This is a genomic window from Micromonospora sp. WMMD967 (assembly GCF_029626165.1).
GTDB lineage: Bacteria > Actinomycetota > Actinomycetes > Mycobacteriales > Micromonosporaceae > Micromonospora > Micromonospora taraxaci.
The window spans coordinates 6,777,093-6,833,581 of the sequence record NZ_JARUBK010000001.1 but is presented as its reverse complement, the minus strand read 5'-3'; the positions used below and the strand labels follow the sequence as shown (position 1 = coordinate 6,833,581).

Sequence of the window (56,489 nt, the reverse complement as noted above, 5' to 3'; positions counted from 1 at the left end):
CCCGTCCGGTGGCCGAGGTGCTGGAGCGGGCCGGCATCGCCGACATCGCGGGGCGGGTGGTGGGGCGCTGCTCCGGCGGCCAGCAGCAGCGGCTGCGCTTCGCGTTGGCCCTGCTGCCCGACCCGGACCTGATGGTGCTCGACGAGCCGACCACCGGTATGGACGTCGAGGGGCGCCGGGACTTCTGGCAGGCGCTGCGCCGCGACGCCCGGGCCGGACGGACCGTCATCTTCGCCACCCACTACCTGGACGAGGCGGACGCGTACGCCGACCGGATCGTGCTGGTCCGGCAGGGGCGCGTCGTCGCCGACGGCACCACCGCGGAGATCAAGAACCTGGCCGCCGGTCGGACGGTGCGGGCGACCCTGCCCGGCGCCGACCAGGCCGCGCTCGCCGCGCTGCCCGACGTGGACGCCGTGGAGGTACGCGGCGACAGTGTGCTGGTGCGCACCGGCGACTCGGACGCCGTCGCCCGGCACCTGCTCACCCGGACCGCCGCCCGGGACGTGGAGATCACCTCCCGCAATCTCGAGGACGCCTTCCTCGCCCTGACCACCGCGCAGACCGGAGCCTGAGATGACCACAGTGTCGGCCACCCCGAACCGCACCGCCGAGCCGGACCGTCGGCTGCCCGCCCTGGGCGGGTTCTCCCCGGGCGTCCTGCGCATCGAGTTGCGCCGGGTGCTGCGTAACCGCCGTACCCTCGCGTTCACGCTGATCATGCCGGCGGTCTTCTTCCTCATCTTCGGTCTGCCGCAGGGCGGGCAGCACCTGGACAACGGTCGCCCGGTGACGGCGTACATCATGATCAGCCTCGCCGTGTACGCGGCAATGGTGGCGACCACCAGCGCCGGTGGCGCGGTGGCCACCGAACGGGCGCTGGGCTGGAGCCGTCAGCTGCGGCTCACCCCGCTGCGCCCGAGCGCGTACGTGGCCACCAAGCTGGCCACCGCGATGGCCCTCGGCCTGCTCGCTGTCGTCGTCGAGTTCCTGGTGGGTGCGGCGGCGGGCGTCCGGATCCCGGCGTACGTCTGGCTGCTGTCCGGGCTCGCCGCCTGGATCGGCTCGCTGGTCTTCGCCGCGTTCGGCCTGTTCGTCGGCTACCTGGCGCCGGCCGAGAACGTCATGCAGTTCATCGGCCCGATCCTGGCCGTGCTGGCCATGTTCGGTGGCCTGTTCGTGCCGGTCGAGGTGCTGCCGGAGGTGCTTCAGCACGTCGCGACGTTCACCCCCGTGTACGGCGTGGGGGTGCTGGCCCGCGCCCCGCTGACCGGCGACGGGGTGAGCATGGCGGCGGTGGCCAACCTGGTGGTCTGGGCGCTGGTCTTCGGCGTCGGCGCGACCCGGCTGTTCCGCCGGGACACCGCGCGGGTCTGACCACAGCGACGGATAGCGTGAACCCGATGGACGTCGCGACCGGGCAGCCCCGGCCGGTGAGCCGCCACTGGCGGTTCACCGGCTGGCTGTTGGCCGCCGTGTGGTTGTTCTTCCTCAACGTGCCGCTCGCCACGGCGTTGCACCAGCCGGAGCTGTGGCGGCGGATCCTCGGCGTGGCGGCGCTGGTCGTCTTCAGCGTCGGTTACGTGCTGCTGTTCCAGTGGGCCCGAGGGCTGCGCCAGTCGCTGGCGCCGGTCCCGGCGGGCCGGGCGCGGGTCGGGTTGGCACTGCTGCTCGCGGTGGGCCTGGCCAGCATCCCGGGCACCGACGGGGACTGGCTGGCCACCCTGGTCTACGTGGCGGCGGCGGCGGTGTTCCTGTTGCCGCCGTGGGAGGCGTTGGCGGTGGTGGTGGTCTGCGCCGTGACCCCCGTGCTGACCTCGTGGCTGGTGCCCGGATGGGAGGCGGAGAGCGGCATCGTCTTCGCGGTGCTGCTCGCCTCGTTCGCCATGTTCGGGGTGGCCCAGTTGGCCCAGCGCAACAGCCAGCTCCAGGCCGCCCAGCAGGAGATCGCCCGGCTCGCCATCGCCGAGGAACGGGCCCGCGCGGCACGGGACCTGCACGACATCCTCGGGCACTCGCTGACCGTGGTGGCGATCAAGGCAGAGCTGGCCGGCCGGCTGATCGAGATGGACACCGCCCGGGCCGCCGTCGAGATCGCCGAGGTGGAGGCGCTGGCCCGGGCGGCGCTCGCGGACGTGCGGCAGACCGCCGGGGCGTACCGCGACGTCACCCTCGCCGCGGAGCTGGCCGGCGCCCGCTCCGCGCTGGCTGCGGCGGGCATCGCGGCGGATCTGCCGGCCGAGGTGCCGGAGCTGCCGAAGGAGTGGGACCGGTTGTTCGGTTGGGCGGTGCGGGAAGGGGTGACGAACGTGGTCCGGCACAGCGGGGCGCGGTGCTGCACGGTCCGGGTGTACGCGGACCGGGTCGAGGTGAGTGACGACGGGCGTGGCCCGTCCACTCCCGACGCCACCGGCTCCGGTCTCGTCGGTCTGCGGGAACGGGCGGGGCGGCTGGACGCGGCGGTGACCGTCGGCCGTCGACCGGGCGGCGACGGCTTCCTGCTGCGGGTGCACGCGCCGGGGGAGGCCCGGTGAGCGGCGGGTCGGCGCCGATCCGGTTGCTGCTGGCCGACGACCAGGCGCTGGTCCGGGGCGCGTTGGCAGCGCTGCTCTCGTTGGAGCCGGACCTGACGGTGGTGGCCGAGGTAGGCCGGGGCGACGAGGTGGTGCCCGAGGCCCTGCGCAGCGTCCCCGACGTGGCCCTGCTGGACGTGGAGATGCCCGGCCTGGACGGGATCGCGGCCACCACCGCGTTGCGGGCCGCGATGCCGACCTGCCGGGTGCTGGTGGTGACCACCTTCGGCCGGCCCGGCTACCTGCGTCGGGCGATGGAGGCCGGCGCGAGTGGCTTCGTGGTCAAGGACACCCCGGCCCGACAGCTCGCCGACGCGGTCCGCCGGGTGCACGCCGGCCTGCGGGTCGTCGACCCGACGCTGGCGGCGGAGACCCTCGCCACCGGGGTCAGCCCGTTGACCGAACGGGAGGCCGAGGTGCTGCGGACGGCCCGGGGCGGTGGCACGGTCGCCGACCTGGCCGGGGCGCTGCACCTGTCGGAGGGGACGGTACGCAACCATCTCTCGGCGGCGATCGGTAAGACCGGCGCGCGTAACCGTGCCGACGCGATCCGGGTCGCCGAGCAGAACGGTTGGCTGCTCGGCGACTGAACGGCAGGTCTGCGCGTGCCGGCGCTCAGGCGGTCGGCGGTGGGGCGGGCAACTGGTCGACCACCACCACGCTGCTGCCGGGGCGGACCTCGGCGAGCAGCTCCCGTTGACCGGAGCGGGTCAGCCGGATGCAGCCGTTGGTGACGTTCTCGCCCAACTCGTCGTCGTTGTGCCAGGTGTGCACCCCGATGTGCGCGCCGCGCAGCCCGGCCGGCACCGACTCCGGGTCGTCGGGCACCGACCCGAGCGCGTAGATGTCCACCCCGCCGTAGACCGACTCCGGCGGTGGGGTGCGGCCCAGGATGAAGGTCCGCCCGAGTGGGGTGTCCTGCCCGGACTGGCCGAGGCTGACCTCCCAGGAGCGCACCGCCTTGCCGGCCCGGTACCAGGTGAGCCGGTGCACCTTGCGTTCCACCACGATCTGGTCGCGCAGCGGCACGGTCTCGAAGCCGCCGGGGGGCAGCCAGGCGAGTCGCCGGTTGGCCGAGGGCAGCAGGACTGCCGTCCAGCCGGCATGCCGGTCGGCGATCGGCATGGTCAGCTCGACGCCCCGGATCGTCGGTTCGAGGAAGGCTCGCGGACGACCGCCGGGGGCGTCGTAGGCGGCGATCTTCCTCGTCGGGTGCGCGCCCTCGGTCAACGGCGTGGTGTCCATGGTGGCCGGGTCGGCGGGGAACCCGCCCGGGGCGGGGTCGTAGTCGACCACCGGCAGCCCCGCCGGGGCGGGCGCTGCCGGTGGGATCGACTCCTCCGCGTTCTGCTCCACACTGCTCGGCGTCGGGTCGGCTTTCGCGACGACCCGTTCGGGGGCCGTCGGGTCCGGAGTGAGGGCCTGCCCGACCAGCAGCGCTGTCACCAGCAGCACGGGGACGGCGATGGCGGCGGTCACCCAGACGCCACGACGACGGTACTGAGTCTTTCCGTCAAACGACACCAAACGACTGTATCGGACAAAGGTCTACCGAGAAGGCGTCCTTCCTGCACAAATATCGATTACGAGGGGGGTGGTCAGAGGCGGGCGCCGATGTGGATGGCTACCGCGTCGTGTGCCGGTACGTTCGCCGCGAACCAGCCGTTGCCGTCCACCGTGATCACCGGTCCGCTGCACGTGCCGCCGGCGTACGTGCCGTGGATGACGTCGCAGTATCGCCCGGCGGGCAGCCCCGAGAAGTAGGACCGTCCGTTGACGGCGGAATCCTCGTCGTTGATGGTGACGAAGCCCTTGCCGCTGCGGCTGAACGCGATGTGGTTGTTGCCGTTGTCGTACCAGTTGGCCACGCCGGCGCCCTCGGTGGCATTGCGGAAGCCCACCATGTTGGCGATCACCGGCCAGCGGTGTTCACACTCCCAGCCGGAGTAGCAGGTGGTGTTGAGGGTCTTGTTGTTCCCGTCCGAGGGCGGGCCGACGTCCCGGCTGCTGAAGGTGTAGCTGGACATCACTGTCGGCGACCCGTACGGCCAGGCCAGCATGAACGCGTTCGCCAGCGCGTAGATGCCCCGGTCGGAGTAGGTCAGCACCCCGCCCGCGTCGCGCTGGGTGTCGTGGTTGTCGACGAACACCGAAGCCGATCCGGTGGGCAGGTGCCCCCACCCCTCGCCGAAGTTGCGCAGGTAGGCCAAGCGCTCCGAGCGGAACACCCGGGCCAGGTCCTTGCCGTAGCGGAACTCGTGCACATCGCCGTTGCCGGTGTACTCGGTCGGCTGGACCGGCTCGCCCGCGCCGTAGATGACCTCCTGCACGACGTACGCCGAGCGGGAGAGCTTGCCCCTGATCGCGGCGATGTCGGCGGCCGGCATGTGCTTGCTGGCGTCCAGCCGGAAGCCGTCCACGCCGAGTGAGAGCAGGTCGTTGAGGTACGCGGCGATCTTCGTACGGACGTAGTCGGACTCGGTCTTCAGGTCCGAGAGGTTGACCAACTCGCAGTTCTGCACCTCGTACCGGTCGTTGTAGTTGACGATGTCGTCGCCGTTGTTGCGCCCACAGTGGTGGAAGTCCTGGGTCTGGTAGATGCCCGGGTAGTCGTAGTGCGAGTAGGACGAACCGGCCCAGCCCGTGCCCCCGTTGGCCTGACCGGACATGTGGTTGATCACCGCGTCGACGATCACCTTCACCCCGGCCGCGTGGCAGGTGTTCACCATGGCCTGGAACTGGGCCCGGGTGCCCTTGCGGGACTCGATCCGGTAGCTGACCGGCTGGTACGCCAGCCACCACTGGTTGCCCCGCACGTGTTCCTGCGGGGGTGACACCTGGACGAAGCCGTAGCCCTTCGGACCGAGGGTGCTCTGACACTCGGCGGCCACCGAGGGCCAGTTCCACTCGAAGAGCTGGACGATGACCTTCTTGGCGCCGGAGGGGGCGGCGGCGGCCGGGGGCGCGGTGGCGGGGGACAGCAGCGTGGCGACCAGGCCGAGGGCGAGGACCGCCGAGAGGCGTCGACGTCGGTGCATGGGGACTCCTGACGAGCGCGGGGTGGGGGTGGTGGGGTGTGGAAGCGCCGGCCTGCTCGAATCTTGCAGGCATCACTGAAATTTGCTGAAAGGTTACAAGCCTGTTGCGGGCGTTGTCTATGCATGGATGATCGTCGTTGTTCATGGCCGGCCGATGGAGGGCCGCAACGCACGGTGGCACCACTCGGTTCGATCCCGACTCAGAAATTTTCCGCAGCGGGTGATCCGCGCGCCCCGCCAGTCCGTACTGGATGGGGGAGCAGGGGTCGGCCGGTGGTACGCCGCCGCGAGACGATCGAGGAGCAGATGGCCCGGGCACAGCAGGACAAGAAGGCGGCGACCGTCCGGACCAGCGCCAGCAGTCGGGGGGTGCGAACCCCCTCGCGGCCGGCGGTCGGCATGCTGATCGCGTCGGCGCTCGCCGCGCTCTGGGCGGCGATCATGCTGACCGGCGCCGGACAGAAGGCGTACGCGTACGGCTTCTTCTTCACCGAGTTCTTCGCCGGGGTGATCTCCCTGGTGGCGTTGAGCCTGACCGTGATGCTCGGTCTGCTCGCCACCGACCGGCTGGTGCTGCGCATCCCGCACCGGGTGCTGATGCAGTCGGCGCACCGCGCCACCGGCGTGCTCGGCGTGGCCGGGCTCGGCTTCCACGTTCTCACCAAGATCGCCACAGGCCGGGCGGCGGCGACCGACGCGCTGGTGCCGTTCGTCGGCGGCGGAGGGCTCTACATCGGCCTCGGCACGGTGGCCGCCCTGCTCATGGTCAGCGTGATCTGGACCGGAATCATCCGGGCCCGCTTCGCCGACGTCGGTCCGAAGTGGCTGTGGCGCGCCCTGCACTCCGTCGCGTACCTGGCCTGGCCCTTCGCCGTGCTGCACGGCCTCAACGCCGGTCGGGCCGCGGCGCCCTGGGTGATGTTCAGCTACCTGGGTTGCATCCTGCTCGTCGTGCTGGCCCTGATGGTGCGGCTCTCGGTCAGCATCGGTCGGCGCAGCCGCGAACAGCACCAGGCGGCGGTGCGCAACGCGGTGATGGTTGGCCGGGCCGAGGAGGCGAAGACCGCCCGGACGCTGCTCGCCGGGTTGGGGCGCCGCAGCAAGCCCGCCGACAAGCGTCCCGCCTGGGCGGACACCACCACCGCCACCTGGGCCGCGCCGGCCGCGCGGCGTGACCCCGAACGGTTCACCGTCCCGGTGGTGCCCGAGCCCGGCTCCCTCGTGGAGCCCACCCGGCCCAGCCGACGTCGACGCGAAGAGGAACCAGCCGCCCGCCGCGACACCGAACGGTCGTCCCGCAGCCGGCGCGACGAGGCGGAGCCCACCACCCGCCGGTCGACCCGTCGCAGCGTGGAGGAGACCGGCACCCGCCGACGCGACGAGGAGGAGTTGGAGCCGGTGGCCCGGCGGCGCGGCTCGCGTACCCGGGACGAGGAGGTGCCGACCGGCCGGCGACGCGCCGAGGAATCGGACGTCGAGCGGCCCCGCCGCCGATCCCGCCGCGAGGACGAGGACAGCAGGTACTCCGCCCCGCCGCTGCCGACGGCCGAGCCCGAGGAGCCGTGGGACAGCCCGCGCCGGTGGCAGGCCGCCGAGCCGATCTCCGCCGGCCCGGTCTCCGCCGAACCGATCTCCAGCAGCCCGATCTCGGCGACGCCGCGCAGCGGCAGCGGCCGGCACAGCGCGGAGGACGACCTGCCGGAGGAGCCGGACTACTGGCGTCCGCCGGCCCGGTACGTGCCGGACGAGGCACCGCCGGTCGACGACACGCCGACCCTTGTCGACCTGGCCTCGCGCCGCGCCAAGCGGGCCGCCGGCGAGGGTCGCTCCGCCAAGCGCCGCAAGGCCAGCGCCGACGCGGTGGACGGGGCGTACTGGGCTGGACTGCGGGGTGAGGCCAAGTGATGCGGACGGCTGTGCCACCGGTCGCCTGCGTGGGCGAGCCGCGGCTGACCGCGGGCTTCGCCGAGTACGGACGACTCGACCTGGCGGCACACGAGGAGGTGCACGGGCCGATCGGGCCGATGGAGCCGGCGCAACTGCTCCGGCTCGCCGAAGGCATGCAGCTCAAGGGCAAGGGCGGTGCCGGCTTCCCGTTCGCCCGCAAGATGCGCGCGGTGCTGGAGTCCTGCGAACGGCAGGACCTCGCCGCCGTCGTGGTGGTCAACGCCACCGAAGGTGAGCCGGCCAGTTGGAAGGACAAGGTGCTGCTGACCCGCGCACCGCACCTGATCCTGGACGGCGCTGCGCTGGCCGCGTACGCGCTGGCCGCCGACGAGATCGTCATCGGCGTGGCCGACGACGGGGTCGGCAAGGACTCCCTGATGGAGGCCCTCGAAGAGCGCCGGATGCCGGTGATGACGACGATCGTCACGGTGCCGCACCGCTTCATCTCCGGTGAGGGCGGTGCGCTCGTCAACGGAATCAACGGGCTGCCGCACATTCCGCCCGGCACCAAGAAGCGCTCCAGCGACTCCGGGGTCAGCGGCCTGCCCACCCTGCTGTCCAACGCCGAGACGTACGCCCAACTCGCTGTCGGCGCCCGATTGGGCCCGTACGAGTACGCGGCGCTCGGCACCGACGACGAGCCGGGCACCGTGCTGCTCACCGTGACCGGCGCGGCCGGTCGACCGGCCGTGGTGGAGTGCACTGCCGGCATGCCGCTGCGTGACGTCCTCGACCTGTGCGAGGTCCCGGACGTGCAGGGCATCCTGATGGGCGGCTACCACGGCAAGTGGATCACCCCGGAGGCGGCGGAGAAGGCCGAGGTGTCCCGCAAGGGTCTGGCCGCGGTCGGCGGCACCCTCGGCGCGGGCATCATCGTCCCGGTCGGGGTCGACACCTGCCCGCTCGGTGAGGCCGCGCAGGTGGTGCGTTACCTGGCCGGGGAGTCCGCCGGTCAGTGCGGACCCTGCAAGATGGGCCTGCCGGACCTCGCCCGCGCGGTGGACCTGGCCGTGGCCGGCAGCCAACCGGCGGACGTGGTGCGGGCCGCCGCGGGTGAGGTGAGGGGCCGGGGCGCGTGCAGCCACCCGGACGGCACCGCCCGGTTCGCGCTCTCCGCGATCGAGGTCTTCGCCGAGGATCTGCGGCTGCACAGCACCGGCGACGGCTGTGGCCGACGGGTCAAGGGCGTGATGGGGCTGCCGGGCGCGCCGGACGCGAACCCGCAGAAGCTCACCCTGGACTGGTCACGCTGTGACGGGCACGGCCTGTGCGCGCACGTCGTTCCGGACTTCATCCGGCTGGACGCGAACGGATTCCCGGCCTTCCCGGCCACCCCCGTGCCGACCTGGTTGCGGGAGGGCGCGCTGAAGGCGGTCAAGGTGTGTCCGGAGCTGGCTCTGCGCCTGGCCAAGGCCGAGTAGGGCAGCCGCCGGCACCGGAAGGTCCCTTGCGGACGAGAACGGAGAAGCGGATGCGGATCGGCATGGCGTGGGGAACGGTCGGGCGTGTGCGTCGCCGGGCAGGGGTCGGGCAGCTGCGCCGCGCCGTCACCGCCGGCGCGCTCGTCACGGCGCTGTTCGGCGTCGCCGCCTGTACCGGCACCGCGCCGGGTGGGCCCGCCGCCGCCGGCTCGCCTCCGGCCTCGGCCGGTTCGCCGGTCACACCAGGCACACCGACCGGGACGCCGGCCACGCCGAGCGGCGGACCACCCGCCGCTCCGGCGCAGGTCCCGGACGTTCTGCGCTTCACCGGGACCACCCTCACCGGCGACGCGTTCGACGCGGCGCGGTTCGCCGGCAAGCCGGTGGTGCTGTGGTTCTGGGCGCCGTGGTGCGCCACCTGTGCCAGTCAGGCGTGGACGGTGGCCGAGATCGCGCCGAAGTACCGGGACACGGTGCCGATCGTCGGCGTCGCCGGGCTGGGCGAGCAGCGGGCCATGAAGGACTTCGTCACCGAGTTCGAGCTGGCCGGGACGACCCAGGTCGACGACCGCAAGGGCGCGCTCTGGAAGCGGTTCAAGGTCACCGAACAGAGCATCTTCGTGATCATCGACCGGACCGGCGCCGTGGTCCACCGGGGATTCCTGGACGGTGAGGCGCTCAGCGCCCGCGTCGCCGCCCTGGCCGGGGCGTGACCGCCACGCTGCTGCTCGCGCTGACCGCCGGCATGCTCGGCGCGGTCAACCCGTGCGGCTTCGCGTTGCTGCCCGCGTACCTCTCGCTGTTGGTGGCCGGAGCGTCGGACACCCGCGGCGCGGTCGGCCGCGCGCTCACCGCGGCGGCCGGGCTGACAGTGGGGTACGTGTTGGTCTTCGGCGCGTTCGGCCTGGCGCTCGCGCCGCTGGCCGGCTGGCTGCGGCCCCGCCTGCCGTGGCTGACGGTGACGCTCGGGGTGCTGCTGGTGCTGGCCGGTTGTTGGCTGCTCGCCGGACGGCGACTGCCCAGCCCCGGCTGGTCGGCGCGAGCGCCCCGGCTGACCCGTTCCTGGCCGTCGATGGTCCTGTTCGGCGCGGCGTACGCGTTGGCGTCGCTCGGCTGCGCCATCGCCCCGTTCCTGGCGATCGTGGTGACCAGCCTCCAGGCCGGCTCGACCGGTCGTGGGCTGGCGCTGTTCGGGGCGTACGCCCTCGGGATGGGTCTGGTGGTCGCGGTCGCCGCGCTCGGGGTGGCGCTGCTGCGTGACGGACTGGTGGCCCGGCTGCGCGTCGCCGGCGCGCTGGTGCCCCGCCTCAGCGGTCTGATGCTGCTGGTGACGGGTGGTTACGTCGCCTGGTACGGCTGGTACGAGCTGCGGCTGGCCGCCGGTCGCCGCGACGCCCTGCACGACCCGGTCATCCGAACGGCCGCCCAGGTCCAGCGAGCCCTGGCCGACACCGTGGATCGGGCCGGCCCGGTGGTGCTCCTGGCCGCCCTGGCCGTCCTCCTCGTAACCGCGCTCCTGCTGAAGAGGCGCACCCACCGCTCCGACCCCAGCCCTCGTTGATCATGAAGTTATCGCCCCGAGGTGAAGGGCGATAACTCATGATCAACCATGAGGGCGCAGTAGGGATCTGAGGTAACGCGAGTCTTGACATCGGGAAACGATCATCGGAGGCTGGGCTGACAACGTTGTCACACCGAAGGACCACCATGCGTATATCCGAATTCGAGTTGAGCAGGCGGCGGCTCCTCATCCTGGGCAGCGCCGTCGGCGCCGGACTCGCCATCGCCCGACCCACCGCCGCCCAGGCCGCGCCAGCCGCCACCACGCCACCGGCCGCGGCCACCGGCCCGGTCGCCAAGACGTACCACGCGCTGCTGCTCGCCCACACCCGATGGGCCGAGGAGCAGTGGGATCCGGCGATCAACGCGTACCGCCTCGCGGACTTCAGGTTCGCCGTCGTCCTCGGTAACGCGGTCCTGCTCACCTCGCCCGGGTACGACCCGGCGGCAGCCGGCGTCGACCGGGACACGCTGCACGCCCGCACCATCGCCACCCTCCGCCGGTTCGCGGCCACCAACCGACTCACCGGCGGCACCGAGTGGGGCCGACAGCTGTTCTGGGACAGCACCTTCGAGCTGTACTTCGTCCTGGCCGCCCGACTGCTCTGGTCCGACCTGGACGAGGTGACCCGCAACAACGTCGACCGCATCGCCCGCGGGCAGGCCGCGTACGCCCACTCCCTCGGCACCGGTAACGACCCGCTCAGTGGCAGTTGGACGCCGAACGGTCTCACCGGTGGCTGGATCGGTGACACCAAGCTCGAGGAGATGGGGGTCTACGCCCAGGCGATCGCGCCCGGCCTGGCCTGGGCGCCGGACGACCCCGCCGCCGTGGCGTGGCGCGAGCGGTTCTCGATGTGGACGCTCAACGCGAGTGGACTACCGGCAGCCGACCGGGCCAACCCCGCCCTCGTCGACGGGCGGGCGGTCGCCGACTGGAACACCGCCCACAACATCCACGACACGTTCCTCGTGGAGAACCACGGCTCCTTCGGCCCGCACTACCAGGAAGAACTGTGGCGCACCGCGGGTCGTACCGCCGCGCACTTCCTGACCGCCGGCCAACCACTCCCCGAGGCACTTTCCCGCCAGCCCAACGGCGACCAACTGTGGCGGACCATGCGGCTGCTGGCCAGCGACGCCGGCGAACCCTTCATGCCGATGGTCGCGGACCGCTACCACCTGTACGGCCGCGACGTCCTGCCGCTCGCCTTCCTCGCGCAGGTCCAGGGCGACCGGCACGCCGCCCGGGCCGAGGCGGACCTCGCCGAGCGGCTCATGCCCTACCTGAACTACCCGCCGGAGAATCGGCTCACCAAGTTCAGCGGCGAGCCGAAGTACGAGCCCGAAGCCCGGGCCGAGGTCGCCATCAGTTACCTCTTCCACGCCTGGCGGGCGGCCCACGGCGGCGTGGTCCAGCCGGTCGCCAGCAGTACGTTCTTCACGGCGGCGGCGGGCACCCGGGACTTCGGGGAGCAGGCCGGGCTGACCGCCCATCAAACCCCGGCCGCCTTCGCCGCGGCGGTCAGCAAGACCGGATTCGTGTCGTTCCAGTGGGCCCCCGCCCACGACAACTGGCTGTTCGACACCCGGGCGGCCTCGCTGCTGCCGAGGCAGTCCGCGCCGGTCCTCGGCCGCACCTCCGCCGCGTACACGGTGGCCCGGGACGGTGTCGACGCCACGGCGACCGTTCTGCGCGTCGCCGGTGGCACCGCCGGGTACGTCACGCTGCCCACCGGCACTGTCGTGTACGCCACCACCGGCACCGGTGCCGACGAGGGCGTGTTCACAGTGTTCAACCTGAACATGCCCGGCGTACCCGGGCTCACCGGCACCCGCACCTTCACCGGCGAACAGGGATCCGTCACCCTGGCCGGACAATCGGGCCTCGGCGACGGTGGAACCGACCAGATCAGCTTCGCGCCCCGTCCGGCCAGGTACGTGCGGATGCTCGGCCGTTCCGCCGCCACCCAGTACGGCTACTCGCTGTTCTCCTTCGCGGTGCTCGATGCCGGCGGGGTCGACCGCGCCACCGGCCGGCCCACCACTGCCTCGTCCGCCGACCCCGCCTACCCCGCCGCCCGCGCGACCGACGGCAACCCCTCCACCCGCTGGGCGGTCGCCCGGGAGGAACGCACCCGCGCGGACAGTTGGCTCGCCGTCGACCTCGGCGAGGCCGTCGACATCAGCGGCGTACGCCTGGACTGGGAGGCCGCGTACGGCACCCGCTACATCATCCAGACCTCGCTCGACGGCACCGACTGGAGCGACGCGGCGGTCGTGCCGGACAGCCCGACCATCACCGGCTCCTGGCTGGACGTCGACGGACGGGCGGGCCTGGTCGTCCACAACGCCCAGAACCCGATCACCGTGACCGCCACCACCGTCACCCTGTCCAGCGGACCGGCCACCGGCAGCACCCGGCTGATCGTCGAGGGGTACGCGGGCGCGAGCCGGTCTGCCCTGGCCGCCGCCGCGTCGCGAACCCTGCCCAGCGGCGGTCCGGCGGCATTGCGGGTGAGTGACGCGGACGGGTACCTGAGCCTGTTCAACCTGTCCGACGACGACGTCACGGCGGCGACCGTCACGCTGCCGCAGCGCGCCACGCTGCGGCTGTACCGCGGAAGCCAGGTCACCGGATCGGAGACCAGCACCTACCAGGTCGACCTTGCCGCCGCCACCGCACGCGTCGAGCCGCCCCGGTTCACCGTCACCGCCGCGCAGCCGGAGAAGGCGATTCCCGCCGGTACCCGCTTCGATGTCACCGACTCGCACCACCTCCGAATCACCGCGCCCGCCGGGCACATCGTGAAGGTGCAGGTGGAGTCCGCGGCCGGCGGTGCCCGGCAGCGCGTGACGGTTCCCGCCGGACACCGCAAGGACGTCGCGTTCGCGGGTGGGACGGTGACGCCGACCAGCGACCTGGCCCGGTCCCGGACGACCTACCCGACGTCACCGCTCCCGGCCGGCATGACCGACCCGTCGGCGGCCGTCGACGGCGACCCGGGGACCGCCTGGCAACCCGGCCCGAGCGGCCGAATGGTGATCGACCTCGGATCGCTGCGGGAGTTGGCATCGGTCCGCCTGACCTGGACTCCCGGTCGGCGGCGACCGATCAGCGTATCCACCTCGGCCGACGGACTCGGCTACGCGGCGGTCGCCTCGGTGGCGAAGCCGAAACCCGAGACCACCGTCCCGACCAGGGCCTCCGGGCGGTACGTGGCGATCGCGGTCGCCGACTGGCAGCCCGGTGACGCCCGGCTGACCTCCGTGGAGGTGTTCGGTGCCTGAACCGTCGGGACTGACCACGGACTGACACCCGTGGCTCGAACAGACGGCGGCGGGCCTGGTGCGTCAGCACCAGGCCCGCCGCCGTCGGACGGTTCGGTCAGCGGGGGGTCAGACGGTCGGTGCCCAGGCGCTCCTGAAGGACCTTCGGCACCAGGACACTGCCGTCGGCCTGCTGGTACTGCTCCAGGATGGCCGGGAAGAGCCGACTGGTGGCAAGCGCCGAGCCGTTGAGCGTGTGCACGAAACGGGTCTGCTTGCCGCCCGGCTCGCGATAACGGATGGCGGCCCGCCGCGCCTGGTAGTCGCCGGCCCAGGAGACCGACGACACCTCCTTGTACTTGCCGGTGCTCGGCATCCACACCTCGATGTCGAGGGTCTTCTTCATCGAGGCGCTGGCGTCACCCGCCGAGAGCAGGGTGCGCTGGTAGTGCAGGCCCAGCCCCTCGACCAGGCTCTCCGCGTGGGCGAGCATCTCCTCCAGAGCGGCGTCGGCCTGCTCCGGGAGGGTGAACTGGAAGATTTCCACCTTGTTGAACTGGTGCCCGCGCACGGTGCCGCGCTCGTCCGAGTGCGAGCCGGCCGACTCCCGCCGGTAGCACGGGGTGTACGCGAACGCCTTCAACGGCAGCTTCGGCGTCTCCAGGATCTCGTCCTGGTACGCGCCGAGGATCGCCGTCTCCGACGTCGGCAGCAGGAACTGCCCGCGCGGGGCGGACGCCGAATCGAGGTGGTAGACGTCGTCGTAGAACTTCGGGAACTGCCCGGCGGCGAAGCCGGCCGAGTCCAGCAACAGGTGCGGCGGGAGCAGGAACTCGTAACCGGCCCTGATGTGCTGGTCGACGAAGTAGTTGAGCAGCGCCCACTCCAGCCGGGCTCCGATGCCCGTGTAGATCCAGAAACCGGACCCACCGAGCTTGACCCCGCGCTCGTAGTCGACCAGGCCCAGCGCCCGGCTCAGCTCCACGTGGTCGCGGACCTTCTCGATCACCGGCGGCTCACCGAAGGTCTTCACGACCCGGTTGGCTTCCTTGCCCCCGGCCACCACGTCGTCGCTGGGCAGGTTGGGCAGCTCGCTCATCGCGTCGCGCAGCCGGGCCTGCACCTCGTCCAGCTGGGACTCCAGGTCGGCGAGCTGTCGACGCTCCGCCTCCGGCGCGACGACCTGCGGCTCCTCGCCGGCACGCTTTGCCTGCGCGTACGCCCGGGCCTCCGCCTTACGGCGTTGCCGCTCGGCGTCGATCTCCGTGATCAGCGCGCGTCGTTCCTGGTCGAGCCGCTGGATCTCGTCCAGGGATCGGGTGACCTCGGCGGGATCCAGTCGCTTCGCCAACGCGGTCGCTACCGCCTCGCGATCCTTCCGGATCAACTCCATGTCGAGCATGCTGCTCCGTACGCCTCCGTCCGGGGTCACAGGTGAACCACCAGATGCTACCGTCGCGGCCCCCTCGGCCCGGGACGGGGAGTGATGACAGCTGGTCTACAGCCGGATCGGCATCAGCACCGAGTAGGTGTCCGCGTCGTCCGGACGGCGTACGGCCAGCGGGCCGATCGGCCCGTCCAACTCCAGCACCAGTTGCGGGCCGCCGGCCGCGTTCAACGCGTCCAGCAGGTAGCCGCCGTCCACCCCGACCAGCAGCGCCTCCGAGGTCAGCTCGCTGTCCGGGAGCAGCCGCAGGTCGCCGGTGTCGTCGACGCCCAACACGGTGACCGCCCGGGGCGTGCCGTCGTGGTCGCGGGCGACAGTGGGCGCCGCCGGGTCGGCCAGCGCGGCGCGCAGCGCCGCCACGTCCACCGGGATGCGACGGGCGGTGGGCCGCTCGCCGACGGCCTTGCGGACCAGCCGGCGGTAGTCCGGGAAGTCGTACGGCAGGGCGCTGCCGGTCAGGGTCCGCCCGGCCACCAGCACCCGCAGACCCGCGCCCGCCACGGTCAGCCGCACCGGCCGGGCGTCGGCGGCGGTGAGCAGCGCCCGGACCTGGTCGACGAGGTCGACGGGTGCGAACACCCGCACCGGGGGACCGTCGACGTCGGCCCGGGCCCGGGCCAGCGCGAGCCGGTACCGGTCGGTGGCGACCAGCCGCACGCCGTCGGACTCCACGTCGAGCAGCACGCCGGAGAGCATCGGCAGCTCCGGGTCGGCGCCGACGGCGAAGCGCACCGCGTCGAGCGCGGCGGCCAGGTCGGCGGGGGAGAGGAGCACAGTGGTGCTGGTCTGCGGGGCCGGGTCGACGAGCGTCCGGAGCCGGGTCACCTCACGGCGGGCGTCGGCGAGCCCGTCGACCAGCCGACGCAGGTGCGCGTCGAGCAACAGGTGCACCGCGGCCGGCTCGGCGCGTACCGCGGCGGCGATCTCCGGCACCGGCATGCCGATCCGGCGCAGCCCGGCCACCAGGCGGGCCGGCGCGATCTGCTCGTCGGTGTACCAGCGGTAGCCGGTCACCGGGTCGACCAGGGCCGGTTCCAGCACCCCCGCCGAGTCGTAGAAGCGCAGGGCGCTGACGGTCAGGCCACTGGCCCGGGCCAGCTCACCGATGCTGTGCAGGTCGCTCACGCTGGGCATCCTGCCCCCTCGACCCGGTCGAGGGTCAAGCCGAGCGGTCCAACACCCGGAAGGTGAGCCCGGCCCGGACGAGCCGGTCGAGCAGCGCGTCGCCCATCGCGGCGACCGGGGTGACCTGACCGGCGGTCGGCGGCAGGTCGTCGAGCGCCAGGCAGAGCGCCGACTCACCGAGCATCTTCGCCGTCTCGTCGTAGCCCGGGTCGCCGCCGGCCACCGCGGTGACCACCCGCTGCCCACCCCCGGTGCCGACGAACCGCACCCGGAACCAGGACGCGGCCCGCTGCTGGGCGGTCGGGCCCTGCCCGGAGGCCAGTCGGCCGAGCAGCCACCGTCGACTGGGCGGCAGCTTCACCAGCCCGATCAGCGCGCCGAGCCCGGCCGCGCCGGCCAGCACCGTGGGCAGCCGCTTCACCGCTGCGAAGTGCCGGTAACGGAAGTCCGGGCCGTACTCCGGACGGGCCGCTGCCGTTCGGCGGACCACCTGCGGGTCGATGGTCGGCAGCGGGACGGTCCAGATGCCCAGCTCGGCGGAGCGGGCCAGCCGGCCGGGTACCGCCCGGACCCGGCGGTCGGTGGGGCGCGGTTCGACCGCACGGCGGTCCCGGGCGGCCCGACTGGCCTGTGCCGTGCGGGAGAACGCGGTGAGCGCGGAATGGTACGTGCCGGCGGAGAACCGACCACCGGCGCGCACGTAACCGTCCACGGTGATCGGCACGTCGGCGGGCAGGTGCTTGACGGTGAACCAGACCCCCAGGTCGTGCGGGATCGAGTCGAACCCGCAGGCGTGCACCAGCCGGGCCCCGGTGCGGGTCGCCTCGTCGTGGTGGCGCACGTACATCAGGTCGACGAACTCCGGCTCGCCGGTGATGTCCAGGTAGTCGGTGCCGGCCCGGGCGCAGGCCCCGACCAGCGGCTCCCCGTGGTGGATGTACGGGCCGACCGTGCTGGCCACCACCCGGGTGCTCTCCGCCACCGCGCGCAGCGCGTCCGCGTCGGTCACGTCGGCGGTCAGTAACGGCAGCTCGGCCAGTGTCGGGTCGATCGCGGCGAGCCGGTCGCGGACGGCGGCGAGACGCTGCTGGTTGCGCCCGGCCAGCGCCCAGCGCAGCCCGGCCGGCGCGTGCCGGGCCAGGTACTCAGCGGTCAGACCGCCGGTGAACCCGGTCGCCCCGAACAGCACCACGTCGTACGTCCGCTCCCCAGTCATCCCCGGAGTCTGCCATTCGTGGCCCCCGACGGCAGATCACGACGAGGCCGTCAGGGCGTGAACACGGCCCGTACGCATCCGTCGGCCCGGTCCCGGAACAACGCGTACCCGTGGGCGGCCTGCTCCAACGGCAGCCGGTGGGTGGCCAGATGCTCGGTACGCAGCTCGTCGCGGGCCATCCGGTCCAGCAGCATCGGCACGTCCCGAAGGTCCGGGCGACGTACCCCGTGCAGCGTGAGCCGCCGGTCGGTCACCGTGCCCAGCGGGAACGCGTCGACGAAGCCGCCGGTCGCGCCGAGCACCACCACCACACCGCCCTTGCGGCAGGCGTACACGGCCTCCCGCAGCGCGTCCGGTCGGTCGGCGGTGTGGCCACCGAACCGGTCGATCAACGATCGGGCCGGCGGCGTGCCGACCGCCACCACGCACACGTCCGGACCACGTCCACCGCTGCGGTCGCGCAGCTCCGCCGCGACGTCGGTGCGACGGTAGTCCAGCGGCTCCGCGCCGCAGTGCCGCTCGGCCATCCGCAACCGCTCCTCGTGGCGGTCGAGCACCAGCACTCGGGAGGCGCCGCGCAGCACCGCCGCCCGGGCGGTCAGCTGGCCCACCGCCCCGGCACCCCAGATCGCCACCACGTCGCCGGCACGTACCGCCCCCACCTCCGCCGCCAGCCACCCGGTCGGCGCCGCGTCGGCGGCGAACACCGCCCGGTCGTCGTCGACCCCGTCCGGCACTCCGAACGCACCCTCGTCGGCGTACGGCACCCGCACGTACTCGGCGTGACCGCCGGCGAACCCGCCCGCCGCCCGGGGCCGACCGAAGCAGCCGGCGTCGGAGCGCCCCCAGTCGGGGTCCGCGCTCGCCAGCTCGGCGCTGCCGTTGTCGCAGCAGGAGTGCAGGCCCTGACGGCAGTACCAGCAGCCTCCGCACGCGACGCTCGCGCCGACGACCACCCGGTCGCCGGTGCGGTGCCGGCGGACCGCGGGCCCGACCTCGACCACCTCGCCCAGGAACTCGGCCCCGAGCACGTCACCGGCTCGCAGGAGCGGGTCCCGGCCGGCCAGCAACGGCAGGTCACCGCCGCAGGTGGCGCTGCGCCGAACCCGGACGATGACGTCCCGCTCGTTGCGCAGCTCCGGGTCGGGCACCTCGCGTACCGCCACCTCGTCGGCCGCCATCCAGCACAGGGCCCTCACCCGCGTACCTCGGTGCGGTCCAGCGCGGACCGGTCCGCGCGCAGCACCTCACCGGCCTCCACGCGCTGCTTGACCTGGCGTAACGTCCGGCGCACCAGCAGAGCCGGGTCGTCGCCGACCATGTGCGCGGCCAACCCGGCGGGCGGGGGTCCGCCGGCGAGTGGCCGGGCGGCCAGCTCCGTGCCCCGGTCGCCGGGCGCCGGCCGTACCCGTACCTCGATCGCGCCACCCAGCCGGCGCAGTGGTTCGGGCCAGCGCCCGTCCGGAAGCACCTGCTCGGGCGGCCGGTCGACAGTCACCACCTCCCACCGGGCCGACGCGCCAGGGTCGCCGTCCGCGCCGGTCCGGCCCCGCGCGGCGGCACGGCCGTCCGCGCCCGGCCCACCCACCCACCGGGGTACGCGCAGCAAGCGCACCGCCCGGGCCAGCGCACCGCTGCCGAGGGCGGGTCCCGCCCGCGCCAGCCGTCCCATCGGTCCCACAGGTCCTCCCCGTCCGTACCCCGCGGACGCCGCCACCAGGGCGGCTGCCACGTCCCCCGATCCTCGGCCCCGCCCGGGTGAAGCGTGCTCGCCCGGAAGGGGTGAACCGCCTTCCGCCGGGTAACCGCTCGCCGACCGGGGGCGGAACGTGCGGTGGGGGTGGGGCTGGGTGTCGGAACAGGATCGCGTGCGGGTCGAACCGACAGCGGGGCCGCCGCTGCTGGCGTCCCGGCTGACCCCGGCGGTGCCGCCGGAACCGGTCGTGGCCCGACCCCGACTGCTGCGCCGCTTGGACGAGGGCAGCGCGGGGCCGGTCACCCGGATCGCTGCTCCGGCCGGCTGGGGTAAGACCACGTTGCTCGCGTCCTGGGTACGGCTGGGTGGCGCTCCGCCCGAGGTCGAGCCGGGTGCTGTCGTGCCCGACTCCGGCGAACTGGCGGCCCCGCCCGAGTCCCGCCCGGTTCCGGCGTGGGTGTCCGTGGAGGTCGGCGACGACGGTGACCGGCTCTGGTCGTACCTCGCGGCGGCCCTGCGTGCGGCCACCGGCTCGACGGAGAGTGGACCGGTGCCGGACCGGTCGCCGCGCCCCGAGCACCTAGAGGCGCTGGCCGCCTCGCTCGCCGCCGCGGACCGGCCGGTGCTGCTGATCCTGGACGACCTGCACCGGGTCGCCGACCCGGCCGCATTGACCGGGTTGGAGTTCCTGCTGCGCCACGCCGAGCAGCGGTTGCGTCTGGTGATCGGCGCGCGGGCCGGGCTGCACCTGCCGCTGCACCGGCTCCGCCTCGCCGGCGAGCTGACCGAGATCGGCCCGGACGAGTTGGCGTTCACCGACGACGAGGTTGCCGACCTGCTCACCGCGCACGGTGCCGCGCTGCCGGCGGCTGCCGTGCACCGCCTGCGAGAGCGGACCGGAGGGTGGCCGGCCGCGTTGCGCATCGCGGCCCTTGCGGTACGCGCTCAGGCCGACCCGGAGCGCTGGGCGGGCCAGTTCGGCGGTGACCAACCGGAGATAGCCGGCTACCTGCACGAGGAGGTGCTCGCGACGCTCGACCCGGCCGAGGAGGACCTGCTGCGCCGTACCGCGGTCGTCGACACCGTCTGTGCCGACCTGGCCGAGGCGCTGACCGGCCGCGCCGACGCCGGGCAGGCGCTCGCCGACCTGGCCGGGGCCGGCGGTCTGCTGCACCGGGAGGACACCCGCCCAGCCTGGTACCGGTGCGAGCCCCTGCTCGCCGACCTGCTCCGCGCCGACCTGGCCCGGTTGCCCGCCGACGACCTGCGCGAGCTGCACGCCCGGGCCGCCGACTGGTACGCGGGCGACGGCCGGCCGGCCGACGGTCTGCGGCACGCGTTGGCCGCCGGCCGGTGGGACCTGGCCGGCGACCTGTTCGTCGCCCACTGGCCGGAGCTGACCCGTTACGACCGCGAACCGGTGCACGCCCCGGCCCCCGTGGCCCCACCGGCGGAGGTGGTCCGCGCCGATCCGGAGGTGGCGTTGGCCTGTGCCGCCGAGCGCGTGTGCGCCGGTGACCTGCCGGTCGCGAGTGGCCACCTGGGCGTGGCGGCCGAGCACGCCGCGGGTCTTCCCGTGCCCCGACGCGACCGGTTCCTGCGGTTGGTCACCGCGCTGGAGGTGAGCGTGGCCCGGCTCGCCGACGACCAGGCGGAGGTCCGCGCCGCCGCCGCCCGACTGCTGCGAACCCGCCCGGAGGGCGCCACACCGACCCGGCTGCCGGACTCCGCGCCGACCAGCTCCGCCCCCACCACCGGTGGGGGCGCGGCGGCCGACGACGCGGACCTGAGGGCGTTCACCGGCACCGCGCTGGGGCTGGTCGAGTTGGCTGACGGCGCGTTGCCGGCTGCCCGCTTCGTCCGGGCCCGGGCGGCGGCCCGGGAGGCCGGTCGGCCGCGTACCGAGCTGGTCGGCGCCAGCCGTGCCGCACTGTTGCTCGCGGTCCGCGGCGAGTTGCGGGCGGCCGAGCAGGCGGCCCGGGACGCGCTGGGGATGCCGCCCTGCCGGGGTTGGTCGGGTCGGCTCGACTGCGCCTACGCGTACCTGGCGTTGGCCCTGGTGGCGCTGCTGCGTGACCAGCCCGAGGAGGCGGCGGCGAACCTCGCCCTCGCCGGCCCGGCGTTCGGCGTCGCGGACGGGTGGGGCGGCGGCGCCGAGGCCGGTACCGGTGAGGACTGGCTCGCCGCCGCTCCCGGCGAACCGGTGGCGGCGGCGGTGGCGGCCCTGTGTCGGGCGCAGTTGCACCGCGACGCCGGCGACCCGGCGGCCGGCCAGCGGCTGCTCGTCCGGGCCGGTGCGGCACTGGCCGACCGTCCCTCCGCCACCGAACTGACCAGCCTTGTGCGGGCCGCCGAGGCCGAACTACGCGCCGAGCGGGGCGACCTGGACGCCGCCCGTGACCTGCTGGCCGGAATCGCCGACGACGGGACCGACCCGGTGCTGGCGGTGACGGTGGCGAAGGTGGAACTGCTGGCCGGCGACACCGCCGCGGCCGGGCGGGCCCTGCCGGCCTGGCAGGCGCCGACGGCCACGGCCTGGCCCCTTCCGGTACGCCTGGACGCGGGGCTGCTGGACGCGGTGCTCGCCGAGCGGGCCGGGGACGGGCGTCGGGCCGGCCGGATCCTGGAACAGGTGCTGGACCTCGCCGGCCCACAGGGCTGCCGACGGGTCTTCACCCGCGCCGCACCACCCGTACGGGACCTGCTGGCCGCCCACCTGGACGCGGGCACCGCGCACTTCACGCTGGTCAGCGACCTGGTCCGGGGGGCCAACACGAGCACTGCCCGGCCGACGGCGGCGCCCCGGGGCGTTCTCGACGAACCGCTCACCGAGCGTGAGCTGACCATCCTGCGCTACCTGCAGAGCATCCTGTCCAACGTGGAGATCGCCAGCGAACTGTCGCTCTCCGTCAACACGGTGAAGACCCACGTCCGCAACATCTACCGCAAACTCGACGCGACCCGCCGGCGTGAAGCGGTCCGGCGGGCGCGCGAGTTGCGGCTGATCTGAGCGGTTCGGCGGTCAGGCGTCGCCGGCGGAGTCCACGGCCGTCAACAGGTCGGCCAGGTCGTAGCCGCCGTCGTGTCGGACGCCGTTGACGAACAGGGTCGGGGTGCCGTTCACCCCGCTCCGAATGCCGCCCACGAAGTCCCGGCGTACGCGGTCGGCGTGCGCACGGCTCTCCACCTCGGCGTTCAACTCGTCCGGTGGCAACCCGACCTGTTCGACACCGAGCGAGAGGTGCACCGGGTCGAGTTGGTCCTGGTGCTCGTAGAGCCAGTCGTGCATCTCCCAGAACCGGCCCCGCACCCCGGCGGCCTCGGCGGTCTCGGCGGCCCGTTCGGCGTACGGGTGCACGTTGGCGATCGGGAAGTAGCGGTAGACCAGCCGGACGGTGTCGGCCCGTTGCCGTAGCAACTCGTGCAGGTTCGGGTACGCGGCACCGCAGAACTGGCACTGGAAGTCGCCGTACTCGACGACGGTGACCGCCGCGTCGGCCGGCCCGCGGATGTGGTCCTCGGTGGTCACCGGGTCCCGAAGTCGGGCGGTGACCTGCAGTGGCGTGGTCATCCGGTCGTCACCTTCCGGTCGGCGGTGAGTTGGTCCAGCGCGTCGAAGATGCCGTCCGCGCCCGGGTTCACGTCGGGCGGCGAGACGTAACTCCAGGCCACCATGCCGGCCGGGTCGAGCACCACGAGCGCGCGGGCGGCCTCACCGCGCGGCTGGTACGCGCCGTAGGCACGGGCCACCTCGCCCTTGGGCTCGAAGTCGGCCAGCAGGGGGAACTCGATGTTCCGGCTCTCCGCGAACGCCCGGTGCGACCAGATGCTGTCCACCGAGATGCCGAGCACGACCGCCTCGTACTGCGCGAAGACGGGTGTCGCCGACTGGTAGAGCGACATCTGGTCACCGCAGACCGGGCTCCAGTCGGCGGGGTAGAAGGCGAGCACCACCGGTCGGCCGCGGAACTGCTCGGGCCCCATCGGGTCCCCGGCCGGGGTGGCCGGCAGGGTGAAGTCGGGCGCGGCGTGCCCCGGTTGGATCAGCCCGTTCGGATCACTCATGCCCCCAGCCTGCTCCCGGGGTGGGTGAGGCGGACTCACCCACCTCGGGTGGTTCCGGGCCCGCTCAGCGCGGCGCTGAGGCAGGCTCGCTCAGCGCCGCGCGTGGCGCTCACTCACCGCAGCCCCGGGGCGACGGCGATGTGGTTCTGCACCTCACGGATGCCGGGCGCGGACCATGCCACCTGCTCGACCTCGGCCCGCTCGGGCATCGAGTGCACCAACCCGGCGAGCACCGCCGTGTCGCCGTGCACCCGGACGGTGATCCGTTCGGCTTCGGTCGCCCCGGCTCGGGCGAGGGCGTCGACGATGCGCTCGGCCAGGTTCCGACCGTCCGGCGCGGCGGCCGGTTGGACGGCGATGCCGTTGCTCACCCCGCGTACGCCGGTCAGTCGGCCGACCGCGCGTTCGGCAGCGCGGCGCTGGTACTCCCACTCGACGTCGCCGTGCAGCGTCACCCAGCCGGTCGAGACGGTGACCTGGAGTTTTTCGACGGGTACGAACGCGTCCCACTCCAGCGCGTGGCTGGCGGCGGCGGCCAGGTCGGGGTCGGTGCGCTCCGCGCCGGCGGCCAGTTGCACGGCCAGGTCGTTGGCGACAGCCCGGACCTGGGCGACCCGGTGCGCGGCGCGTTCGGCGGCCCACTTCTTCGCGTAGCTGTCCACCCGGCCGGTCAGCGTGACGACGCCTTCGGCGACGGTCACGCCGATCTCGTGCGGCTGTACCCGCGGTTCCCAGGTCAGCTCGTCGAGTACGGCGGACTGGATGTCCTGGTCGGTGCGGCTGATCTCCGCGATGGCCATCTGTCCTCCTCCCGTGCTCCGGTGGCGAACCGGGCGGCGACGTGCAGCCGGAGGCTCGCCGACGTCGAACCTGCCGCCGCTCGGGGTGAACCGTCCTCGCCCGGACGGGGTGACATGACGACTGTTTCATCCATGGGAGCGCTTCCATCACGAGTGTATTTCGGTTACGGTAATCGCGTTCCTCGATCGCGGAAGCCGTCGCGTCGGGTGGTGGAGCCAGGGCAGCTCCGTCCCCGTCGTCGTGCTCGTCCCCCGGGCCACGACGCTCCCGGCCGATCGACCCCGTCCCCCGGGGTGTGCCCCACCACCACCACCACCATCACCACCACCAGAGCACCGGTCCGCCGGGCCGCCTGAGGGGTCCGGCACCCGGCGGACCGGCCCCACCCCGTACCGCCCCATTGGTACGGGCCCCGTTCGACAGCTGTCGATCGGGGCCCGGGGTGCGGAAACGTGTGCTCAGACCGCCGGCGAGTTGGGACGGTCGACGTCGACGAACTCCACGTCGTCGACGGAGGAGTTGTCCCGGCTGCCGGCGGCCCGCGCGGCGGAACCCACGGCCCAGCCGACCGCCGCGCCGACGAGCGCTGCGCCGATCAGCAGTGTCCAGGGCAGAGCCGGCTGGCGACCGGCGAGTGCGTCGAAGGCCAGCGAGGCGCGGCGTCGCGCCTCTTCGGCGGCGGAGCCCACCAGGTCACCGGCGCCGTCGGCGAGGTCGCTGCTGTTGCGACGGGCCGACCGTGCGGTGTCCCGCACACTGTCTCCGGCGGAGCTGACGGCCGAGAGCAGGTGCTCCCAGGCCTGGTCCGCGATCCGCTCCGGCTTGCTGCGGCGGTCCAGCAGGTTGGTTCCGAACATCGTGGTTACCTCCTCGGGTGCCGAAGCCGCCGGCCACTTCGGACTTCGGCGTCTGTTCAGCGCGTCACGGTTCGCCTACACCGCCAGTGCCCACGGTCGCCCGAGCGCAAACCCGGCACGCCGCAACCTCAGCGCACCGCCACCGCGGCAACGCCCCGCGCGAAGTCGTCGTCATCGTCGTCATCGTCGTCGCCTCCGCCGAAACCGCAGGCCAGTACGAGGGCGAGCAGTACGCCGACGCCGGCCAGCCCCGCAAGTCGCTTGATCATTGAAGGTCCTCTCCGTCACGGTGGGTGTCCCGGCCCGATGCTAGGACGGAACGGCAACCACGGGCGCCGATCGGCGTGCTCGGGTGCGGACGACACGCCGGTGGCACGCGGGACGGGCGTACGTCATGGGGCGGTTGTCCGGCGTGCCGGGCCCGGACGGCTACCCTGGTCCGGCGACGCGTGGGTCACGACTGATCAACGAGGCGCAGATGACGAAAAGTGTTGAGTAATCAGATACTGAAAAGTACGGATATGGGCCGCTTTGTTGGCTCGGATCCGCGAATTACTCATCCCGAGGGGTGGCGACCGAGGCCGTTGGAGGAATACTCTCGGTCGCGGCCCGCGTACTGATGAGGCGCCCGGGGGACGGGCGGGTGGAGGTGCTCGCGTGAGCCTGTCGATCGTGAAGTCGGTTCTGTCCGGTGGTGTCGTGGAGATCGCCCCGCGGGGTGAGATCGACGTCGACACAGCGTACGAGGTGCGCGAAGCGATCGCGGAGGTGCTGGCCAAAGGTCGGCCCCTGCGCATCGAGCTCAACATGAGGCTGGTCACCTTCATCGACTCCGTCGGCATCAGCGCCATGGTCGCCGGCTTCCAGACGGCCGAGGTCAGCGACGTCAAGCTGGTGGTCACCGAGCCGAGCCGGTTCGTGCACCGGCAGCTGTGGGTGACCGGCCTGCTCGGCCTGTTCGGTGCTCCCGAGCCCTACTTCGCCGGTACGGCCACCCCCGAGGTGCTGCCCGGCGCCTGAGCGCGCCCGACACCACGTCAGGTCTGCTCGTCCAGCCCGGTCAGGTCGACGTCGGTCGCTTCGGTGACCGCCCGGATGGCCGTCACCGACGCGTACCCGGCGGCCAGCAACGCCACGTCCGTGCCGGGCTGCGCGGCCTGCCCCGGCTCCTCCAACGAGGTACGCACGAAGCCGTGACCGGATTCGGCCACCGTCATCTGCACCTGGCCGAAGCTGGCCAGCGCGCCGCGACGCACCCCGCGCAACTGCCCGTGCGGCAGGTCCGGCGCGTTCACGTTCAGCACGCTCTCCAACGGCGCGGATCGCAAGCGGGGGAGAAGATCAAGGGCGACCCGGGCGGCGGTGCTCCAGTGCCGCTCGGCGTCCCGCACCCGGGCTGCGGCGTCCACGGCGGCGCCGCCGCTCGCCGCCGTCGCCTCACCCGCGGAGAGCACGTCGAGGGAGACCGCCATCGCGCGGCACCCGTTCGTGGCGGCGGTGAACGCGGCCCCCACCGTCCCGGAGTGCAGCACGGCCCGGCCGGCGTTGGCGCCCCGGTTGATGCCGGAGAGCACCACCGACGGCGGTGGACCGAACGCGCCGTGCAGGGCGATCAGCGTGATGAAGCCTGGGGAGCCGCCGACTCCGTACGCCGGCACCCCCGCCAGGTCCGGTAGCGGGTGGTCGTTCACGACGACCCGCCCGTCCCGCTCCATGGCACTCATCGCGGCGCTCGTGCCGCTCGCCTCCTCCAGCGGCGCGGCGACCACCACGTCCAGGCCCCGCTGCACGGCCGCCCACGCGAGGGCCTGGATGCCGGGCGCGGCTATCCCGTCGTCGTTGGTGATCAACACCCGTACTGTCATCGGTCGACCACCCGGTCGGCCAGTTCGTCGGGGGTGGTCCGCTCCTGCGGCCGGCTGTCCGCCGGCACCAGTCGGACCCGGTCCACCAGGCCGGTGATCGAGTCCAGCCGTCCGGTGCCCAGGCCGTGCCGGGTCACGTTGAGCGCGCCGGCCGCGGCACCGGTCCGGATGGCGGTCCGGATGTCTCCGCCGCCGGCCACGATGGCGGCCACCCCGGCGGTCATCGAGTCGCCCGCGCCGCGCGGGTCGGCCGCCTCCAGGCGGGGCATCTCGACCTCGAACAACTCTCCGTCGATGAGCGCGAGCGCCGGCTGGTCGGCCCGGCTCACCACCACCGTCTCGGCGCCGGCCGCGTGCAGCTCGTACATGGCCCGGGTCAGTTCGACGCTGTCGTCGGTGCGGGCGCGGCCGTCGCGGATCAACTCCTCGTGGCTCACCTTGAGGAAGAAGACGCCGCTCTCCAGCACCGCTCCGAGATGATCGCCGGAGAGGTCGACCACGACCCGACCACCGTTGGCGCCGAGGTCCGCCGCGAAACGCCGGTACAGGTCGGCGGGGACGAGCCACGGCGCGTTCGGGCCGCTGAGAATGCTCACGGCGGCCCTCAGGCCCTCGCCGAGGGCCAGGTTGTACAGCTCGTCGAGCTCGTGTCGGCTCAACGGCTGCCCGGGTACGTCGGCGATCTCCTGCCGGGACCCGCCCCGGCGGTCGTGCACGTAGCCGCCGCTGCCGGAGTCACGGACCACCACCTTGAGGTCGACGCCCTCGCTGACCAGCAGAGGCTCCAACACCTGGCCGATCTCGCCGCCGAGGGCGGCGCAGAGCACCACGTCGACACCGAGCGACATCACCATCCGGGCCTGCCAGACGCCCTGCCCGCCGGGGTGCAGGTGCAACTCGGGGTGATCGTTGGGCTGGTCCAGCGTCACGGTCAGCTGTGGTGTGGGCGCGAAGACCATCACGTGCCCGCTCACCGGATCGTCACCGTTCATGGTCCCGCCCCCAGCACGTTTGGGTAATTCATCACTAATGCGGCAAATGGTAGCTCCCTGTCCTGTCGCCCCGGGTTCGTCCGCCGGGACGTTGCCAGCCAGACATCGGTAGGGGACGATCGTGCGACGATCGACGGCGGGAGACGGTGTGCTCAAGAGCGATACCTTCAGCTACACCGTCCAGGCCCGGTGCTCGCCGGCCCACGCGGCGGAGATGCTCAGCGACCTGACCCGGCAGGGTGAGCTGCACCCCCTGATCGTCCAGGTCCGTCAACTGCCGCCCCGACCCGGTGCGCAGGCCAGTTACACGATCAACGACCGTCTGGCGGTCGGCCCGCTGCGCTTCACGACCACGTACCACGCGGACGTGCTGATCAACGAGGACGACGAGATCGTCATGGTGGCCCGTCAATGGCCGGCCACCACCGTGCGCAACCACACCCGACTGCGCCCCGAGCCGGACGGCCTGGTCCGGATCGACGTCGAGATCACACTGACCGCGCCGGCCCCCCTGTTCCGGTACGCGTTCCGCCAGGCCCGTGCCGCCCACCTCGCCCTGGCCACCCGACTGGGACCGGCCCTGGAACGCGCCGACGACCCCCCACCGGCCGCCTGACCCGCGCGCCCCACTCGCGCCCCGCGCGCCCAAACCTCACGCCCGCGCGCCCCACTCGCGCCCCGCGCGCCCGCGCCTCACGCCCGTGCGCCCCGCGCGCCCGCGCTCCGCGCCCCGCGCTCCGCGCCCCGCGCCCCGCGCCCCGCGCGCCCGCGCCCCGCGCCCCGCGCCCTCGCCCCCAAGATCCGCGCAATATCCCGGATGTTGCTGCCTCCGACGTGCGGGAGACAGCACTATCCCTGATGTTGCGCGGATCTTGAGGGCGAACACCCGGCGCGACCGCCCGCGGGCGGATCGGCGCGCCCGCAGCCCTCAAGGTCACGCTCGATCATGGATGTAGTGGCCTCACGGCGCTCAGGCCACCACTACATCCTGGTTGCAGCGCGATCATGGCGGCGAACACTCGCCGTGGGGCGTTGTCGCGGTTGGGCGCCGCGATCATGGCGGCGAACACCCGCCGTGGGGCGTTGTGGCGGTTGGGGGCTGCGATCATGGCGGCGAACACTCGCCGTGGGGCGTTGTCGCGGTTGGGCACCGCGATCATGGCGGCGTGGCCGCCGTTGGGCGGCGTCGCCCTCTCGCGGCGCCTTTGTCGGGGGCGACGATCATGGCGGCGTGGGCACCGACGTGCGGGCGGTGCTCGCGGTGGTCGTTCGGGCGGCCTGCCGGCGGCCCCACGGCTTGTAGGTGGAGAGCACCGTCGCGATGATCATGAGGGTGGTCGACACCGCGGGCGCGATCACCAGGTCGGCGCGATCGCGTACGGGCAGGGCGGCGCCCAGCGCTCCGGCGTGCCGCAGATTCGGGGTGAGCAGGAACAGCACCAGTCCGACCATCACCGTGGTGATGACGAGTTTGACCAGCACCCACCGGTAGCGCAGGAGGCCCCACGGGGTGAGCAGCGCGCTGACGACACCGATCAACCAGACCAGGACGCTCAGCGGTGCGAACAGGACGGTGCCGACCAGCGCGCCGACCGGGTAGAGGACGGCCGGGTCGGCGCCCCGCTGTACGGCGATGCCGAGGGTGAGCAGCACCAGGTCCGCGCCGAGCCAGCCCAGCGAGGTGACCAGGTGCAGGGTGAGCAGTGCCTTGCGGGCGGTAGGTGGGATCCGAGGCATACCGCGATGCTGCCCGCTGACCGTGGCCGGGTCGTCCGATGACCGGCGACATCGGGTGTACGTCCCGCGACGTAGCCGTGGCCGGTGCTCCTCGACGGGGGCACCGGCCACGAGCGGTCAGTAGACCGACAGGTGTACGTGGTTGGTGTGGTCGCTGGACGGGTCGCCGCCCGCCCCGCTGTACGACTTCCACCCGCTGCTGGGCAGCCAGATCTGCCGGTACCAGATCACGTACAGCACGGCGAGCCGGTCGGCGTTGCGGATGAAGTACGCCGCCAGGTTGTTGCCGTACGTCTTGTCCCCGCCGGTGGCGTCCCCGCCGAAGCCGCCCTTCTGCGCGGCGAAGTCGCAGGCTCGGCCCTTCGGGTGTTCGCCCGAGCCGCCGTTGCGGTGGCAGGAGACGTACCGGGTGAAGCCCGCGGCCTTGGCCTGGTTGAGCGCGTGCAGGGTGCGCGGGGTGATGCAGCCGCTGGCCGGCGTGGGGTCGTCGACGCTGCACGACTCCTTCGGCCAGGAGCCGTCGGAGTTGCGTGGCGCGGCCTTCGCGTTGCTGGTGGAGGTGCCCCGGTTGGAGCCCGTGTCGGCGGTGGTCTGCGGCTTCGGGGTGGTGGCGACGGTCAGGGCCCGCTCGGCCTGCTCCTTGCGCTTGGCCATCACCGCGACCTGCTTGCGCTGTTCGTTGATCTCACCGTCCAGGGCGGCGCGGGTCCGGTTGGCCTGGTCCTTCGTGCTGAGGAGGTCGCGCAGCACCCGGTCCTCGTTGGCGGCCACCGCGTCCAGGGAGGCGGCCCGGTCCATGAAGCCTTCCGGGGTGTTGCTGTTGAGCAGCGCCGAGATGGTGCTGAGTCGGCCGGTGCGGTACGCGACGCCGGCGATCTCGCCGACCTTGCCGCTGCGCTGGTCGAGTTCGACCTCGATGGTCTTCAGTTGGGTGGTGAGCTGCTGCTGCCGCTGCACGGAGGTGTCCAGGGAGCGTTTCGCGTCCAGGTAGCCCTTGCTGGCGGCTTCGAGCTGGGCGCGGAGTGCCGGGGTGCCGCCCTCTTCGTCGGAGTCGGGTGCGGCGGCCCGCTGGCCGGTCGGGGGAGCGGCCGAGGCGGTGCCGGCCGGCAGCGCGACGCCGAGAGCGAGCATCGCGACGATCAGGGCCGCCAGTCGGGCGGCAGGTGGTCGTGCTGGTGCCACTGCGCATTCCTTCCGTCAGCCGCCGACCGGGTTAGCTGACGGGTTCGGGACGGAAGATCCCTACCGCTGACGCGGATGCACCCCAGGAACGTGGTTCCCCGGTTCGCCCGTGTGGGCGATTAGGCGACGACCACCACCGGCGCCGGGAGGCGCCGCCTGGTGGCGGCCGGGACAGAGCCTACCGGTACTGGTGGGGCGGCTGCAGCGAATGTGACGGACGGTGAGTGCGTCAGCACGGGGAAGTCACCTTCACCACTCGATCGAGCCGCACGACCCGGAGGCGGCGCCTGGCTCGATCTGCAACGTGGCGTGCTCGATTCGGAAGTCGTCGTGCAGGGCCGTACGCGCGGCGGTGAGCACCGCGCCGACCTCTGCGCCGGGCTCCATGGTGAGGTGTGCGGAGGCCACGTCCATGCCCGAGGTGAGCGTCCAGACGTGCAGGTCGTGCACCTCGACCACGCCGGGCACCGCGGCCAGCCGGTCGTGCACGGCGGTCACCTGGAGGTGTTCCGGTGCGGCCTGCACCAGGATGCGGATGGCTGCCCGGGCCAGCCGCCAGGTGCGCGGCAGGATGAACACACCGATGGCGACGGCGACCAGCGGGTCGGCCCACCACCAGTCGGTGACGGTGATGAGCAGTGCCGCGCCGATCACGCCGACCGAGCCGAGCAGGTCGCCGAGGACCTCCAGGTAGGCGCCCTGGATGTTGATGCTCTCCCGCGCGCCGGCGCGGAGGAGGGCGAAGGCGACGATGTTGGCGAGCAGGCCGAGGACGGCCACCAGGAGCATCGGACCGGTGATGACCTCGTGCGGGTCGCCGAAGCGGCGGATCGCCTCGATCAGCACGTAGACCGCGACACCGGAGAGCAGGACGGCGTTGGCCAGTGCGGCGAGCACCTCGAGTCGGTAGAGCCCGAAGGTGCGCTGCGGGTCGCCGGCGGCCCGCCGGGTCGCGGTGATCGCGGCGAGCGCCATGCCGATGCCCAGCACGTCGGTGAACATGTGCCCGGCGTCGGAGAGCAGGGCGAGTGACCCGGTGTGCAGGGCGGTGACCGCCTCGACCACCATCAGGGTGGCGAGCAGCCCGAATGCCGCCCAGAGTCGACCCCGGTGCTGGTGTGCGGCATTGGCGACGGATCCGTGGTGGTGGTCATGACCTGCGCCCACGTGAACTACCTTCCGCCGCCGTCCGAGGTCCGGTCCAATGTATGTTCACATCGCAATGTGTGCAAGTGTGCGGGTCGCGCCTCCCCCCGGCGGCCGCTCGCGCAGGTCAACCGGTGGGGTCGATGGTGGTGAGTCGCTGGGTGGCCCGGGACAGCGCCACGTACAGGGTGCGTACCCCCGCACCGGGATCCGCCCGGATCTCGCTCGGGGCGACCAGCACGACTCCGTCGTACTCCATGCCCTTGGCCTCCAGGCTGGTGACCACCTGCAACCTCGGCGCGTCCAGCGCGTCCAGCCAGCCGGCGACCTCGTTGCGACGTGGCACCGGCGTGATCACGCCGACCGTGCCCTCCACCTCGGCCAGCAGGTCGGCGGCGGCCTTCACGGTCGCGGTCTCCAAACCCGTCGCCGGCACCACCAGCTCGACCGGATCGACGCCGGTGGACCGGACGGCGGTCGGCAGCGGCAGGTCCGGGTAGAGCCGACGGATCTCCGCCGCCGCCACCGCGAAGATCTCCGAGGAGTTGCGGTAGTTGGTGGTGAGCGTGAAGTCGTGCCGCTTGCGCCGGCCCAACGCCTGGTCCCGGGCCCGGTCCAACTCGTCGGGGTCGCCGGTCCACGCGGTCTGCGCCGGGTCACCCACCACCGTCCAGGAGGCCAGCCGACCACGACGGCCGATCATCCGCCACTGCATCGGTGAGACGTCCTGCGCCTCGTCGACCACCACGTGCGCGTAGTCCCGGTAGTCCTCCGGGCGCTCCCGGGCCGCCGCGCGGGCGGCCCGCTGCCGGTCGGCGGCGGTGCTCAACTCGCGTACGCCGCCAGCCAGCTGGAACGGGTCGCGACGGGCCCGGGCCGGCTGCACCGGCTTGCCGAGCAGCGCGTCCAACTCGTCCAGCAGCGCGATGTCGGCGATGGTCAGCCCGGTCGAGTCCAGATCCCGGTACGCGGCGGTGAGCAGCCGGATCTCCGCGGTGGAGAGGATCCCCCCGGCGTACCGGCGCAGCCGGTCCGGCTGCGCCAGCCAGCCGAGCACGTGCCGAGGGTGCAGACGAGGCCACCACGCCTTGAGGAACTCCCGGAACTCCGACCGCTCGGCGATCTCCGCCTCGAAGGCCCGCTGTTCCGGCAGTCGGGTGACGCCCACCTCCCGGGCCTGCGCCCAGAGCGCGGCGAACACCCCGTCGAAGCCGGCCCGTCGCACCTCGTTGCGTCGGGCGCCCCGGTGCAGCGCGCGGTCCCGGATCCGGTCCAGCGTCGTCCGGTCCAGCCGCAGCAGAGTGCCCCGGTACAGCAGCCGCAGCTCACCCGGGCCGCCCGGCACCGCGTCGCGGGCCGCCCGTTCCAGCACCCGACGCATCCGCAGCGAACCCTTCACCGCCGCCACCTGGGGCGGGTCGGTGCGGGTGGCGCTCATCCCCGGGAAGAGGGTGCCCAACGAGTGCAGGGTCGCGGTGTCCTCGCCGAGCGACGGCAGCACCGAGCCGATGTACTCCACGAACACCGACGACGGGCCCACCACCAGGATGCCGCCGCCCGCGTACCGGCTGCGGTCGGAGTAGAGCAGGAACGCGGCCCGGTGCAGGGCGACGGCGGTCTTGCCGGTGCCGGGGCCGCCGGCGACGATCGTCACCCCGGAACCGGGCGAACGGATCGCCTCGTCCTGCTCGCGCTGGATGGTCGCCACGATGTCCCGCATGCCCCGGCCGGTGGCCTTGGACAGGGTGGCCAGCAGCGCGCCGTCGCCGACGACCGTCATCCCCTCCGGGGCGGCGGTCGGATCCAGCAGGTCGTCCTCGATGCGGGTGACCCGTTCGGCGCGGGACTGGATCGTGCGGCGACGCACCACGTCCAGCGGCTGCGCCGGGGTGGCCTGGTAGAAGGCGGCGGCCGCAGGCGCCCGCCAGTCCACGACCAGCGTGGTGGCGTCCTCGTCCCGGATGCCGAGCCGCCCGACGTGCAGCACCTGACGGTCGCGCAGGTCCAGTCGGCCGAAGACCAGCCCTTCGTGCTCGGCGTCCAGCGTGTGCCGCCGCTGTGCCGCGTGGAAGACCATCGCGTCACGCTCCACCAGCGCGCCGAACGTGCCCACCCGAGCCATCCGGTAGCCGTCGCGCTCGGCGCGGACCGCCGACCGCCGCAGTTCGGCCAGCCGGGCGTACACCCGGTCGAGGTGGCGTTGCTCGACGGCGATCTCCTGCTCCAGGCCGGTCTGGTCGGTCAACGCACGCTCCTTCGACTGTCGCCGGCCGGCGGCGGAAACCGCGCAGGCCAACCGCAGAAGGGTACGGCCCCGCGCCCGGCCCGCCGCGCCCGAGGTGCGGGAACGTGGTCAGACGCCGGTCCCGGCGGGGGTCGCGTCGAGGCTGCGGGGCGGCGGTTCGGCGAGCACCCGACGCAGGACACCGGTGAGCGCGGCGGTGACCTCGTCCGGCCGTTCCATCATCAGCATGTGCCCGGCACCAGGGCAGATGGTCAGCTCGGTGGCCGGCAGGGCCGCCGCGATGGACTCGGCGCACGGCGGTGGGGTCAGCCGGTCCCGGTCACCGACCAGAGCGGCGGCCGGCAGGTGGGCCAGCGCGGCGAGGGTGTCCAGGCGGTGCTGGGCGCCGATGGAGGCGCGGAACCCGCCGATCGAGCGCAGCGAGGCACGAGCCACCGCCGAGGTCACCAGGCGGAGGTCGGAGGGGTCGCAGCGGTCGCCGAAGAGCATCCAGCGGATGCTCGGTCGCAACGCGTTCAGCAGAGCCCGGGGCGCACGCCACGAACCGCATCGGGCCAACACCCCGGCACCCGTCGTCTCGGCCAGCCGGATCAGCCGGGCGATCCGCGGCGAGAGGCCGTAGACGGTGTGCGTGTGCCCCTCCGCGGTGGTCGAGACGAAGACCAGCCCGGAGGTACGGGCGGCGAAGTGCGCGGGGTGGCGGTGGGCGTACTCCATGATCGTCATGCCGCCCATCGAGTGCCCGACCAGGACGACGGGGCCGGTCGGCGCCACCGTGTCGATCACCGTGGCCAGGTCGTCGCCGAGCTGGGCCAGGGTGGCGGTGGGCAGCGCCATGCAGCTGGAGTGGCCGTGCCCCCGCGCGTCGTAGGTGACCACCCGCACCGCCCCGCCGACCGGCGCCGTGCTGAGCGCGTCCACCTGCCGGTGCCAGGCGCGCCCGTCCAGCGTCCAGCCGTGCAACAGGACGGCTGTCACCTGGGCGTCCGCCGGCCCTGTCACCTCGACGTTGAGCCGTACGCCGTCCGGCATGGTCACCTCGAACCGCTCCGGCATCGCCACCTCCCCAGGGCCGCCCAGCACCACCAGCACCGGGATACCCGGCGGTAACACCGGCTACCCGTCATGAGACCACGCCAATCGCGCCGGGGCGAACATTCCCGACCTCGCCCGTGGTCGTCGGCGGAAGACCAAGCTGAACGGCATGGGGTCCTCGGGAGTGCCCATGGGTGCGACGCCGGGGCAGGGACGGCAGGCCGGCGGTACGCCCCGCGCTGCGCTCGCCGACCTGCTCGCCGGGAACCGGCGGTTCGTCAGCGGCCAGCCGATCCACGGGCACGACGTCACGGCCGCGGCAGCCGCCTCCGGCGACCAGCAGCCGTACGCGGTGGTGCTCGGCTGCATCGACTCACGGGTGCCGCTGGAGGCGATCTTCGACCAGACGTTCGGGGCGATCTGTGTGATCCGTACCGGTGGGCACGTGCTCGACCGGGCGGTGTGCGGCTCCATCGAGTACGTGGTCGGGCAGCTCGGCGTACCGCTGGTGATGGTTCTGGGTCACGAGCGGTGCGGCGCGGTGGGCGCCGCGGTGGACGCGCTGCGCACCGGGGAGCGTCCCGGGGGGTCGCTCGCGTACCTGGTGGACGAGATCGCCCCGGCGGTGACCGAGATCGGGTTCGACGACCCGGCGGTGCACCCGCTGGCGATTCGCCGGCACGTCCGGCGGACGGTGCGCACGCTGCGCGACGACGACCTGCTGGCCGGGCCGGTGGCCGCCGGGCGGGTGGCGGTGACCGGCGGCCTCTACGACCTGGCCACCGGCGAGGTAGCCCTCCTCGACCCCGGCTGACCACCCCCCGCCCCGCCCGCGCCCCCCGCCCCGTCCCCCTCCCGCCCCCGTCGATCATGGAGTTGTGGTGGGTGACAAACCGGCCTGGATGACTCCAAGCCGGGCACCACAACTCCATGATCGACGAAGCCGGTCCTCGCGGACGCGAAACCGCCCGCCGGGAACTCCCGGCGGGCGGTTTCAGATGATGCGGTGGGGGAGGGGCTCAGCCCTCGAAGACACCGGCAGCGACGAGGCGCTTCTCGGTGGCCTCCCAGCCGTCACCCGGGTGGGTGGCAGCCAGGTTGTTGATCTCCGCCCGGATCTTGGCGGCGTGGCCGGCGGCGGCCAGCACGCGGATCTCCTCGACGAAGGCGTCCGAGTCGGTGCGCAGGTGCGCGGTCTTGCCGTTGGTCAGGTTCCGCACGTAGGCGTGCTTGCCGCCGTTGAGCGGGATGAGGTACTTGAACTCGCCCAGCACGCTGAGGGCGCCACCCTGGCCAGCCTGGCCGGCCCGGACTGACGCGCGCGCGGTCTTAGAGGTGTTGCTCGCCACGGAGGTACTCCTTGCAAGACGTACGGGAGGACTTGAACGTCCGGGGGCTGTGTGCGGGCCGATCGTGACTCCGGCTCGCGTAGGTGTAACGCGGCATAAGCCGCCGGTGGAACTGTACAGGACCACGACATCATGCTGGTCGTCGCGGTGTCCTGAGAGGCAACGGCAGCCACCCGTCCGGCTATTCCACCCGGCGTTTTTTCCGATTCCCTGGCGCACCACGCGTCACAGGAGTCATCATGTGTTGCACGAGCCACCTGGGTGGTCGAGGTCGTAGGGGAAGACGCACCTCGCTCTCCGGGAGGTCACCGTGCCAACGCGTGGCGTCGTATACGTCCACTCGACCCCGCTCGCCGTGTGCTCACACGTCGAGTGGGCGATCGCGCGCGTCCTAGCCGCGCCGGTCAACCTGCAGTGGACGGCTCAGCCCGTCGACCCCGGCGCACGCCGGGCAGAGTGCGGGTGGACCGGTCGTCCGGGGACGGGCGCCGAGCTGGCTGCTGCCCTACGGCAGTGGCCCATGATCCGTTTCGAGGTCACCGAGGAGCCGAGTCCCGGCGCCGACGGTGAACGCTTCATGTACGTGCCGGCCCGTGGCCTGTTCCGAGCCACCGTCGGCGTGGCCGGTGACATCCAGCTCGGCGAGGACCGGCTACGGACGCTGATGGCCGCGTCCCGGGCTCCGGAGGCGTTGGCGCACGCGCTGGACAAGGCGCTGGGCACCGCGTGGGACGCTGACCTGGAGCCCTACCGCTACGCCGGAGACGGTGCGCCGGTGACGTTGCTCACCCGGGTCGGCTGACTCGACCGCGTGCGGGTCGGGCAACCTGCACGCACGTGGTCGGCGAGACCTGCGGGCGGAAAGGTCAAGTTGCCCCGATAAGGGGGAACTGATGGGATAGGCCGCGTGTCGAATCGCCCGTGGCGGGCCACCGTCGCAGCCACCGCCCTGACCGCCCTGCTCGTCTCCGGCTGCTCGGGTGCCGCCGAACGCCCGGCCCCGACGCCGAATCCGGCCGACACCTCGGCGGCGCCGAGCACCTCCGCCGCGCCACCGGCCAGCGACCCCGCCGCCCGCGCCGCCGCGCTGGTCGCGACGCTGTCCGACGAAGACCTGGTCGGCCAGGTGCTGATGCCGTACGCCTACGGCGACTCGGCGACGAAGGTCTCGGCCGGCTCGGCCGCCGGCAACCGGGCCCTCGCCGGAGTCGACACCCCGGCCGACATGATCAGCAAGTACCGGCTGGGTGGCCTGATCCTGGTCGGCTTCAGCGCCGACGACCCGACCAAGGGCAACCAGGAGACCACGAACGTCGACAACCCGAAGCAGGTGCACGACCTCACCACCGGGCTGCGCGCCGCCGCCGGTCGGCTCGCCGCCGGCCCCGCGCCCCTGCTGATCGGCACCGACCAGGAGTACGGCGTCGTCACCCGCGTGACCGACGGGGTCACACTGCTGCCCAGCGCGCTCGCGGCCGGCGCGGCCGGCGACCCGAAGCTGACCGAGGCCGCCTGGCGGGCCGCCGGTGCCGAGCTGGCGGCGATGGGAATCAACGTCGACTTCGCCCCGGTGGCCGACGTGCTGGCCACCCGCAGCACCGTGATCGGGTCCCGGTCGTACGGCTCCGACCCCAAGCAGGCCGCGGCGCAGGTGGGCGGTGCCGTCCGTGGCCTGCAGGCGGTCGGGGTGGCGGCCACCCTGAAGCACTTCCCCGGGCACGGTCACAGCGCCGACGACTCGCACCAGGATCTGCCGGTGCTCACCCAGTCCGCCGAGGCGTTGCAGAACGGCGCCTGGCCGCCGTTCACCGCGGGCATGGACGCCGGGGCGATGGCGGTGATGTCCGGCCACCTGGACGCGCAGGCGATCGACCCGGGGACCCCGGCGACGTTCTCGCACAAGCTGCTCACCGACGTCCTGCGCGGTCAGCTCGGCTTCAAGGGCGTGGTGATCACCGACGGCATGAACATGCCACCAGCGAAGCGCTGGGCGCCCGGCGAGGCGGCGGTCCGCGCGTTGAACGCCGGTAACGACCTCATCCTGATGACTCCGAACGTGGGTCAGGCGTACGACGGGCTGCTCGCCGCGCTGCGCGGCGGCTCACTGCCCCGGACCCGGCTGGTCGAAGCGGTCACCCGCGTGCTGACCATGAAGTTCCGTCTCGCGGAGACCCCGGCCGCGCAGATGTCCACGCTCAACTCCCCGGAGCACCGCGCGGCGGCCGACGCGCTGGCCGCCGCCGCCGTCACCGTGCTGAGGGGCACCTGCGGCAAGGCGGTCGCCGGGCCGATCACCGTCACCTCCTCCGGCGGTCGGGACGGCACCCGGGCCGCGCTCACCGCCGCGCTGACGGCCGCCGGAGCGCAGGTGAAGCCCAGCGGCGGGACGATCGTGCACCTGGTCGGCTACGGCGACGGCGCCAAGGACCTGCGGCCCGACGCGGCGGTCACCGTCGCCATGGACACCCCGTACGTGCTGGCCGGCGCGAAGTCGCCGACGCTGCTGGCCACCTACTCGTCCAGCCGGGCCTCGATGACCGCGCTGGCCGCCGTGCTGACCGGCAAGGCCAAGCCGAGCGGCCGGTCCCCGGTGGCCGTGCAGGGCCTGCCCGCCACCACCTGCGGCACCTGAACCGGCGAAAACGGGTCGACCCAGGCCCGGGGTGCCTGACAGTCTCCAGGCATGGGAGCGGCAGAAGGATTTCGGCACGTGCAACGGGCCGACGGCACCGTGGTGATCACCCATCACGGTCGGGTGGCCGGCACGCTGCGTGGCGGCCGGGCGGCGGAGTTCCTCGCCGAGGTCGATGACGACCCACAGTTGGTGATGGCGCGCTGGACCGGCAACTACCGCCACGGCAACGAGCGCACCGCCAAGCAGCATCCCCGCAACCGGGGCTGAACGAGCGGAACGGGCCACCTCCGACCGGAGGTGGCCCGTTCCACGGCAGGCTCAGGGCCGGGCGAAGACCAACGCCACGTTGTGGCCGCCGAAACCGAACGCGTTGTTCAACGCGGCCGGGATCTCCATGTGGCGGGCCTTGTGCGCGGCGACGTCCAGGGTGAGACCGGGCTCCGGGTCGTCGAGGTTGATCGTCGGAGGGACGACACCGTCGCGGATGGCCAGGATGGTGGCGATCGACTCCAACGCCCCGGCCGCACCGAGTAGGTGACCGGTCATCGACTTCGTCGCGGACAGCACCGGGTGGTCACCGAGCGCCTTGTGCAGCCCGCTGATCTCCAGCATGTCCCCGACCGGGGTCGAGGTGGCGTGCGCGTTGACGTGCACGATGTCCTGCTTCGCCACGTCCGCGTCCGCGATCGCCTTGGCGATGGCCCGGATGGCACCCTCGCCCTCGGCGTGCGGCTGCACGATGTCGTACGCGTCGGAGGTGATACCGGCGCCGGCGAGGCGCGCGTACACCCGGGCACCCCGGGCGGCCGCGTGCTCGGCCCGCTCCAGCACCACGATGCCGGCGCCCTCGCCGAGGACGAAGCCGTCGCGGCCCCGGTCCCACGGACGGGAGGCGCGCTCCGGCTCGTCGTTGCGGGTCGACATGGCCCGCATCGAGCTGAAGCCGGCGATCGGCAGCGGGTGGATGACCGCCTCGGTGCCACCGGCCACCACCACGTCGGCCCGGCCGGAGCGGATGATGTCCAGGCCGAGGGCGATCGCCTCCGCGCCGGTGGCGCAGGCGCTGGCCACCGAGTGCACACCGGCCTTCGCGCCCAGCTCCAGACCGACCCAGGCGGCCGGACCGTTCGGCATCAGCATCGGGATGGTGTGCGGGGAGACCCGCCGTGGCCCGGACGCCTCCAGGATGTCGTCCTGGGCGAGCAGGGTGGTGGCGCCACCGATACCGGAGCCGACGCTGACGGCTAGCCGCTCCCCGTCGAGGTCGGAGCCGGCGAGGCCGGCGTCCGCCCAGGCCTGCTGCGCCGCGATGATCGCGATCGCCTCGGAGCGGTCCAGTCGGCGCAGTCGGACCCGGTCCAGCACCTCGGACGGCTCCACGGCCAGCTGGGCGGCGATCCGGACCGGCAGTTGCGCGGCCCACTCCTGGGTGAGGGCACTCACCCCGGAGCGGCCGGCGAGCATGGCGTCCCAGGTCGACGCGACGTCCCCGCCAAGCGGGGTCGTCGCGCCGAGCCCGGTGACGACGACGTCAGGACGACTCATGATCAGGACTGCGCCGCGATGTAGCTGACGGCGTCACCGACGGTCTTGAGGTTCTGCACCTCGTTGTCCGGGATCTTGACGCCGAACTTCTCCTCGGCGGCAACCACGACCTCCACCATGGAGAGCGAGTCGACGTCGAGGTCGTCGGTGAAGGACTTCCCCTCGGCCACGTCGTCCGGGTTCACCCCGGCAACCTCTTCGAGGATCTCGGCGAGGCCGGTGGTGATCTCGTCACGGGTCATTGCTGTTGGTTCCTTTCATCGGGGTTTCCGGCGGACGGCGTCGCCGACCGCCACTCCTGGACGCGTACGCGCCCGAGGGGGCATCAGGGGCAGCGGACGACCTGACCGGCGTAGGTCAGGCCACCGCCGAAACCGAACAGCAGCACCGGCGCGCCCGAGGGCACCTCCCGGCGCTCGACCAGCTTGGACAGGGCCAGCGGCACGCTCGCCGCGGACGTGTTGCCGGACTCGACGATGTCCTTCGCGATGATCGCGTTGGGGATGTTGAGTCGCTTGGCGATGCCGTCGATGATCCGGGCGTTGGCCTGGTGCGGCACGAACGCGGCCAGCTCCGACGGGTCGACCCCGGCCCGCTCGCAGGCCTGCAGGGCGAGTGGCGCGATCGCGGTGGTGGCCCAGCGGAACACCGCCTGCCCCTCCTGCTGGACGTACGGGCGCCAGCCCTCGATGCGTACCGCGTCGCTCTTCTCCGGGACCGAACCCCAGACGACCGGCCCGATCCCGGCCGGCTCGTCGTCGGCGGTGGCGGAGACCACCGCGGCGCCGGCGCCGTCGGCGAAGATGATGCAGGTGGAGCGGTCGGTCCAGTCGGTGAAGTCGGACAACTTCTCCGCGCCGATGACGATCGCGTTGCGAGACGCGCCGGCCCGGATGGCGTGGTCCACGGTGCCCAGCGCGTACGCGAAGCCGGAGCAGGCGGTGTTGACGTCGAACGCGCCCGGGGCGGTGATGCCCAGCTTGGCGGCGACCCGGCAGGCCACGTTGGGGCTGCGGTCGATGGAGGTGCAGGTGGCCACCACGACCAGGTCGATGTCGGCGGCGGTCAGGCCCGAGTTGGCCAGCGCCTTGCCGGCGGCGGCGGCGGCCATGTCGGCCACCGTCTCACTGTCGGCGATCCGCCGGCTGACGATGCCGACCCGGTCCCGGATCCACTCGTCGTTGGTGTCGACGAGCTGCGCGATGTCGTCGTTGGTCACCACCCGGGAGGGTTGGTAGTGCCCCATCGAGACGATGCGACTGCCAGTCATGAGCGACCTCCGATGCGGGCGATCAGGTCCCGTGCGGCCGGCAGGTCGTCCGGGGTGTTCAGGGTGACGATCTCCGGGGCGCCGTCGCCCTTGAGGTCCCGCTTCACCAACCCGGCGAGAGTGCCGGCCGGTGGCAACTCGATCACGCCGGTGACCCCGAGGTCGGCCAGCGTACGCATGCACAGGTCCCACCGCACCGGCGCGGTGACCTGACGCACGAGGCGCTGCACCATCTCGGCACCGTTGTCGACCGCCGTGCCGTCGAGGTTCGACAGCAGGAGGCGGGCCGGGTCGGCGGGGGTGATCTCGGCGGCGACCGCGGCGAGCGCGGCCTCGGCCGGGGCCATGTACGGGGTGTGGAACGCGCCGGCCACCTTGAGCCGGATGATCCGCGCCCGCGCGGGCGGCTCGGCGGCGAGCTTGTCGAGCCCGTCCAGCGAACCGGCGGCGACGATCTGCCCGGCGCCGTTGCGGTTGCCCGGGTAGAGCCCGTTGGCCTCGATCGCGGCGAGCACCTCGTCGGGGTCGCCGCCGAGCACCGCGGCCATGCCGGTCGGCTCCAGCGCGCACGCGGCCGCCATCTCCCGGCCACGAACCCCGGCGAGACTGATCGCGGCCTCGGCCGACAGCACGCCGGCCAGGACGGCGGCACCCAGCTCGCCGACGCTGTGACCGGCGGTGAGCGCGACGTCGTCCAACGGCAGGTGTTCGCCGGCGAGCAGCGCCGCGGCGACCAGCAGCGGCTGGGTGCGGGCGGTGTCCTTGATCTCGTCGGCGTCGGCGTCGGTGCCCAGATGCATGAGGTCGACCCCGGCCAGCGCCGACCACTCGCGCAGACGCGCCTCAGTGCCGGTCAGGTCGAGCCAGGGGGTCAGGAAGCCGGGTTTCTGAGAACCCTGGCCGGGACTAAGTACGGCGAGCACGCCTATGACTCTCCCGGATACGCGCGGGTAACGCTGTGCCGCCCCCGACCAAACCGCACTAGGACCTTTAGAGGTTTCCTACAAAGATCGGCGGGGATCATCCTCGTTTTGGGCGGTTTTCCGGGTGGCCGGGGTCATTGTCTGAGTCGGGACGGGTGAGGTGATCGGGGCGACCGGATCCAACCGGCCCACGGTCAGCGCGACCTGCAGGGCGAACGCGTCCCGGGGAGACAACGGCGAGAAGCCGGTCACCTCGGCGATCCGCCGCAACCGGTACCGCACCGTGTTCGGGTGCACGAACAACGCCCGCGCCGCGCTCTCCAGCGTGCCGCCGGCGGCCAGGAACGCGTCCAGGGTCGCCAACAGCTCCCCACCGGCGCGCACCAGCGTCGCGTACACGTCGTGCCGCAACCGCCGGCGGGCCTCGGCGTCGCCCGCGAGAGCCCGCTCCGGCAACAGGTCGGCGGCCGGCACCGGTCGCGGGGCGCTCGGCCAGGCCGGCGCCGCCCGGAAACCGGACAACGCCGCCCGTGCCGACTCGGTCGCCTCGTCCAGGCTCGGCACCGCCGGCCCGACCACCACCGGGCCGTCCCCGAACGCGCTCAGCAACTTGGCCGTGGCGGTCATCGGGTCCGCCGCGCCACCCAGCACGATCACCAACCGGTCGCCGTGGACACCACCGATCACCTCCACGCCGATCCGGCGGGCCTGCCGGTAGACCACGTGCAGCACCGCGGAGACCTCCCCGCCGGGAGACCGGCCGACAGCCACCGCCACCGGCGGCGCGTCCGCCCAGCCGAGTGCGGCGGCCCGACTGGCCAGCACGTCCGGCGAGTCACCGCGCAGCAGCGCGTCGACCAGCAGGGCCTGCAACCGGGCGTCCCAGGCGCCACGGGACTCGGCGGCCCGCGCGTACACCCGGGCGGCGGCGAACGCGATCTCCCGGGAGAAGCGCAGCACCGCCTCGCGTAGTTGCTGCTCCTCGCCCTCGGCGGCCAGGTGCGACACCTGCTCCTCGACCACGTCGATGGTCACCTTGATCAACGCCACGGTCTGCTGGAGGGTGATCGACCGGGCCAGCGCCTGCGGGGCGGCGGCGAAGACCTCGTCCGAGACCTCCTGGGTGCTGTCCGCCGTGCCGCCGCCGTCCTGCAACCACTGCACCAGCGACCGCGCGCCGGCCTGGGCCACCAACATCACCCAGGAGCGCTGGTCGGCCGGCAGCGCCCGGAACCAGGGCAGGGTCTCGTCCATCCGGGCCACGCTGGAGGTGGCCAGCGCCCCCGCCGAACGTTCGATCCGGCGCAGCGTGGCCGACAGCTCTCCACCGCCCGGCGTGCTCACCGCCCTAGCCTGACATGTTCTGAGCAGGCCATCCACGTCGGCACCGGTCGGCCCGTGGCGGCGAGGACGTTCCGGCCGGCACCCTCGACCGACGTCGTCAGCGCCCCTTCGGGGCTGTGCCGGGTGGACTCCCGCGCTCACGCGTGCGGGGGAGGGGGCAGGCCCAGCTCCTGGGCCACGATCGCGGCCTGCACCCGGCTGCGCAGGTCCAGCTTCGCCAGGATCCGGCTCACGTGCGTCTTGGCCGTGCTCTCCGCCAGCACCAACCGCTCGGCGATCTGCTGGTTGGACAGACCCAGGCCGAGGCAGGCCAGCACGTCCCGCTCACGCGGGGTGAGGGTGTCCAGTGCGGCCCGGGTGGCGGCCGACGCCGTCGGCGCGGTGGCCGCGAAAGCGGTGATCAACCGGCGCGTCACGGCGGGAGCGATGAACCCGTCGCCACGCGCCACCGTCCGTACCGCGTCCACCAGACCGTCGGCGTCGGTGTCCTTCAGCAGAAACCCGGCCGCGCCGGCCCGCAACGCGCCGAAGACGTAGTCGTCGAGGTCGAAGGTGGTGAGTACCAGCACGTCGGCGAGCGCGTCGGTGACGATCTCCCGGGTCGCGGAGATCCCGTCCCGGCGAGGCATGCGGACGTCCAGCACCGCCACGTCCGGGCGCAGTTCCCGGCACAACCGCACCGCTTCCTCGCCGTCGGCCGCCTCGCCGACCACCTCGACGCCCGGGGAGCCGTCCAGGATCAGGACCAGGCCGGCCCGTACCGCCGGCTGGTCGTCCGCGAGCACCACCCGCACCGTCGCCGCCCCCGCCGTGCTGCTCACCGGCCCTCCCCGATGGGCAGCGCGGCTCGGACCTGCCAGCGGCCGTCGTGCGGTCCGGCGCTGAACCGGCCGGCCAGCAGGGTGGCCCGCTCCCGCATCCCGATCAGCCCGGCGCCGGCGCCGGCGAGCCCGGCCCCGTCCCGGCGCACCGGATTCTCCACCGTCAGCACCACCTCCGCCGGTCGGTACGCGATCGTCAGGTCCGCCTCACCAGTGCCGTGCTTGAGCGCGTTGGTGAGGGACTCCTGCACGATCCGGTACGCGGCGAGGTCCACCCCCACCGGCAGCGGCCCCGGCGCGCCGTCGGTACGTACCCGCACCGCGAGGCCGGCGGCCCGGACCCGCTCCACCAGCTCGTCGGTCTCGGCGAGCCGCGCGCTGACCAACTCCGGCACCGCCGTGCCGTCGCCCCCCGGCTCACGGAGCACGTCGATCAACTGACGCATCTCGGCCAGGCCCTGCACGCTGCTCTCCCGGATCACCCGCAACGCCGACTCGACCTGCGTGCGATCCAGCCCGGGCACGGACAGCACGGCGGTGGCGTGGATCGCCACCGCGCTGAGGTGGTTGGCGACCACGTCGTGCAGCTCCCGGGCCATCCGGGCCCGCTCCGCGCTGACCGCCTGCCGCCGGTCCAACTCGACCAGGCGGGCGGTCTGCTCGGCCCGGGCCCGCTCGGCGGCGGCCTGGTCGCGGTACTGCCGCACGCTGATCCCGGTCAGGACCGGCAGCAGGCCGACGAGCACCACCAGCACCCCGATGGCCACCCCGCTCCACCGGTCGGTGAGGACCACGCCGACGATCGCACCGACCACGCTCAGCCCGATGGTCGCCCGCAGCAGCCACCGCCACAGCCGGGGCGGGCCGTAGACGCACGCGTCGTAGAGCACCTGGGTGTAGATCAGGATCGCCCCCAGTGAGCCACCGAGGGCGATGTCCACCACCACCGCCGCGGTGCCGACGGCGAGGCTGGCGCGCGGGGCGACGAGGCGCAGGCCCACGGCGACGCACATCGCCAGCAGCGGCGGCAGGAACAGGACCGCAGGCACGTCCGGGTGCGGACGGATCTGCGGTTGCCAACCGAGGGTCCACAGCACCAGGCCGCCGGCCAACGAGACGCCGGCCAGCGCCAGATCCCGGCCGCGGGTACCGGAGCCGAGCCACGGTGGCAGACGCATGCCCCGATCCCACCACAGCCGCACCCGGTCGGACTCCGACCGGGGGAGGACGCCGCCGCCCCCGGCATGCGCCGAAAGGGGTACGCGGACAGCGCCCCGATGAGCGAACAATGATCATCATGAGTGATGGGGAAGCTCGGGCCGCGCTGGCTCGTGAGATCGACGCCACCTGCCGGCTGGCGGGAACGTTCGTGCTCCGCTCCGGGCGGACCGCCGACGAGTACTTCGACAAGTACCGCTTCGAGGCCGATCCTCGCCTGCTGGACCGGGTGGCCGCCCAGCTGGCAACCCTCGTGCCGACGAGCGCCAAGCCGTACGGGACGGCCCGGCTGGCCGAGGGCGCCGAGCTGGTCGGCCGGCGGGTGCTCGTGGTCGAGGACGTGGTCACCTCCGGCGGTCAGGTGGTCATCTCGACGGGCCAACTACGCGTACTGGGTGCCCGGGTGGAGCACGCGCTCTGCGTCATCGACCGGGCCGAGGGTGGGGCGCAGGCGCTCGCCGGTCACGGCGTGACGCTGCTGGCGCTCTTCGGCCGGGCCGACCTGGAGGAGGCCCGTCACCGCCACTGATCGCCGTGCGGCCTGGTCGCGGCCCTCGGGTGAACGGCGCGAAAAGAAGCTGTGAACTGGACAACCGGTTCCCGCGCTCACCGTCGTCTTCGTGGGCCGCCCGGTCGTGCGGCCGGGTACGCCGTGCGCGGCCCGCCGGTCCCGGCCAGTACGGTGACAGGGCACGTCGGGGAGCACCCGGGGGTAGACGAACGTGAGGAGAGCGGGGATGGCGCACGGGGAGGCCGAGTACGGCTGCGCCCAGGGTGAGCCCGGCCGGCCGGGGCACCACGACCCGCAGACGCCCGCCAAACACCGCCGCTCGGTCGGCGGCACGCCGTCGCACCCGGGGGAGCCGCTCGCCGGTCGGGCCGACGACGAGACCCCTCTTCCGCGTCAGCGCTCCGGCGAGCCCACCGCCCTCGGTGAGCCCGACGTCGACGTCCCGGCTGGTTGCCTCAGCGAACTTCCCGGCTGGGCCGGTGCACATCGGCACGGCCCGGTGCGGCCGCGTCCGCGGGCCACCCGCCGCGAACGCCCACCCCGCCGCTGGTGCTGATCACCGCCCGCCGCTGACCGGCGGGTGCGGCCGTTCAGCGCGTACGGCGGCCTGCGGCCGTTCAGCGCGTACGGCGGCGGATCAGCAGGGCGATCCCGGCGAGGCCCACAGTGATGGTGAGCATCACCCCGACGTTGAGCAGCAGCAGCCGTTGCAGGTCGCCGAGCGCCTCGTCGAGATCCTTCGCGGGATCGAGAGTGTCCTCCGGGAGCACCCGCTCCCCGCCACCCACGCCGCCGCTGACCGTGTCGAACTGCCGCTCCAGTGGCACGCCCGCGGTGCGCAGGGTCTCGGACATGCTGAGTCGACCCAGGAACCAGCCGGCGCTGGTCTTGCGGCCGTCCGGCTGCTTCGCCGGCCGGAAGACCCGAGGGCCACCGACCGCCTTCGGGTAGAGGTCGTACGTCTGCTTCGGGGTGTCCCCGGCGAGCACCACGACGGTGTACTTCGGACCGAGGTCGGCGGGCTTCGGGCCGCTGGCCATGCCGGTGCGACCGAGGAAGTTGACCTGGTCGATGACCGCGCCCACGTGGGCGGGCTGCGTCTCCGCGCGCAACTGCAGCGGCTCGGTCAACCCCACGCCGGTGATGTCCACTCCGGGGGGTGGGGGCTTCGGCGCGGCCGAAGCCGGGCCCGTGGTGCCGAGTGACAGCAGCGCCGTCGCCAGCGTGCCCGCCAGCACGGCGGCCAACCGCCTCATCTGTCGGACCATCCCGCCTCCTCGCCCCGTTCGATGGAGTGCATCGCTGTGACGTCCGGCCCGGTCTGCCGGTGCCGACACCGACCGGATGGTCGGCGTCACCCTTACAGACTCCGGGGAACGTCGATGAGTTGCAGCTTGTGGAACAGTAATTGGAACTATTTGCGATCTCGGCTCGACTAATGAGGAGCCGTTTGATCAGCGGGCGGATCGTACCCTTACGGAGGGGTTCATGGGGGGCAGGGTTACACGTACGGCGCGGGTCGTGCCAGTGGTGCTCGGCGTGGCGTTCGGTGTGTCGTTTCTGGCGCCACCGACGCCAGCGGTCGCGCACAACTCGTTGACCGGCAGCGATCCGCGTGACGGTGCCCGAGTCGCGACGGCGCCGGCCCGGATCGAGCTGCGCTTCCTCGCCAAGCCGGCACCGGCAACGACGAAGATCACAATAACCGGGCCGGACAATGTGGTCGCCGGCGGCCCACCCGTCTTCGACGGCAGTCGGGTGCGGGTGCCGTTCAAGCCGGCGGCGGCGGGTCTCTACATCGTGGGCTACCAGCTCGCGTCCTCCGACGGGCACCCGGTCAAGGGCGAAGTGCGGTTCACCCTCACGACCGGCACCGCCGCCAACCCGTCCGCGTCTCCGTCGGCCGGAGCGCCCTCGGCGGACCCGTCAACTGTCGCTACCGCCTCAGCCTCCGCCGCGCCGGCGTCGGCCACGCCCGGCAGCCCGACGGCGTCCACGGTGCCGGCGGCGTCGGAGACGTCCGACTCCGGGGGCCGCTGGTGGCTCTGGGCGCTCGGCGGTCTGGTGCTGATCGGTGCGCTCGCCGCCGGCCTGATGTTCCGCCGACGCCGCAGCGCCTAGCCAAGGCCGCACCGCCTAGCCGACGTCGCACCGCCTAGCCGGCGTCGATCATGGAGTTGTGGTGGGGGACGAACCCCCCGGAGGGGTTCGATCCGGGCACCACAACTCCATGATCGACGGGGCAGGGCAGGGCAGGGCGGGGCTGCGAGGGCTGCGGGGGGTTAGACCAGGCGTAGGCGGGCGGCACGGATTCGGGTCAGGGTGCGCTCTCGGCCGAGCACCTCCAGCGACTCGAACAGCGGCAGACCCACGGTGCGACCGGTGACCGCGACCCGAACGGGTGCCTGCGTCTTGCCGAGCTTGAGGCCACGCTCGGCGCCGACCGCCTCCAGCGTCGACTTCAGCGACTCGGCATCCCAGGACTCCAGGGCCTCGAAGGCCGCGACCGCGTCGTCCAGGAGTTCGGCGGAGCCGTCCTTCATCGTCTTGGTCCACGCGGCCTCGTCGATCAACGGCGAGGCGAGGAAGAGGAAGTCGACGTTCGGCACGATCTCGCTGAGCACCGCGATGCGCGTCTGGGCCAGCGGGGCGACCGCCGCGAACGCGTCGGCGTCGAACTCCTCGGGCTCCCACGGCGGTGGCGCGATCGTCCCGGTGCCGGTCAGCCACGGCTGGCAGGCGTCCACGAACTCGGCAACCGGCAGGGCGCGGATGTATTCGCCGTTGAACGCGCGCAGCTTCTTCTCGTCGAAGAACGCGGGGGAGGGGTTGACCTCGTCCAGCCGGAACTCGTCCTCGATGACCGACCAGGGGACGATCTCCCGATCCCCGGAGGGCGCCCAGCCGAGCAGCATCAGGTAGTTGCGCATCGCGCCGGCGAGGTAGCCCTCCTCGCGGTACGCCTCCAGGGCGACCTTGTCGCGCCGCTTGGAGAGCTTCTGCCGCTTCTCGTTGACCACCACCGGCACGTGCGCCCAGACCGGCGGCTTGACCCCGAGGGCGTCCCAGAGCAGCTGCTGCTTGGGGGTGTTGGGCAGGTGCTCCTCGGCGCGGATCACGTGGGTGATCCCCATGGTCATGTCGTCGACGACGTTGGCCAGCAGGAAGACCGGCGAGCCGTCCCCCCGGGCGATCACGAAGTCCTCGATGAGCTTGTTCTCGAAGGTGGGCTCACCACGGATCAGGTCGACCACCACCGTGGCGCCCTCGTCGGGCGTACGGAAGCGCAGGGCGTGCCCCGGGCCCGGGCCGAGGCCACGGTCGCGGTGGTAGCCGTCGTAGCCCTGGTACTGCGAGCCGGTGCGCGCCTGCACGTCCTCACGGGTGCAGTCGCAGTAGTAGGCGCGACCCGACTCGTAGAGGCGGGCCGCGGCGGCCCGGTGCTCGCCGGCGTTCTCCGACTGGAAGTACGGGCCCTCGTAGCTGCCCCGGGAGATGCCGATCCAGTCCAGCGCGGAGAGGATGCCCTCGGTCCACTCGGGCTTGTTGCGCGCCGCGTCGGTATCCTCGATGCGCAGCACGAACACCCCGCCCTGCTGCTTGGCGTAGATCCAGTTCTGCAGCGCCGAGCGGGCACCGCCGACGTGGAACATACCGGTCGGGGAAGGGGCGAAGCGCACACGTACCGTCACGCCTTCAGCCTACGGCGACCGTCGACGGGATTTCGCCACGGCCCCCTGACTCAGGGCACCGAGCGGATCTTGAGCACCAGCGCGCTGCCGATCAGGGTGACCACGGCGGTGACCGCGTAGAGCGTGGGGTAGCCGCCCAGGTAGACCACGAGCGGGGCGGAGAGCGCCGGGCCGAGCACCTGCGGCGCCGAGTTCGCGATGTTGATGACGCCCAGGTCCTTGGCCCGGTCGGTGGCCCGGGGCAGCACCTGCGTGATCAACGCGGCGTCCACCGAGAGGTAGACGCCGTAGCCCGCGCCGAGCAGCAACGCGGCGACGATCGCCATCGGCCAGGTTGGCGCGACAGCGAGCAGCAGCGCCGCCACCGCCATGATCAGCCCGGACGCGATCACGTAGATCTTGCGGTGTCCGGAGCGGTCCGACATCCGGCCGGCGACCACAGCCGTCAGCATCATGCCGAGCGTGTAGAGCAGGATCAGCACCAGCAGCGAACCCTCGGGGTCGGGGTGGCGTACCCCGTCGGTGAGGAAGTACAGCAGGTAGAGGGTGCCCAGGGCGTTGCCGAGCTGGACCAGGAACCGGGTGATCCAGGCCCAGGCGAAGTCCGGGTGCCGACGCGGGTCGATCCACATCGAGGCCAGCAGCGCCCGCGCGCGCAGCGCCGGTTGATGCGTACGCGGCAACGGCTCGTCGGGGGTGAGCAGCGCGAACGGCAGCGACAGCAGCAGGATGGCCACGGCGATGGCCAGGTAGCCGGCCGCGTTGCCGGTGACCAGGGCGGTGACCAGCACCGCGCCGAGCACCAGCCCCAGCGCCTGCGGGATGCCCACCCAACCCGAGACGCCGCCACGCTGCGCCACCGGCACCCGGTCCGGGATGGCGGCGCTGAGGCTGGCCAGCATCGCGTTGAAGCAGACCTGGGCGGCGACCCAGCCGAGGGCGACCCCCAGGATGGTCCGCTGCTGGGCCAGCAGCACCAGGGCTGCCGCGCCGAGCACCGCCCCGCCCGCGGTCCAGACGTGCCGGCGACCGAACTCGCGGCCGGCCACGCGCAGACAGGTCCGGTCGGAGAACGCGCCGGCCAGGGGGTTGGCGAGCACCGCCGCCAGGGCGCCGAGGCCGGTGACCACGGCCAGCATGTTCTCCTTGTCGCCGGGCGCGATCTGCTCGATCTGCTGGGGCAACAGCACCTGGATCGGCGTGAAGAACGCCATCCAGACGCCGAGGTTGGCGGCGAAGATCAGCCCGATCCAGCCGCGCCGCACCGGCACCGTCGGCTCGGCGAGCGCCGCCGGCAGCGACGCCGGCGTCGGGTCGACTGTGGTCACCGCGCCGACCCCGGCCGGCTGGCCGCGATGACGTCCCGCAGCCAGGAGTACGACGACTTCGGCGTACGGGTCTGGGTGGTGTAGTCGACGTGCACGAGACCGAAGCGTTTGGTGAACCCCTCGGCCCACTCCCAGTTGTCCAGCAGGGACCAGACGAAGTACCCGCGCACGTCGACTCCGTCGGCGATGGCGGCCCGTACCGCCCGTAGGTGTCCGTCCAGGTACGCGATCCGCTCCGGGTCGGCCACCTGCCCGTCCGCGTCCGGCGCGTCGTCGTACGCGCACCCGCCCTCGGTGATCTCGATGGGCGGCAGCGCGTCGCCGTAGGTGTCACGCAGCCAGCCGAGCAGGTCGTGCAGCCCGTCGGGGGCCACCGGCCAGTCGAAGGCGGTGCGCGGGTAGCCGTCCAACGGGACCAGGTCGAACGGGAGCGGAGAGCCCTCCTCGGCGGCGCGTACACCGGTGGGGTTGTAGTAGTTGACCCCGAGCACGTCGATCGGTGTGGCGATGGTGTCGAGGTCGCCGGGGTGGACGATGCCCGGGTCGAGGCCGGGCAGTTCCGGGTAGCCGCGTCCGAGCAGCGGATCGGTGAAGAGCCGGTTGTGCAGCGCCTCGTAGGCGGCGCCGGCGGCCCGGTCGGCGGCGCTGTCGCCGAGCACCCGCACCGGGGAGTAGTTGTTGGCGATCGCCACCGGGCTGGCGCTGTGGGCCCGTAGCGCGGCTACCGCCAGCCCGTGCCCGAGCAGTTGGTGGTGGGCGACCGGAAAGGCGTCGAAGAGCAGCATCCGGCCGGGGGCGTGCACGCCCATCCCGTACCCCATGCTCATGTGGATGAACGGCTCGTTCAGGGTGATCCAGAGCCGGACCCGGTCGCCGAGTCGGGCGGCGGTCAGGTCGGCATAGTCGGCGAATCGGGCGGCGGTGTCGCGATGTAGCCAGCCGCCGCCGTCTTCGAGCGGTTGGGGCAGGTCCCAGTGGTAGAGCGTCGCCACCGGGTCGATGCCGGCGGCCAGGAGGTCGTCCACCAGGCGGTCGTAGAAGTCCAGGCCGGGCGCGTTGGCCGGGCCGGTGCCGGTGGGTTGCACCCGGGGCCAGGCGATGGAGAACCGGTACGCCGAGACGCCCAGCCCGGCCAGCAACGCGACGTCCTCGGTGTGCCGGTGGTAGTGGTCGCAGGCCACCGCACCGGTGCTGCCGTCGCTGATCCGGCCCGGCGAGTGCGCGAACGTGTCCCAGATGGACGGACCGCGCCCGTCGGCGGTGGCGGCGCCCTCGATCTGGTGCGCCGATGTGGAGACGCCCCAGCGGAAGCCGGTGGGGAACTGGGGCATAGGTGCGGTCGACATGCGCCCTCCCGGTCAACGTGAAACGTGTTCGGGACTTTAAAGCGCTCTCGATGAATGCGCCATAGGCCGGCCTGGCGCAATCCGCAATGGTTGATCGGCGTGTCTTTTTCCGAACCCGTCCAGGTAAGTCCGATTTAGCGCATAGAGTGCCGATATCGTGGGATGTCCTCACCGGAGGAAGACGGAAAATGATCCTCGTTGAACGCAGTGCGCACGTGGCGGCGCCAATTGAAGTTGTCTGGGATGTCGTGCAGCGGGCCGAGCAGTTGCCGGCCTGGCTGGCGGGGGTCCGCGCGGCCGAAGTGCTCTCGGGGGAGGGCTTCGGACGGCGGCAACTGGTCCAGGCGGGGCGCGGCTCGGCGCATGAGGCCGAGGTGATCGCCTACCAGGAGCCGACGCTGATCGGCTGGCGGGAACGGGCCAAGGGGGCCGGCTCTCGGGCGGAGGCGCGCACCGAGATCTACGTCCAGCTCACCACCGACGAGGAGGAGGGCGGGACCGTCGTGCGGCTCATCGTGGTCCGCTGGCCGGCCGGGCCGGTCAAGGCAGCCCTGCTGCGCCTCGGACTGCGCCGGGTCGGCGCCGACCTGGAGGACTCGCTGGCCCGGCTCACCGACCTGGCCGCCGTCGGCTGACGAGAGCCCATCCTCCCGGCGTCACCCGCGACGGCGGTGGTCCGGATCCCCGCCAGGGACCCCGGACCCCCGCCGCTGCCGTTCCCGCCCTCACCAGCCCCGCCCTCACCGGCGTCGATCATGGACTTGTGGTGCCTGGTTCGCAAAGTTGTAACCGCTTCGTCCCCACCACAACTCCATGATCGACGCAAGAAGGGGCGGGGCGGGCGCAGCGCAGCGCGGGGTGTAGCGACAGGCGGGGGCCCGGCACGCGACAGCGTGCCGGGCCCCCGTTGGTCGTGCTGGTCTAGCTGTCGCCGCCGGTCTCGCCGACCGGGGCGGCGTTGACGTCGTCGATCGCGTACTTCTTCGCGGCCTCGGCCGGCACGGTGGCCGCCACCGCGCCGCTGCGGGCGAGCTGCCGCAGCGTGGCCACCACGATCGACTCGGCGTCGACGTGGAAGTGCCGGCGCAGCGCGTGCCGCGTGTCCGACATGCCGAAGCCGTCGGTGCCGAGCGACGTGTAGTCACCGGGCACCCACCGGGCGATCAGGTCCGGTACGGCCCGCATCCAGTCGCTGACCGCTACCTTCGGGCCGTCCGCGTCGGCCAGCTTCTGCTGGATGTACGGGATCTTCGCCTCGGCGCCCGGGTTGAGGAGGTTGTACTCCTCGGTCTCCACCGCGTCGCGGCGCAGCTCCGTCCAGGAGGTCACCGACCACACGTCGGCGGCCACCCCCCAGTCCTGGGCGAGCAACTGCTGGGCCTTGAGTGCCCACTGCATGCCGGTGCCGGAGGCGAGCACGTTGGCCTTCGGGCCGTCGACCTCAGGTGCCGGGGAGTAGCGGTAGATGCCCTTGAGAAGGCCCTCGACGTCCACCCCGGCCGGCTCGGCCGGCTGGAGGATCGGCTCGTTGTAGACCGTCAGGTAGTAGAAGACGTTCTCCTGCGCGTCCCCGTACATCCGGTGCAGACCCTGCTCCATGATGTGCGCGATCTCGAACGAGAACGCCGGGTCGTACGCGACCACCGCCGGGTTGGTGGCGGCGATCAGCAGCGAGTGACCGTCCTCGTGCTGGAGGCCCTCACCGTTGAGCGTGGTGCGCCCCGCGGTCGCGCCGAGCAGGAAGCCCCGCGCCATCTGGTCGGCCGCCGCCCACAGCCCGTCGGCGGTCCGCTGGAACCCGAACATCGAGTAGAAGATGTACATCGGGATCATCGGCTCGTCGTGCGTGGCGTACGCCGAGCCGGCCGCGGTGAACGAGGCCACCGAACCGGCCTCGTTGATCCCCTCGTGCAGGATCTGACCGGTCGTCGACTCCTTGTACGACAGGAACAGCTCCCGGTCGACGGAGGTGTAGCGCTGGCCGTGCGGGGAGTAGATCTTCGCGGTGGGGAAGATCGAGTCGAGGCCGAAGGTACGGGCCTCGTCCGGGATGATCGGCACCCAGCGCTTGCCGAACTCCTTGTCCTTCATGATGTCCTTGAGCAGGCGGACGAAGGCCATCGTGGTGGCCACCTTCTGCTTGCCCGAACCGCGCTTGACGTCGGCGAACCGCTCCGGACCGGGGATCGTCAGCCGCTTGGTGCTGGTCCGCCGGGACGGCAGGTAACCGCCGAGCTGCTCGCGCCGCTCCTTCAGGTACTGGATCTCGTCGGACTTCTCACCCGGGGTGTAGTACGGCGGCAGGTAGGGGTTGTCCTCCAGCGCCTTGTCGGGGATGTCCAGGTATAGCCGGTCGCGGAAGGTCTTCAGGTCCTCCAGCGTCAGCTTCTTCATCTGGTGGGTCGCGTTGCGGCCCTCGAAGTGCGAGCCGAGCGTCCAGCCCTTGATCGTCTTCGCCAGGATGACGGTGGGCTGACCCGTGTGCTCGGTGGCCGCCTTGTAGGCCGCGTAGAGCTTGCGGTAGTCGTGCCCACCCCGCTTGAGGTTCCAGATCTCGTCGTCGCTGAGCGGGTCGACCATCTTGCGGGTGCGCGCGTCGCGCCCGAAGAAGTGCTCCCGCACGTACGCGCCCGACTCCGCCTTGTAGGTCTGGTAGTCGCCGTCGGTCGTGGTGTTCATGAGGTTGACCAGCGCGCCGTCGGTGTCCGCGGCGAGCAGCGGGTCCCACTCGCGGCCCCAGACGACCTTGATCACGTTCCAGCCGGCGCCCCGGAAGAACGCCTCCAGCTCCTGCATGACCTTGCCGTTGCCCCGGACCGGGCCGTCCAGCCGCTGAAGGTTGCAGTTGATCACGAAGGTGAGGTTGTCCAGCTCCTCGCGGGCGGCCACGCCGATCGCGCCGAGCGTCTCCGGCTCGTCCATCTCACCGTCGCCCAGGAACGCCCAGACGTGCTGCTGCGAGGTGTCCTTGATGCCGCGGTGCTGGAGGTACCTGTTGAACCGGGCCTGGTAGATCGCGTTCAGACCGCCGAGACCCATCGAGACGGTGGGGAACTCCCAGAAGTCCGGCATCAGCCGCGGGTGCGGGTACGACGGCAGGCCGCCGCCGGGGTGCGACAACTCCTGGCGGAACCCGTCGAGCTGGTGCTCGCTGAGCCGCCCCTCCAGGAACGCCCGCGCGTACATGCCGGGGGAGGCGTGACCCTGGTAGAAGATGTGGTCGCCGCCGCCCGGGTGGTTCTTGCCCCGGAAGAAGTGGTTGAAGCCCACCTCGTAGAGCGACGCCGAG

The 56,489-nt window shown here is 72.7% G+C and carries 51 protein-coding genes, 1 pseudogene and 1 riboswitch (2 of these 53 cut by a window edge); of the genes and pseudogenes, 20 read left to right on the top strand and 32 right to left on the bottom strand.

What is annotated here, in order from left to right; all coding sequences use genetic code 11:
- The 4 genes in view from O7631_RS30700 to O7631_RS30685 are tightly spaced (at most 26 nt apart) and all read left to right on the top strand, a layout consistent with a single transcriptional unit that may run on beyond the window.
- Positions 1 to 575, top strand: partial view of an ABC transporter ATP-binding protein gene (locus O7631_RS30700; RefSeq protein ID WP_278147444.1) — the 3' portion only. Its footprint begins 325 nt before the window's first position; only the last 575 of its 900 coding nucleotides appear in the window; its start codon lies off the left edge, out of view; it ends in the stop codon at positions 573 to 575.
- 1 nt (position 576) lies between these two features.
- Positions 577 to 1,377, top strand: a complete 801-nt coding sequence (locus O7631_RS30695; protein ID WP_278147443.1) for an ABC transporter permease — start codon at positions 577 to 579, stop codon at positions 1,375 to 1,377.
- 26 nt (positions 1,378 to 1,403) lie between these two features.
- On the top strand, positions 1,404 to 2,534 hold the full coding sequence (locus O7631_RS30690) for a histidine kinase (RefSeq protein WP_278147442.1): 1,131 nt from the start codon (positions 1,404 to 1,406) through the stop codon (positions 2,532 to 2,534).
- Positions 2,531 to 3,163, top strand: a complete 633-nt coding sequence (locus O7631_RS30685) for a response regulator transcription factor (RefSeq protein WP_278147441.1) — start codon at positions 2,531 to 2,533, stop codon at positions 3,161 to 3,163. The genes O7631_RS30690 and O7631_RS30685 overlap by 4 nt, the downstream gene beginning before the upstream one ends.
- Before the next feature lie 25 nt (positions 3,164 to 3,188).
- On the opposite strand, the gene O7631_RS30680 is transcribed toward O7631_RS30685, so the two are convergent.
- Complete coding sequence (locus tag O7631_RS30680; protein WP_278147440.1) at positions 3,189 to 4,097, bottom strand: L,D-transpeptidase; 909 nt, start codon at positions 4,095 to 4,097, stop codon at positions 3,189 to 3,191.
- A gap of 74 nt (positions 4,098 to 4,171) precedes the next feature.
- Positions 4,172 to 5,611, bottom strand: a complete 1,440-nt coding sequence (locus O7631_RS30675) for an alpha-amylase family protein (protein WP_278147439.1) — start codon at positions 5,609 to 5,611, stop codon at positions 4,172 to 4,174.
- 273 nt (positions 5,612 to 5,884) lie between these two features.
- Between O7631_RS30675 and O7631_RS30670 the strand changes: the two genes are divergently transcribed.
- The 5 genes from O7631_RS30670 (at position 5,885) to O7631_RS30650 (ending at position 13,830) form a co-directional block, all read left to right on the top strand.
- Positions 5,885 to 7,516, top strand: a complete 1,632-nt coding sequence (locus O7631_RS30670) for a ferric reductase-like transmembrane domain-containing protein (protein WP_278147438.1) — start codon at positions 5,885 to 5,887, stop codon at positions 7,514 to 7,516.
- Positions 7,516 to 8,979, top strand: coding sequence for an NADH-quinone oxidoreductase subunit NuoF family protein (locus tag O7631_RS30665; RefSeq protein ID WP_278147437.1), 1,464 nt, complete (start codon positions 7,516 to 7,518; stop codon positions 8,977 to 8,979). Before O7631_RS30670 ends, O7631_RS30665 begins: the two co-directional genes overlap by 1 nt.
- Positions 8,980 to 9,029: 50 nt before the next feature.
- Positions 9,030 to 9,692 carry a thioredoxin-like domain-containing protein gene (locus O7631_RS30660; RefSeq protein ID WP_278147436.1) on the top strand — a complete coding sequence of 221 codons (663 nt, stop codon included), beginning with the start codon at positions 9,030 to 9,032 and terminating at the stop codon, positions 9,690 to 9,692.
- The gene (locus tag O7631_RS30655; RefSeq protein WP_278147435.1) at positions 9,689 to 10,540 is read left to right on the top strand and encodes a cytochrome c biogenesis protein CcdA; all 852 of its coding nucleotides are present in this window, start codon (positions 9,689 to 9,691) and stop codon (positions 10,538 to 10,540) included. Before O7631_RS30660 ends, O7631_RS30655 begins: the two co-directional genes overlap by 4 nt.
- A gap of 146 nt (positions 10,541 to 10,686) precedes the next feature.
- Positions 10,687 to 13,830 (top strand): discoidin domain-containing protein, encoded by a 3,144-nt coding sequence (locus tag O7631_RS30650; protein ID WP_278147434.1) that lies wholly within the window; start codon positions 10,687 to 10,689, stop codon positions 13,828 to 13,830.
- Positions 13,831 to 13,927: 97 nt separating this feature from the next.
- Here the strand turns inward: O7631_RS30650 and serS are convergent, their stop codons facing one another.
- The 5 genes from serS to O7631_RS30625 all read right to left on the bottom strand — a co-directional run bounded on the left by serS (position 13,928) and on the right by O7631_RS30625 (position 19,278).
- Complete coding sequence (gene serS, locus O7631_RS30645) at positions 13,928 to 15,211, bottom strand: serine--tRNA ligase (protein ID WP_278148072.1); 1,284 nt, start codon at positions 15,209 to 15,211, stop codon at positions 13,928 to 13,930.
- A gap of 96 nt (positions 15,212 to 15,307) precedes the next feature.
- Entirely contained in the window at positions 15,308 to 16,390 is a 1,083-nt protein-coding gene (locus tag O7631_RS30640; protein WP_278147433.1) for a MerR family transcriptional regulator, read from the bottom strand.
- A 25-nt stretch (positions 16,391 to 16,415) separates the two neighbouring features.
- On the bottom strand, positions 16,416 to 17,597 hold the full coding sequence (locus tag O7631_RS30635; protein WP_278147432.1) for a saccharopine dehydrogenase NADP-binding domain-containing protein: 1,182 nt from the start codon (positions 17,595 to 17,597) through the stop codon (positions 16,416 to 16,418).
- A 50-nt stretch (positions 17,598 to 17,647) separates the two neighbouring features.
- Positions 17,648 to 18,796: an alcohol dehydrogenase catalytic domain-containing protein gene (locus tag O7631_RS30630; RefSeq protein WP_278147431.1), complete on the bottom strand. Its 1,149-nt coding sequence runs from the start codon at positions 18,794 to 18,796 to the stop codon at positions 17,648 to 17,650.
- On the bottom strand, positions 18,793 to 19,278 hold the full coding sequence (locus tag O7631_RS30625; RefSeq protein WP_278147430.1) for a hypothetical protein: 486 nt from the start codon (positions 19,276 to 19,278) through the stop codon (positions 18,793 to 18,795). The genes O7631_RS30630 and O7631_RS30625 overlap by 4 nt, the downstream gene beginning before the upstream one ends.
- Positions 19,279 to 19,447: 169 nt before the next feature.
- On the opposite strand from O7631_RS30625, the gene O7631_RS30620 reads away from it, so the two are divergent.
- Entirely contained in the window at positions 19,448 to 22,303 is a 2,856-nt protein-coding gene (locus O7631_RS30620) for a LuxR C-terminal-related transcriptional regulator (RefSeq protein WP_278147429.1), read from the top strand.
- A 12-nt stretch (positions 22,304 to 22,315) separates the two neighbouring features.
- On the opposite strand, the gene O7631_RS30615 is transcribed toward O7631_RS30620, so the two are convergent.
- From O7631_RS30615 to O7631_RS30595, 5 genes are all read right to left on the bottom strand, one after another.
- A complete protein-coding gene (locus O7631_RS30615) occupies positions 22,316 to 22,864 on the bottom strand; it encodes a DsbA family protein (protein WP_269682888.1) in 549 nt (182 codons plus the stop codon).
- On the bottom strand, positions 22,861 to 23,358 hold the full coding sequence (locus O7631_RS30610; protein WP_278147428.1) for a redoxin domain-containing protein: 498 nt from the start codon (positions 23,356 to 23,358) through the stop codon (positions 22,861 to 22,863). Before O7631_RS30610 ends, O7631_RS30615 begins: the two co-directional genes overlap by 4 nt.
- Before the next feature lie 113 nt (positions 23,359 to 23,471).
- Positions 23,472 to 24,158, bottom strand: coding sequence for a BON domain-containing protein (locus O7631_RS30605; RefSeq protein WP_278147427.1), 687 nt, complete (start codon positions 24,156 to 24,158; stop codon positions 23,472 to 23,474).
- Between the two features lie 459 nt (positions 24,159 to 24,617).
- The gene (locus O7631_RS30600) at positions 24,618 to 25,016 is read right to left on the bottom strand and encodes a hypothetical protein (RefSeq protein WP_145779528.1); all 399 of its coding nucleotides are present in this window, start codon (positions 25,014 to 25,016) and stop codon (positions 24,618 to 24,620) included.
- Positions 25,017 to 25,144: 128 nt separating this feature from the next.
- Positions 25,145 to 25,285 (bottom strand): hypothetical protein, encoded by a 141-nt coding sequence (locus tag O7631_RS30595; protein ID WP_278147426.1) that lies wholly within the window; start codon positions 25,283 to 25,285, stop codon positions 25,145 to 25,147.
- 388 nt (positions 25,286 to 25,673) lie between these two features.
- On the opposite strand from O7631_RS30595, the gene O7631_RS30590 reads away from it, so the two are divergent.
- Entirely contained in the window at positions 25,674 to 26,036 is a 363-nt protein-coding gene (locus tag O7631_RS30590; RefSeq protein ID WP_278147425.1) for an STAS domain-containing protein, read from the top strand.
- A gap of 17 nt (positions 26,037 to 26,053) precedes the next feature.
- On the opposite strand, the gene O7631_RS30585 is transcribed toward O7631_RS30590, so the two are convergent.
- Together O7631_RS30585 and O7631_RS30580 are read right to left on the bottom strand one after the other, a co-directional pair.
- A complete protein-coding gene (locus O7631_RS30585; protein ID WP_088988211.1) occupies positions 26,054 to 26,881 on the bottom strand; it encodes a 5'/3'-nucleotidase SurE in 828 nt (275 codons plus the stop codon).
- Positions 26,878 to 27,873: a PfkB family carbohydrate kinase gene (locus O7631_RS30580; RefSeq protein ID WP_278147424.1), complete on the bottom strand. Its 996-nt coding sequence runs from the start codon at positions 27,871 to 27,873 to the stop codon at positions 26,878 to 26,880. Before O7631_RS30580 ends, O7631_RS30585 begins: the two co-directional genes overlap by 4 nt.
- Positions 27,874 to 28,021: 148 nt before the next feature.
- Between O7631_RS30580 and O7631_RS30575 the strand changes: the two genes are divergently transcribed.
- Positions 28,022 to 28,489, top strand: coding sequence for an SRPBCC family protein (locus O7631_RS30575; protein WP_278147423.1), 468 nt, complete (start codon positions 28,022 to 28,024; stop codon positions 28,487 to 28,489).
- 605 nt (positions 28,490 to 29,094) lie between these two features.
- Here the strand turns inward: O7631_RS30575 and O7631_RS30570 are convergent.
- The 5 genes from O7631_RS30570 to O7631_RS30550 all read right to left on the bottom strand — a co-directional run bounded on the left by O7631_RS30570 (position 29,095) and on the right by O7631_RS30550 (position 35,239).
- The gene (locus O7631_RS30570) at positions 29,095 to 29,610 is read right to left on the bottom strand and encodes a hypothetical protein (RefSeq protein WP_278147422.1); all 516 of its coding nucleotides are present in this window, start codon (positions 29,608 to 29,610) and stop codon (positions 29,095 to 29,097) included.
- Positions 29,611 to 29,727: 117 nt separating this feature from the next.
- Complete coding sequence (locus O7631_RS30565; RefSeq protein WP_278148071.1) at positions 29,728 to 30,741, bottom strand: hypothetical protein; 1,014 nt, start codon at positions 30,739 to 30,741, stop codon at positions 29,728 to 29,730.
- Positions 30,742 to 30,796: 55 nt separating this feature from the next.
- A riboswitch (cyclic di-AMP (ydaO/yuaA leader) is annotated at positions 30,797 to 30,928 on the bottom strand.
- 113 nt (positions 30,929 to 31,041) lie between these two features.
- Positions 31,042 to 31,959: a cation diffusion facilitator family transporter gene (locus O7631_RS30560; RefSeq protein ID WP_278147421.1), complete on the bottom strand. Its 918-nt coding sequence runs from the start codon at positions 31,957 to 31,959 to the stop codon at positions 31,042 to 31,044.
- Between the two features lie 106 nt (positions 31,960 to 32,065).
- Positions 32,066 to 34,183 (bottom strand): AAA family ATPase, encoded by a 2,118-nt coding sequence (locus O7631_RS30555; RefSeq protein WP_278147420.1) that lies wholly within the window; start codon positions 34,181 to 34,183, stop codon positions 32,066 to 32,068.
- Between the two features lie 108 nt (positions 34,184 to 34,291).
- A complete protein-coding gene (locus tag O7631_RS30550) occupies positions 34,292 to 35,239 on the bottom strand; it encodes an alpha/beta hydrolase (protein WP_278148070.1) in 948 nt (315 codons plus the stop codon).
- A 169-nt stretch (positions 35,240 to 35,408) separates the two neighbouring features.
- Between O7631_RS30550 and O7631_RS30545 the strand changes: the two genes are divergently transcribed.
- The gene (locus tag O7631_RS30545; RefSeq protein ID WP_278147419.1) at positions 35,409 to 36,032 is read left to right on the top strand and encodes a carbonic anhydrase; all 624 of its coding nucleotides are present in this window, start codon (positions 35,409 to 35,411) and stop codon (positions 36,030 to 36,032) included.
- A 205-nt stretch (positions 36,033 to 36,237) separates the two neighbouring features.
- Here the strand turns inward: O7631_RS30545 and O7631_RS30540 are convergent, their stop codons facing one another.
- The gene (locus tag O7631_RS30540) at positions 36,238 to 36,567 is read right to left on the bottom strand and encodes a hypothetical protein (RefSeq protein WP_030330285.1); all 330 of its coding nucleotides are present in this window, start codon (positions 36,565 to 36,567) and stop codon (positions 36,238 to 36,240) included.
- 310 nt (positions 36,568 to 36,877) lie between these two features.
- Between O7631_RS30540 and O7631_RS30535 the strand changes: the two genes are divergently transcribed.
- The 3 genes from O7631_RS30535 to O7631_RS30525 all read left to right on the top strand — a co-directional run bounded on the left by O7631_RS30535 (position 36,878) and on the right by O7631_RS30525 (position 39,469).
- Positions 36,878 to 37,369: a DUF3145 domain-containing protein gene (locus O7631_RS30535; protein ID WP_030330284.1), complete on the top strand. Its 492-nt coding sequence runs from the start codon at positions 36,878 to 36,880 to the stop codon at positions 37,367 to 37,369.
- A 96-nt stretch (positions 37,370 to 37,465) separates the two neighbouring features.
- Positions 37,466 to 39,199, top strand: coding sequence for a glycoside hydrolase family 3 N-terminal domain-containing protein (locus O7631_RS30530; RefSeq protein WP_278148069.1), 1,734 nt, complete (start codon positions 37,466 to 37,468; stop codon positions 39,197 to 39,199).
- Positions 39,200 to 39,250: 51 nt separating this feature from the next.
- Positions 39,251 to 39,469, top strand: coding sequence for a hypothetical protein (locus O7631_RS30525; RefSeq protein WP_278147418.1), 219 nt, complete (start codon positions 39,251 to 39,253; stop codon positions 39,467 to 39,469).
- Positions 39,470 to 39,520: 51 nt separating this feature from the next.
- Here O7631_RS30525 and fabF read toward each other — a convergent pair whose 3' ends face one another.
- From fabF to O7631_RS30490, 7 genes and pseudogenes are all read right to left on the bottom strand, one after another.
- Entirely contained in the window at positions 39,521 to 40,747 is a 1,227-nt protein-coding gene (fabF, locus tag O7631_RS30520; RefSeq protein ID WP_088988219.1) for a beta-ketoacyl-ACP synthase II, read from the bottom strand.
- 2 nt (positions 40,748 to 40,749) lie between these two features.
- Positions 40,750 to 40,989 carry an acyl carrier protein gene (locus tag O7631_RS30515; protein ID WP_030330276.1) on the bottom strand — a complete coding sequence of 80 codons (240 nt, stop codon included), beginning with the start codon at positions 40,987 to 40,989 and terminating at the stop codon, positions 40,750 to 40,752.
- Between the two features lie 83 nt (positions 40,990 to 41,072).
- Positions 41,073 to 42,017, bottom strand: a complete 945-nt coding sequence (locus tag O7631_RS30510; RefSeq protein WP_145779539.1) for a beta-ketoacyl-ACP synthase III — start codon at positions 42,015 to 42,017, stop codon at positions 41,073 to 41,075.
- A gap of 14 nt (positions 42,018 to 42,031) precedes the next feature.
- A pseudogene (locus tag O7631_RS30505) lies at positions 42,032 to 42,940 on the bottom strand (ACP S-malonyltransferase); the annotation flags it as partial.
- A 78-nt stretch (positions 42,941 to 43,018) separates the two neighbouring features.
- Positions 43,019 to 44,320, bottom strand: coding sequence for a helix-turn-helix domain-containing protein (locus tag O7631_RS30500; protein ID WP_278147417.1), 1,302 nt, complete (start codon positions 44,318 to 44,320; stop codon positions 43,019 to 43,021).
- A gap of 101 nt (positions 44,321 to 44,421) precedes the next feature.
- Positions 44,422 to 45,105, bottom strand: a complete 684-nt coding sequence (locus O7631_RS30495; protein WP_278147416.1) for a response regulator transcription factor — start codon at positions 45,103 to 45,105, stop codon at positions 44,422 to 44,424.
- Entirely contained in the window at positions 45,102 to 46,283 is a 1,182-nt protein-coding gene (locus tag O7631_RS30490) for a histidine kinase (protein ID WP_278147415.1), read from the bottom strand. Before O7631_RS30490 ends, O7631_RS30495 begins: the two co-directional genes overlap by 4 nt.
- Positions 46,284 to 46,402: 119 nt before the next feature.
- On the opposite strand from O7631_RS30490, the gene O7631_RS30485 reads away from it, so the two are divergent.
- Positions 46,403 to 46,852: an orotate phosphoribosyltransferase gene (locus tag O7631_RS30485; RefSeq protein WP_278147414.1), complete on the top strand. Its 450-nt coding sequence runs from the start codon at positions 46,403 to 46,405 to the stop codon at positions 46,850 to 46,852.
- Between the two features lie 208 nt (positions 46,853 to 47,060).
- Positions 47,061 to 47,390 (top strand): hypothetical protein, encoded by a 330-nt coding sequence (locus tag O7631_RS30480; RefSeq protein ID WP_278147413.1) that lies wholly within the window; start codon positions 47,061 to 47,063, stop codon positions 47,388 to 47,390.
- Positions 47,391 to 47,451: 61 nt separating this feature from the next.
- On the opposite strand, the gene O7631_RS30475 is transcribed toward O7631_RS30480, so the two are convergent.
- Positions 47,452 to 48,102 carry a hypothetical protein gene (locus O7631_RS30475; RefSeq protein ID WP_278147412.1) on the bottom strand — a complete coding sequence of 217 codons (651 nt, stop codon included), beginning with the start codon at positions 48,100 to 48,102 and terminating at the stop codon, positions 47,452 to 47,454.
- Positions 48,103 to 48,355: 253 nt separating this feature from the next.
- Here O7631_RS30475 and O7631_RS30470 point away from each other — a divergent pair, with 253 nt between their 5' ends.
- Complete coding sequence (locus O7631_RS30470) at positions 48,356 to 48,955, top strand: copper resistance CopC family protein (RefSeq protein WP_278147411.1); 600 nt, start codon at positions 48,356 to 48,358, stop codon at positions 48,953 to 48,955.
- A 161-nt stretch (positions 48,956 to 49,116) separates the two neighbouring features.
- On the opposite strand, the gene gltX is transcribed toward O7631_RS30470, so the two are convergent.
- Genes gltX through O7631_RS30455 form a run of 3 tightly spaced genes read right to left on the bottom strand, consistent with a single transcriptional unit; the run spans position 49,117 to position 53,200 of the window.
- Positions 49,117 to 50,526, bottom strand: a complete 1,410-nt coding sequence (gene gltX / locus O7631_RS30465) for a glutamate--tRNA ligase (protein ID WP_278147410.1) — start codon at positions 50,524 to 50,526, stop codon at positions 49,117 to 49,119.
- 50 nt (positions 50,527 to 50,576) lie between these two features.
- Positions 50,577 to 51,854 (bottom strand): MFS transporter, encoded by a 1,278-nt coding sequence (locus O7631_RS30460; RefSeq protein WP_278147409.1) that lies wholly within the window; start codon positions 51,852 to 51,854, stop codon positions 50,577 to 50,579.
- Positions 51,851 to 53,200 (bottom strand): GH1 family beta-glucosidase, encoded by a 1,350-nt coding sequence (locus tag O7631_RS30455; protein WP_278147408.1) that lies wholly within the window; start codon positions 53,198 to 53,200, stop codon positions 51,851 to 51,853. The genes O7631_RS30460 and O7631_RS30455 overlap by 4 nt, the downstream gene beginning before the upstream one ends.
- Positions 53,201 to 53,388: 188 nt before the next feature.
- Between O7631_RS30455 and O7631_RS30450 the strand changes: the two genes are divergently transcribed.
- On the top strand, positions 53,389 to 53,835 hold the full coding sequence (locus O7631_RS30450) for an SRPBCC domain-containing protein (protein WP_278147407.1): 447 nt from the start codon (positions 53,389 to 53,391) through the stop codon (positions 53,833 to 53,835).
- Between the two features lie 286 nt (positions 53,836 to 54,121).
- Here O7631_RS30450 and aceE read toward each other — a convergent pair whose 3' ends face one another.
- On the bottom strand, positions 54,122 to 56,489 hold the 3' portion of the coding sequence (gene aceE / locus O7631_RS30445; RefSeq protein ID WP_347403529.1) for a pyruvate dehydrogenase (acetyl-transferring), homodimeric type. Its footprint extends 371 nt past the window's final position; the window shows 2,368 of its 2,739 coding nt (coding positions 372-2,739); its start codon lies off the right edge, out of view — the gene reads right to left on this strand; it ends in the stop codon at positions 54,122 to 54,124.

What these genes read in the sequence shown, in the direction of transcription:
- O7631_RS30695 (WP_278147443.1), top strand. Translation starts at nt 577, where the DNA reads ATGACCACAGTGTCGGCCACCCCGAACCGCACCGCCGAGCCGGACCGT.
- O7631_RS30690 (WP_278147442.1), top strand. Translation starts at nt 1,404, where the DNA reads ATGGACGTCGCGACCGGGCAGCCCCGGCCGGTGAGCCGCCACTGGCGG.
- O7631_RS30675 (WP_278147439.1), bottom strand. Translation starts at nt 5,611, where the DNA reads ATGCACCGACGTCGACGCCTCTCGGCGGTCCTCGCCCTCGGCCTGGTC.
- O7631_RS30665 (WP_278147437.1), top strand. Translation starts at nt 7,516, where the DNA reads ATGCGGACGGCTGTGCCACCGGTCGCCTGCGTGGGCGAGCCGCGGCTG.
- O7631_RS30660 (WP_278147436.1), top strand. Translation starts at nt 9,030, where the DNA reads ATGCGGATCGGCATGGCGTGGGGAACGGTCGGGCGTGTGCGTCGCCGG.
- O7631_RS30650 (WP_278147434.1), top strand. Translation starts at nt 10,687, where the DNA reads ATGCGTATATCCGAATTCGAGTTGAGCAGGCGGCGGCTCCTCATCCTG.
- serS (WP_278148072.1), bottom strand. Translation starts at nt 15,211, where the DNA reads ATGCTCGACATGGAGTTGATCCGGAAGGATCGCGAGGCGGTAGCGACC.
- O7631_RS30640 (WP_278147433.1), bottom strand. Translation starts at nt 16,390, where the DNA reads ATGCCCAGCGTGAGCGACCTGCACAGCATCGGTGAGCTGGCCCGGGCC.
- O7631_RS30635 (WP_278147432.1), bottom strand. Translation starts at nt 17,597, where the DNA reads ATGACTGGGGAGCGGACGTACGACGTGGTGCTGTTCGGGGCGACCGGG.
- O7631_RS30615 (WP_269682888.1), bottom strand. Translation starts at nt 22,864, where the DNA reads ATGACCACGCCACTGCAGGTCACCGCCCGACTTCGGGACCCGGTGACC.
- O7631_RS30610 (WP_278147428.1), bottom strand. Translation starts at nt 23,358, where the DNA reads ATGAGTGATCCGAACGGGCTGATCCAACCGGGGCACGCCGCGCCCGAC.
- O7631_RS30605 (WP_278147427.1), bottom strand. Translation starts at nt 24,158, where the DNA reads ATGGCCATCGCGGAGATCAGCCGCACCGACCAGGACATCCAGTCCGCC.
- O7631_RS30600 (WP_145779528.1), bottom strand. Translation starts at nt 25,016, where the DNA reads ATGTTCGGAACCAACCTGCTGGACCGCCGCAGCAAGCCGGAGCGGATC.
- O7631_RS30595 (WP_278147426.1), bottom strand. Translation starts at nt 25,285, where the DNA reads ATGATCAAGCGACTTGCGGGGCTGGCCGGCGTCGGCGTACTGCTCGCC.
- O7631_RS30585 (WP_088988211.1), bottom strand. Translation starts at nt 26,881, where the DNA reads ATGACAGTACGGGTGTTGATCACCAACGACGACGGGATAGCCGCGCCC.
- O7631_RS30580 (WP_278147424.1), bottom strand. Translation starts at nt 27,873, where the DNA reads ATGAACGGTGACGATCCGGTGAGCGGGCACGTGATGGTCTTCGCGCCC.
- O7631_RS30570 (WP_278147422.1), bottom strand. Translation starts at nt 29,610, where the DNA reads ATGCCTCGGATCCCACCTACCGCCCGCAAGGCACTGCTCACCCTGCAC.
- O7631_RS30565 (WP_278148071.1), bottom strand. Translation starts at nt 30,741, where the DNA reads ATGCTCGCTCTCGGCGTCGCGCTGCCGGCCGGCACCGCCTCGGCCGCT.
- O7631_RS30550 (WP_278148070.1), bottom strand. Translation starts at nt 35,239, where the DNA reads ATGCCGGAGCGGTTCGAGGTGACCATGCCGGACGGCGTACGGCTCAAC.
- O7631_RS30545 (WP_278147419.1), top strand. Translation starts at nt 35,409, where the DNA reads ATGGGTGCGACGCCGGGGCAGGGACGGCAGGCCGGCGGTACGCCCCGC.
- O7631_RS30525 (WP_278147418.1), top strand. Translation starts at nt 39,251, where the DNA reads ATGGGAGCGGCAGAAGGATTTCGGCACGTGCAACGGGCCGACGGCACC.
- fabF (WP_088988219.1), bottom strand. Translation starts at nt 40,747, where the DNA reads ATGAGTCGTCCTGACGTCGTCGTCACCGGGCTCGGCGCGACGACCCCG.
- O7631_RS30515 (WP_030330276.1), bottom strand. Translation starts at nt 40,989, where the DNA reads ATGACCCGTGACGAGATCACCACCGGCCTCGCCGAGATCCTCGAAGAG.
- O7631_RS30510 (WP_145779539.1), bottom strand. Translation starts at nt 42,017, where the DNA reads ATGACTGGCAGTCGCATCGTCTCGATGGGGCACTACCAACCCTCCCGG.
- O7631_RS30490 (WP_278147415.1), bottom strand. Translation starts at nt 46,283, where the DNA reads ATGCGTCTGCCACCGTGGCTCGGCTCCGGTACCCGCGGCCGGGATCTG.
- O7631_RS30485 (WP_278147414.1), top strand. Translation starts at nt 46,403, where the DNA reads ATGAGTGATGGGGAAGCTCGGGCCGCGCTGGCTCGTGAGATCGACGCC.
- O7631_RS30480 (WP_278147413.1), top strand. Translation starts at nt 47,061, where the DNA reads ATGGCGCACGGGGAGGCCGAGTACGGCTGCGCCCAGGGTGAGCCCGGC.
- O7631_RS30475 (WP_278147412.1), bottom strand. Translation starts at nt 48,102, where the DNA reads ATGGTCCGACAGATGAGGCGGTTGGCCGCCGTGCTGGCGGGCACGCTG.
- O7631_RS30455 (WP_278147408.1), bottom strand. Translation starts at nt 53,200, where the DNA reads ATGTCGACCGCACCTATGCCCCAGTTCCCCACCGGCTTCCGCTGGGGC.
- O7631_RS30450 (WP_278147407.1), top strand. Translation starts at nt 53,389, where the DNA reads ATGATCCTCGTTGAACGCAGTGCGCACGTGGCGGCGCCAATTGAAGTT.